The following is a 57,671-nucleotide window of genomic DNA, read 5'->3' as shown; positions in this document are numbered from 1 at the left end:
ACGGCGACTGGATAACCGGTCAGGGCGAACGCCGCCGCAAAACGAACCCGGTGAGCGCGGAGATAATTTGGCAGGGGAATGACGCTAATGCGGCACAGGTCGCCGAGGCCTGTCAGGCGGCGCGCGCGGCGTTTCCTCGTTGGGCCAGAGAGCCTTTTGCCGCACGACAGGCTATCGTAGAGAAATTTGCCGCCCTGCTGGAGGCGCATAAAGCCGAGCTCACGGAGGTCATCGCACGTGAAACCGGTAAACCGCGCTGGGAGGCGGCAACGGAAGTGACGGCGATGATCAATAAGATTGCCATCTCGATTAAGGCTTACCATGCCAGAACAGGCGAACAAAAAAGCGAACTTGTCGATGGCGCCGCGACGTTGCGCCATCGTCCTCACGGTGTGCTGGCGGTATTCGGCCCTTATAACTTTCCCGGCCATTTACCGAATGGCCATATTGTGCCCGCGTTGCTGGCAGGCAATACGCTGATCTTCAAACCTAGCGAGCTAACGCCATGGACCGGGGAAACGGTAATAAAACTCTGGGAACGGGCGGGGCTACCGGCAGGCGTTCTTAATCTGGTGCAGGGCGGCCGGGAGACCGGACAAGCGCTGAGTTCGCTCGACGATCTCGACGGACTGCTGTTTACCGGCAGCGCCAGTACCGGATATCAGCTTCATCGCCAGCTATCCGGCCAGCCGGAAAAAATCCTGGCCCTTGAAATGGGCGGAAACAACCCGCTCATTATTGAGGATGCGGCAAATATAGATGCGGCGGTACATCTGACGCTGCAATCGGCGTTTATTACCGCCGGACAGCGCTGTACCTGCGCGCGACGCCTTCTGGTAAAACAGGGTGCGCAGGGAGATGCATTTCTGGCGCGGCTGGTTGACATCGCCGGACGTCTGCAGCCCGGCAGATGGGACGACGATCCGCAGCCGTTTATCGGCGGACTGATTTCAGCGCAGGCGGCACAGCATGTGATGGAGGCCTGGCGTCAACGAGAGGCATTAGGCGGTCGCACGCTACTGGCGCCGCGGAAGGTCAAAGAGGGAACCTCTCTGCTGACGCCTGGCATCATTGAGCTGACCGGCGTCGCGGATGTGCCGGATGAAGAGGTGTTTGGTCCGCTGCTGAACGTCTGGCGTTATGCGCATTTCGATGAGGCGATTCGTCTGGCGAATAATACCCGTTTTGGTCTGTCGTGTGGGCTGGTGTCGACGGATCGCGCGCAGTTCGAACAGCTCTTGCTGGAGGCACGGGCAGGGATCGTTAACTGGAATAAACCGCTCACCGGGGCAGCGAGTACTGCGCCGTTTGGTGGTGTCGGCGCGTCTGGCAACCATCGGCCCAGCGCCTGGTATGCCGCCGATTATTGCGCCTGGCCGATGGCCAGTCTGGAATCTTCCGAACTGACGTTGCCTGCGACATTAAGCCCTGGCCTCGACTTTTCTCGCAGGGAGGCGGTATGACGGCGCATGAAGTTAATTTTGACGGGCTGGTGGGGCTTACGCACCATTATGCCGGGCTATCCTTCGGCAATGAGGCATCGACCCGCCACCGTTTTCAGGTGTCGAATCCTCGTCTGGCGGTAAAGCAGGGGCTGCTAAAGATGAAGGCTTTGGCGGATGCCGGCTTTCCCCAGGCGGTGATCCCGCCGCATGAGCGGCCTTTTATTCCGGCGTTGCGTCAGCTCGGCTTCACGGGTAGCGATGAGCAGATTCTGGATAAGGTTGCGCGTCAGGCGCCACGCTGGCTTTCCAGCGTGAGTTCCGCGTCGCCAATGTGGGTTGCGAATGCGGCGACGGTTTGCCCATCGGCAGACGCGCTGGACGGAAAAGTTCACCTGACGGTGGCGAATTTAAACAATAAATTTCATCGCGCTCTTGAGGCGCCTGTTACCGAAGCGCTGCTACGCGCCATATTTCGCGATGAAAGTCAGTTTTCAGTGCATAGCGCGTTACCGCAGGTCGCATTATTGGGAGATGAAGGCGCGGCGAATCATAACCGTCTTGGCGGCGAGTATGGTTCGGCAGGCGTGCAGCTTTTTGTCTATGGGCGCGAAGAGGAGAATGAAATACGACCCGCTCGTTATCCGGCGCGCCAGAGCCGCGAAGCCAGTGAGGCCGTGGCGCGTCTTAATCAGGTGAATCCGCAACAGGTTATCTTCGCTCAGCAAAACCCGGAGGTCATCGATCAAGGCGTATTCCATAATGATGTGATCGCCGTTTCGAATCGACAGGTATTGTTTTGTCACGAAGCGGCGTTTGCCCGGCAGAAAGTGCTCATTAATCAGTTGCGTACGCGCGTTGACGGTTTTATGGCGATAGAGGTGCCCGCCGGCGAGGTTTCTGTATCAGATGCTGTGGCGACCTACCTGTTTAATAGTCAGTTGCTAAGCCGTAACGACGGCTCAATGCTGTTAGTGTTGCCGCGGGAATGTCAGGACCATGTCGGCGTCTGGCGCTATCTGAATAAGCTGGTGGCGGAGGATAATCCCATCAGCGCGATGCAGGTGTTTGATTTGCGAGAAAGTATGGCCAACGGCGGCGGCCCGGCCTGTCTGCGATTACGCGTGGTGTTAACAGAAGAAGAACGACGGGCGGTGAATCCAGCGGTAATGATGAATGACGCTCTGTTTACGGCCCTTAACGCGTGGGCGGATCGTTATTATCGCGATCGCCTGACCGCTGCCGATCTGGCCGATCCGTTATTATTGCGAGAAGGCCGGGAGGCGCTGGATGTGTTAACGCGTCTGCTGGATTTGGGGTCGGTTTATCCTTTCCAGCAAACGGGGGCGGCTGATGGATAACTTTCTGGCGTTGACGCTAAGCGGCACGACACCACGGGTGACGCAGGGGAAGGGCGCGGGTTTTCGCTGGCGCTGGTTAGGCCATGGTCTGCTTGAACTCACGCCCGATGCGCCGGTCGACCGCGCGTTAATTCTTTCTGCGGGGATACACGGCAATGAAACCGCGCCGGTAGAGATGCTGGATAGGCTGCTGTCGGCGCTGTTCTCAGGCAGCTTGACGTTAACGTGGCGAGTGCTGGTGGTACTCGGCAATCCGCAGGCGCTGACGGCGGGAATACGCTATTGTCACAGCGATATGAACCGTATGTTTGGCGGGCGTTGGCAGTCCTTTGCCGAAAGCGATGAAACGCGGCGGGCGCGTGAGCTGGAGCTAAGTCTGGAGACCTTCTTTTCATCTGGCCAGGCGCGGGTACGCTGGCATCTGGATCTGCATACCGCCATTCGTGGCTCGCATCATTTGCGTTTTGGCGTTTTGCCGCAGCGCGACCGCCCGTGGGAGACAGATTTTCTGGCGTGGCTGGGCGCGGCAGGACTGGAGGCGTTGGTATTTCATAAGGCGCCCGGCGGTACGTTTACGCACTTTAGCTCTGAACATTTCGGCGCGCTTTCCTGTACGCTGGAGTTGGGAAAGGCGTTGCCGTTTGGGCAAAACGATCTGACGCAGTTCAGCGTAACCTCGCAGGCGTTGTCGGCGTTGCTGAGCGGTGTCGAAACGTCAACCTCGTTTTCGCCGCCGCTACGCTATCGGGTGGTGTCGCAAATCACGCGTCACAGCGACAAGTTCGCGCTTTATATGGATGCGCAAACGCTGAATTTTACTGCCTTTGCGAAGGGAACGTTGCTGGCCGAGGAGGGGGATAAGCGCGTGACGGTGACGCATGACGTTGAATATGTTCTCTTTCCTAATCCCTCTGTCGCCTGCGGATTGCGGGCTGGATTAATGCTGGAAAGACTGCCCTGATAAATGTCCCTGTAAGCTCACGTTAGGATTACAGGGATGATTTGGGACACAGTTTCATGCTATTACGGATTATTCCTGGAGAATTGCTTTATTAATAAGCGTTGCTGCGTTATAGTTCTGCATAATTTCTGCTATATCATGCTGTTGTATATTTCTCTTTCAACTCTGCGCAATTTATTCTTTTTTTCTTCACAATTGGCGAAAAAGTGTTTTTTATACTTTCATTGTTTTACCGTTGTTCTGACTAATTGACGCTAAGACGGTTAAAGTTAATCACGACAACACGGCGCTGTTTTAAATATGCCGTAAAAATAACTGAAAGGAAGGATGGAAATATGCGTAAACTGACTGCTCTATTTGTTGCCTCTACCCTGGCGATGGGTGCTGCGAATCTGGCTCATGCCGCTGAGACTACCACCGCCGCGCCAGCGGATGCGAAGCCAATGATGCAGCATAAAGGTAAATTTGGCCCACATCACGATATGATGTTTAAAAACCTGAACCTGACAGACGCACAGAAGCAACAAATTCGCGACATTATGAAAGCGCAGCGCGAGCAAATGAAACGTCCGCCGCTGGAAGAGCGTCGCGCCATGCATGATATTATTGCCAGCGATACCTTCGATAAAGCCAAAGCCGAAGCGCAAATTACGAAAATGGAAGCGCAGCGCAAGGCCAATATGCTGGCGCATATGGAAACCCAGAATAAAATTTATAACGTTCTGACGCCGGAGCAGAAAAAGCAATATAACGCTAATTTTGAGAAGCGTCTGACAGAACGCCCGGCGCAAGAAGGTAAAATGCCTGCTGCGGCAGAATAACTTTCCGCATAATTTAAGACCGCCGGTCTTGTCGACAACACAATCGTTGAGGTGGACAGGATCGGCGGTTTTCTTTATGACCGACGACAGTCGGTGTGCAGTTCAATGATCTCATATTGACCTGACATTAGTGGCTTACAGAGAATTTTATAGCCGTCCTGATCAAAGCCCGCAGGGGTGCGCACCAGCGTGGCGGCCTCATCCAGCGAGGGGACCGCCCCCAGCCATAACCAGTTGTTGATAATGTGGAACTGGGTCATTTGTGGGCGGCTCTCTTTTAACGCGATAGCGCCTTTCCAGGGCCAGCAAACCACACGTAACCGTTCCAGCGAGGCCTGCAGACGAAGAAAATGCGCCTGCGGGGTTTCTTGCCCACAGCACGCGCCAGCGCAGCGCTTCAGAGCGAAACGAAAACAGGCGCGCCCACGGCTTACCGGTTCAAGCCCCAGCAGGCCATAACACAATTTTTGTTCATCGGCGAGGTTCTGTAAGCTTTGCAGCGCCGCCCGACGGTTGGCGAAGAGGCCAAACAGGTTTGGCTCATGGGAAAAATCGACGCTGCGGGCGGAAACGACCTCAATCTTTTGTTCGCTCAACTGTAGCGAGCAAAGCTGGCGATTACGACGTAACCGCTTGTTAAACAGCGGCTGTTGTTCTTTGATCAGCCGTGCCTCCAGCAGCAACGCGCCCATTTCCCCAGCGGTGCAGATCCAGCTTATCCGCCGCGCCTGTCGCAGCATAGTGGCCTCGTCAGGCGTTCGCAGATGTGAAAGCACCCGGCTGCGAATATTCACGCTTTTACCGATATAAAGCGGCAGCGTATCGCTTTCGCTATGAAATATATAGACGCCCGGTAAGGCTGGCGCTTCGCTGAGGAAAGGACGTAAATGTTCTGGATATTCGTAAATGGCCGCCGCTTCAAACTCAAGGCGGGGGGCTGATTGACGCCGTACCACAGTGATCTCCGTTAACTGGTTATTCATCCAGTTTAACAGCGGATGGGTGATTAAAAAAGAGGCTGGGAAGAGAGGAGGCCGGATAGACGAGCGATATCCGGCACAACAGTAGAAGTACGCTTACCTTTTCCAAAAGTCGTCGAATACCGTAATCGGTAAACGGCGCTTATGTTCAGTTTTTACATACCAGCCTTCGATAGTTTTAGCGATGGCGGGGTCCAGCGTTTTGCCTTCCAGGTAATCGTCAATATTGTCATACGTTACGCCCAGCGCGGCTTCATCAGGCAGTGAAGGGCGGTCGTCTTCCAAATCGGCGGTGGGGACTTTTTTATACAGATGCTCAGGACAGCCCAGCGCTGCGAGAAGCTGTTTGCCCTGGCGTTTGTTAAGGCGATGAAGCGGGTTAATATCGGTACCGCCGTCGCCATATTTGGTGAAGAACCCGGTTATCGCTTCCGCCGCATGGTCGGTGCCCACCACGACGCCGTGAGTCATACCGGCGATGCTATATTGCGCTTTCATTCGCTCACGCGCTTTTTCATTGCCGCGAACAAAATCGCTCAGCTCAATTCCCGCTTCGCGCAGCGCCTGTTCGCTGGCGAGGACGGCGCCTTTAATATTGACGGTGAGTACTCTGTCCGGCTGAATAAAAGCAATGGCGTCCTGGCAATCCTGTTCATCAGCCTGTACGCCATAAGGCAGACGAACGGCGATAAACTGCAGCGCATTATCACCGGTCTCTTCCCGCAATTCGGCGATAGCCATCTGGCTGAGTTTCCCGGCCAGCGTCGAATCCTGCCCGCCGCTGATGCCTAACACCAGCGATTTCAAAAAGGGATAGGTTTTCAGGTACGCTTTAAGAAAATCCACGCTGCGGCGAATTTCTTCTTCAGGGTTGATATGCGGTTTCGCGCCAAGCGCCTGGATTATCTCTTGCTGCAGAGTCATTTAACCCCCTTCGACATTAAAAAAATGAATCTTTACCCTGTTAAAGCTAACCCTTCGCCGCTGAAACAACAAGGTTTGGCGGGCTAAGCGGTGTTTAAAACAACATGTCGCTGCGTTAGAGAATTTTCCGAAAGACTTTTTGTGGCGGGTCGCGGCTTGAAAAATATTCTGATGTATTCCAGGCTTACATAACACGCTGATAAACAAGAGGACGGAAAATGAACAAGAACGTAGCAGGAATTTTAAGCGCAGCGGCGGTAATGACTATGCTGGCAGGCTGTACGGCGTATGATCGTACAAAAGACCAATTTGTTGAGCCTGTCGTTAAAGATGTTAAAAAAGGAATGAGCAGGGCGCAGGTTGCGCAGATTGCGGGCAAACCGTCATCTGAAGTGAGCATGATTCATGCGCGCGGTACTTGTCAGACCTACATCCTGGGTCAACGTGATGGTAAAGCGGAAACCTACTTTGTTGCGCTGGATGATACCGGGCACGTGATTAACTCCGGCTATCAGACCTGTGCGGAGTACGACACTGACCCACAGGCGCCGAAGCAGTAACAACTGTACATTGCCTGAACATTCAAGGAAACCGGCCTGCGAGCCGGTTTTTTTGTGCCTGCCATAACCTTATTTATTATCGCGAATTATTTGCCCGAAATGTGAGGGGGGTCATAACGCCAGGTCAATGAGAGACAATTTAGTGGGTCAAGGAAATACCATCCGGCGGCCCGATCCCGTATACTCATTTCAGCCACCTAAAAAAGTAAATCCGGTTACGCAAGTCGCCCAGAGTATGGATGCAGGTTGAGGCTTGCGGCGTATCTGGTTGACAGATAATCGCACATGAGGAAGGTTTTTATGGAAAAGAAACACATTTATCTGTTTTGTTCTGCGGGCATGTCAACGTCGTTACTGGTATCAAAAATGCGCGCTCAGGCTGAAAAATATGAAGTGCCGGTGATTATTGAAGCATTCCCTGAAACCCTGGCCGGTGAAAAAGGCCCGGCAGCGGACGTCGTGTTATTAGGCCCGCAAATTGCTTATATGCTCCCCGAAATTCAGCGTTTATTACCCGGTAAACCGGTAGAAGTCATTGATTCAATGTTGTACGGCAAGGTAGATGGCTTAGGCGTGCTTAAAGCTGCGGTAGCGGCAATTAAAAAAGCCGCCGCGAATTAATTATTTTTTAATTTTTCCCGTCAAAGAGTTATTTCATACACTAACCGCAATATTTTATTGCGGTATTTAAGGGTATTTTTCTATGAGTAACGTCATTGCTTCACTTGAAAAGGTACTCCTTCCTTTTGCTGTAAAAATAGGAAAGCAGCCACACGTTAATGCAATCAAGAACGGCTTTATTCGTTTAATGCCATTAACCCTTGCGGGGGCGATGTTTGTATTAATTAATAACGTTTTCCTGAGCTTTGGGGAGGGGTCGTTTTTTTATTCCATGGGCATTCGGCTTGATGCCTCAACCATTGAAACACTTAATGGATTGAAAGGCATCGGCGGGAACGTCTATAACGGCACATTGGGCATTATGTCGCTCATGGCGCCATTTTTTATCGGCATGGCGCTGGCGGAAGAGCGCAAGGTTGATGCGCTGGCCGCCGGATTGCTTTCCGTGGCGGCATTTATGACCGTAACGCCGTATAGTGTCGGCGAGGCCTATGCCGTAGGCGCTAACTGGCTGGGTGGTGCAAATATTATCTCCGGTATTATTATTGGCCTGGTGGTCGCGGAGATGTTTACATTTATTGTCCGGCGCAACTGGGTGATTAAGCTACCGGACAGCGTACCGGCTTCGGTGTCTCGTTCATTCTCAGCATTAATTCCCGGCTTTATTATTCTCTCTATTATGGGGATTATTGCCTGGGCGCTGTCTAATTACGGTTCTAACTTCCATCAGATTATTATGGACACTATCTCTACGCCGCTGGCATCGCTGGGTAGCGTGGTAGGGTGGGCATATGTCATTTTTGTACCGCTGCTGTGGTTCTTTGGTATTCATGGTTCGCTGGCGCTGACCGCGCTGGACAGCGGCATCATGACGCCCTGGGCGCTGGAAAACATCTCTATTTACCAGCAGTATGGCTCCGTCGATGCGGCGCTGGAAGCCGGTAAAACGTTCCATATCTGGGCGAAACCGATGCTGGATTCTTATATCTTCCTCGGTGGTAGCGGCGCAACGCTGGGTCTGATCATCGCTATCTTCCTGGCATCCCGTCGCGCGGACTATCGCCAGGTGGCAAAACTGGCGCTGCCGTCAGGTATCTTCCAGATTAACGAACCCATCCTGTTTGGCCTGCCGATTATTATGAACCCGGTGATGTTTATCCCCTTCATTCTGGTACAGCCGATTCTGGCGGCGATTACGCTGGTGGCTTACTATTTGGGTATTATTCCGCCGATTACCAATATTGCGCCGTGGACCATGCCAACCGGGCTGGGGGCGTTCTTTAACACCAACGGCAGCGTTGCCGCATTACTGGTTGCGCTATTTAACCTGGCGGTCGCTACCCTGATTTATCTCCCCTTCGTGGTGGTGGCTAACAAAGCGCAGAACGCCATTGAGCAGGAAGAAAGCGAAGAAGATATCGCTAACGCACTGAAATTCTAAACTCCGCGCCGGCATGGGATGCCATGCCGGGCTGAATCAGAGGAAAGACTATGTTTGATCTTGAAAATGTTGTAGATAACCAGACAGCGGCTGAGGAACTCGAAGAAGTCGTTATGGGGCTTATCATCAATTCTGGTCAGGCGCGCAGCCTGGCATATGGCGCGCTCAGAAAAGCGAAAGAAGGCGATTTTGAGGCGGCGAAAGCGATGATGGACCAGTCGCGCATAGCGCTCAATGAAGCGCATCTTGTGCAGACAAAACTCATCGAAGGCGATCAGGGCGAAGGCAAAATGAAAGTCAGTCTGGTCCTGGTTCACGCTCAGGATCATTTGATGACATCAATGCTGGCTCGTGAACTGATCGCCGAGTTGATCGAGCTCCATGAGAAACTGAAATAACAGGGGGCGGATGATGCAGCTACAGGTTAACGCAACGGAAATCAAAACGGTTTATGAGCAGCAGCTCTTCAATGGCAAAAATTTCCATGTGTTTATCTATAACAAGACGGAAAGCGTCACCGGGCTGCATCAGCACGACTACTATGAATTTACCCTGGTATTAACCGGACGTTATTACCAGGAGATCAACGGGAAGCGTGTGCTGCTGGAACGTGGAGATTTTGTTTTTATCCCGGTGGGGTCGAATCACCAAAGTTTCTATGAGTTTGGCGCAACGCGTATTCTGAACGTAGGAATTAGTAAACGTTTTTTTGAACAGCATTATCTTCCGTTACTGCCGTTTTGTTTTGTGGCATCGCAGGTATACAGGGCGAATAGCACCTTCCTTACCTATATTGAAACGGTGATTGCGTCGTTGAACTTTCGCGGCAATGGGCTCGACGAATTTATCGAAGTGGTGACATTTTATATTATAAACCGCTTACGTCATTACCGCGAAGAGCAGGTTTATGATGATATTCCACAATGGCTGAAAGCAACCGTGGAGATAATGCATGATAAAACGCAGTTTGGCGAACATGCGCTGGAAAATATGGTGCGCCTGTCGGCAAAATCCCAGGAGTATCTGACGCGCGCCACCCGACGTTATTACAGCAAAACGCCGATGCAAATCATTAATGAGATTCGCATTAATTTTGCCAAGAAACAGTTGGAAATGACCAACTATTCGGTTACGGATATTGCTTATGAAGCCGGGTATAGCAGTCCAAGTCTGTTTATTAAAACGTTTAAGAAGATGACCTCATTCACGCCGAATAGTTATCGGAAGCGATTGACGGAAATTAATGAGTAACGGTTTACATTGCTCGATTAGTTACATTTCACGCTTGCCCCAATAGCGCGGGGAACGTCACGCTATTTCTTACGAGCGGGCATAGCGTAATACATATCAGTGTCATACACTGAAGGGAGATATTATGAGCCAGAAATTAAAAGTCGTCACTATTGGTGGCGGGAGCAGCTACACCCCTGAATTACTTGAAGGCTTTATTAAGCGCTACCATGAATTACCTGTCACCGAATTATGGCTGGTTGACGTTGAAGACGGGAAAGAGAAGCTGGGCATTATTTATGATCTCTGCCAGCGAATGATTGATAAAGCAGGCGTTCCGCTAAAATTGTATAAAACGCTGGATCGCCGGGAAGCGCTGAAAGGCGCTAATTTTGTCACTACCCAGCTACGCGTTGGTCAACTCAAAGCCCGTGAGCTGGACGAGCGTATCCCGCTTAGCCACGGCTATCTGGGGCAAGAAACCAACGGCGCTGGCGGTTTATTTAAAGGGTTGCGTACCATTCCGGTTATTTTTGACATCATTAAGGATGTTGAAGAATTATGTCCGAATGCGTGGGTCATTAACTTTACTAACCCGGCGGGGATGGTGACGGAAGCGGTTTATCGTCATACCAACTTTAAAAAATTCATCGGCGTATGTAATATTCCTGTCGGCATGAAAATGTTTATTCATGACGTGCTGGCGCTGAATGAGAATGACGATCTTTCCATTGACCTGTTTGGTCTAAACCATATGGTCTTTATTAAAGATGTGCTGGTGAATGGCACCTCACGGTTCGCAGAATTACTGGATGGCGTGGCGTCCGGTCAGTTGAAAGCGTCAACCGTAAAAAATATCTTTGATCTGCCGTTTAGTGAAGGATTGATTCGCTCGCTGAACATGCTGCCGTGCTCTTATTTGTTGTATTACTTCAAGCAAAAAGAGATGTTGGCGATTGAAATGGGCGAATATTACAAAGGCGGCGCGCGCGCTCAGGTCGTACAGAAAGTGGAGAAACAACTCTTCGACTTGTACAAAAATCCTGAGCTAAACGTGAAGCCGAAAGAGCTTGAGCAACGCGGCGGCGCTTATTATTCCGATGCCGCTTGTGAAGTCATTAACGCTATTTATAATGACAAGCAGACTGAGCATTACGTTAATATTCCACATCATGGGCATGTCGAGAATATCCCGGCGGACTGGGCGGTGGAAATGACCTGCATTCTGGGACGCAATGGCGCGACGCCGCACCCGCGTATCACCCGTTTTGACGAAAAAGTGCTGGGGCTTATCCACACTATTAAAGGATTTGAGGTCGCGGCCAGCAATGCGGCGCTGAGCGGAAACTTTAATGATGTGCTGCTGGCGCTTAACCTGAGTCCGCTGGTGCATTCCGACCGAGACGCAGAAGTCCTGGCGCGTGAGCTCATTCTGGCGCATGAAAAATGGCTGCCTAATTTTGCCGCTTGCATCGAAGCGCTTAAAGGTAAGCACCACTGACAGAGGTAGGCTATGGAACGCGTGTTGATTGTGAATGCCGATGATTTTGGCCTGAGTAAAGGGCAAAATTACGGCATTGTTGAAGCATATCGCAACGGCGTTGTGACCTCCACGACGGCGCTGGTCAATGGCGAGGCTATTGACCATGCGGCGCAGCTTAGCCGCGAGCTGCCTGCGCTTGGGGTGGGAATGCATTTTGTTTTGACGTTAGGCAAACCGGTGTCAGAGATGCCGGGCCTGACGCGAGACGGCCTGTTGGGGAAATGGATCTGGCAAATGGCGGAGGAGGATACGCTTCCGCTGGATGAAATTGCGCATGAACTGGCGTGTCAGTATCAGCGTTTCATCGACGTATTTGGCCGCGAGCCAACGCATCTCGACAGTCACCATCATGTGCATATGTTCCCGCAAATTTTCCCCATCGTCGCCCGCTTTGCGGCGCAGCGCGGGATTGCGTTACGTATTGACCGCCAGACGGTGTTGAACGCCGACGATCTGCCGTCGGATTTGCGCAGCACTCAAGGATTTAGTAGTGAATTTTACGGCGAGGAGATCACCGAAGCGTGCTTTTTACGCATTCTGGATGCCTCGGCGCATCGAGGAGAGGCCTCTCTGGAGGTGATGTGTCATCCGGCGTTTGTGGACAACATTATTCGCCAGAGCGCCTATTGTTACCCCCGCTTAACTGAACTGGAGGTGTTGACGTCTGCGTCACTCAAGGCAGCGATTGCGGAACGTGGATATCGTCCTGGCAGTTTTCTTGATATTTAGCTCCTGAGTTTGCGGCGCAAGAATGCGCCGCATTTTTTGCCGTTTATGCAGGAATCGCGTTAATTTTCCCCGCACGCGACCAGACACGGTGTGCCGCCATCAGCGTCAGCAGAGTGTCCATAAAGTGGTGGTCAACGTTATCGGCCTCAACAAGTCCTTCTTCCCCCTGGCTATCAATGTTTAAAAGCGCCTTAAACCGTCGGGCGTCGCCTGCCAGTGCGATGGGCTTCAGATGTTTGTAGGCTTCCAGAAGGTAGTAACGGGCATCGCCGCAACTCTCGATATCGGCAATATTGCCGCACGGTACTATTACCGCATCGACCGTTAGCGACGGCGCGCCGGCAAAGGTTGCCGCAATAGTTAATGTTGAACCGTCATCAGCCGTTACTTCACCCATCCGTGAATAGAGCAGTTTTGCGTGGACGCCTTTGGCTTTTAAAGCCTGCAAAATGGTCAACAGTTCGGCGGCGTTAACCTTGTCGTTCAGCAGGATAGCGACCACGCGGCCTTTAACATCGCCGTCCGGCACCGCATACAGACTGAGCGCCGGATCTTTTTTCAGACCGTTGACATCAGGAGGCGGGGCAATTTGCGTTTGCTCATGGGTGAGTGCAAAACCGAGATTATGCGCGACGCCCTCAGCCAGCGTAACATCAATATGCGCTAACTGATCGACCACCCGCTCCCGAATATACGCGCGGGCGACTTTACCCAGTTCAAAGCTGAACGCGTCAATAATATGCTGCTGTTCTATCGGCGTCTGACTGAGCCAGAACAGGCGAGGATGCGAGTAATATTCACCGAAAGAGGGGCTGCGTTCGCGGATTTTATTGCCATCCACGCGTTCCTGGTATGATTCGAAGCCGCCGCGTTTTGGCGCTGGCGGCGTTTCGCGTGGCCAGTTGTCATTAATGGAGTTTGGTTCATAGTTCGCCGGATTGGTGTCGATATCCATCCGGTGCATACCGTCACGCTGGAAGTTATGGTAGGGGCAGGTAGGGCGGTTAATCGGAATTTCGTGGAAGTTTGGCCCGCCCAGACGACTGATTTGCGTGTCGGTATAAGAGAACAGACGCCCCTGTAACAGCGGATCGTTGGTAAAATCAATGCCGGGAACAATATGCCCTGGATGAAATGCCGCCTGTTCGTTTTCAGCGAAAAAGTTATCCGGATTACGGTTTAACACCATTTTGCCGACGCGTTGTACTGGCACCAGCTCTTCCGGAATCAGTTTGGTCGGATCGAGCAGATCAAAATCGAATTTAAATTCATCCTCTTCGGCAATGAGTTGTAGGCCCAGCTCGTATTCCGGGAAATCGCTCGCTTCGATGGCCTCCCACAGATCCCGGCGGTGAAAATCCGGATCGCGACCGGTCAGTTTTTGTGACTCATCCCACACCAGCGAGGCTTTACCTGCCAACGGTTTCCAGTGGAAACGGACAAAGGTCGCTTTCCCTTGTGCATTGATCAGACGGAAGGTGTGAATGCCGAACCCTTCCATCGTCCGATAACTCCGTGGAATACCGCGATCCGACATTGCCCACATGACGTTGTGCAACGTCTCAGGCTGTAAGGAAACATAGTCCCAGAAGGTGTCGTGCGCGCTCTGTCCTTGCGGAATAGCCCAATGTGGTTCGGGCTTAACGGCGTGCACAAAATCCGGAAACTTATGCGCATCCTGGATAAAAAAGATCGGCGTGTTATTACCGACGAGATCGAAAATTCCCTCTTCGGTATAAAATTTGGTCGCAAAACCGCGGATATCACGTACGGTATCAGCAGATCCCGCGCCGCCCTGTACTGTCGAAAAGCGAACAAAGACCGGGGTAATTTTCTGTGGATCGCACAGAAACGCGGCTTTCGTGATGTCGCTCAGGTCTTTATATGGCTGGAAATAGCCGTGCGCTGCAGATCCGCGGGCGTGAACGATCCTCTCCGGGATACGCTCATGGTCAAAGTGGGTAATTTTTTCGCGCAGGATAAAATCTTCCAACAGCGTAGGGCCACGGCTGCCGGCGCGAAGAGAATTTTGATCGTCGGCGATGCGCACGCCCTGATTGGTGGTCAGCGCATAATTTTCGCTGCCTTTACGAAAGGCGTCGAGGGCGGTGAGCTTATCATTCGCTGTCTCGGGCGCTTTTAAGCTGCCGGGGGCCGTTGGTTGCGCGCCCGGCGGCGTCGGTTCTGGCGTGGGGCGATGTGAACCGTCTGACGGTGCCAGGGAGTCCAGGCCGGGCTGTGATTCACGGGTATCATGCACGGGGGACTGATGGGGGGATTTCTCATTATGCGACATTGAACTCGTCTCCTGCTTTCATCACTGAAATGGGCGTGGTAGTAGTCAAAATCACTCTAACTATAGAACATTTCAGCAATTATGCCGGGGGAGAGCGGAACAGCAGACAGGGTATAACAGGGAAATCGCACGCGCGGAACAGGACGTCGGGGGCGAAGATCGGCTAAAATAGTGTTTTTCTGATTTTTAGCCTTAGCCTCTTTTAGTGAAGCATTAATGATGAAACCTCTTCGCCAGCAAAATCGCCAGATTATTAGCTATATTCCGCGTGTTGAACCCGCGCCGCCGGAACATGCGATAAAAATGGATACGTTTCGCGACGTCTGGATACTGCGCGGTAAATATGTTGCCTTTGTTCTGACGGGGGAGTCATTTCAACGGTCGCCCGCCTTTAGCGTGCCAGAATCGGCGCAACGTTGGGCGAATCAGGTTCGCCAGGAAAACGAAATCGCTGACTAAGAAAAAACAAAACGCCGGTACTGGAGACCGGCGTTTTTAGTGACAGACATTTTGAGTTGCTGATCGTCGTGTCTCAGACGATGTGAACGCCCGATAATGTATTATCGATGCGCCAGTTCAGCGTCTTCTTCGCTATCGAGAATGGTTTTATCGGTCTGCTTCAGCCACTGGCTGGTCAGCGTACCAGCGGTCATTGAGCCACTCACGTTCAGCGCGGTACGGCCCATATCAATCAACGGTTCGACGGAGATTAACAGCGCGACCAGCGTGACCGGTAAGCCCATGGCAGGCAGCACAATCAGCGCGGCGAAGGTCGCGCCGCCGCCAACGCCGGCAACACCCGCCGAACTTACAGTAACGATACCCACCAGCGTGGCTATCCATACGGGGTCTAAGGGGTTGATGCCGACCGTCGGCGCAACCATTACCGCCAACATCGCAGGATAAAGACCGGCACAACCGTTTTGGCCGATGGTCGCGCCAAAAGAGGCAGCAAAGCTGGCGATGGACTCCGGCACGCCCAGGCGGCGGGTTTGCGCTTCGACATTGAGTGGAATGGAAGCGGCGCTGGAGCGGCTGGTAAAGGCAAATGTCAGCACCGGCCACACCTTGCGGAAATATTTCAGCGGGCTAATCCCGTTCACGCCCAATAGTATGCCGTGAACCACAAACATTATCGCCAGACCAAGATATGACGCTACCACGAAGCTTCCAAGCTTAATGATGTCCTGCAGATTAGAGCCGGCAACCACTTTCGTCATCAGCGCCAGTACGCCGTAAGGCGTAAGTTGCATCACCAGACGCACCAGCTTCATCACCCAGCTTTGCAGGGTATCGATAGCAACAAGCACACGCTCGCCTTTTGGCGCATCATCTTTCAGCAGTTTAAGCGCGGCCACGCCCAGGAATGCGGCGAAAATCACCACGCTGATAATAGACGTAGGATTTGCGCCAGTCAGATCCGCAAACGGATTTTTCGGTACAAAAGACAGCACCAGTTGCGGCACGCTGAGATCGGCCACTTTGCCGACATAGCTCGTCTCAATGGCATTCAGACGCGCGGTTTCCGCGCCGCCCTGAACCAGACCTTCCGCCGTCAGTCCGAACAGATTGGTGACCAGCACGCCCACCAGCGCTGCGATAAGGGTAGTAAACAGCAGCGTGCCGATAGTCAGAAAACTGATTTTCCCCAATTGAGAGGCGTTATGCAGTCGTGCCACGGCGCTTAAAATAGAGGCGAATACCAGCGGCATCACAATCATTTGTAGCAATTGCACATAGCCGTTGCCGACAATATTGAACCACTGAATGGAGTCTTTTAACACCTGACTGTCAGCGCCATAAATGGTGTGCAGGGCCAGACCAAAGACCACGCCCATCACAAGGCCGACAAGCACTTTTTTAGCCAGACTCCACTGTTTATGACGGGCCTGCGCCAGTACAAACAGCAGAATGACGAACACCGCAATGTTCGCAATTAATGGAAAATTCATCCCCGTTCTCCTGATTTTTTTATTATGAAGCGCTGTGTTTTAGCGATTCTGTTCGCGCAAGATTAGCAGAACTGTGAGCTGGCTCTTATATTCAAATGGAATGGTTTATGCCAAAAATGACTTTGGCGTTGATTTACTAATCAATCTGGTGATTTATAAAACGATTGAACTGCATTTGCAGGATAGTGATCATCTGCGAAGACCAGCGTATGACGTTGTTTTCCGGCATGGACTGCGGCATCCACACCGCCCAGGCAAACAACGCCATACATAAAAATCGCTCCAGCTGATTGCCTTTGCGCGGCGCCAGAATAGGCAGGCGGAAACGCCAGCGGCACGGCCACAGTAAGGGAACGCCTGCGGGGGTGAGCATATCCGCGACGATATGGCTTAAATAGCCAAGTACCATGCCTTGCAGCGCATCCGCCGGGATAATCCACGTATCCGGTACCTTGAGATAAAAGGTCGCCAGTAGGGCAAAGACCGCCAGCAGACTATGGGTAAACCCCCGGTGACCGAATGCGCGGGCGATTGGTTTTGATACCCATTTCAGGCGCTGACCAAGAAAAGATTTGGGGTGGTCGATATCCGGCAGCAGACAGGTCAAAATAGCCGAAGGAATAATATGCCACCAGTCGCCGTGCGCAAGGACGGGCGTTAACTCGGCATTCTTGGCGAAAACCGCGCTGGCTATAGAAAAAAGAAGGTGTCCTTCCGCCGTCATGATAAAACCCATCAAACTGTCAATTCATACAGTATAGGGTTTTTATACAGTAGGCGGAAGTGGTGACGTTGTAACTCTTTGTCTCTGTCAAAGCCGCTTGCCGTCTGGTTCAGCGGCTAATTGCCCGTTGACTTTGTTTCGGAAACATCTTAACCGAGTAGATGCGCCGCCGTCAGCTCTGTCAGTGAGTTAAGTTTGACATTCGCCAGCGCAAAGCGCGGATCATGCTGGTTTTCTTCTGCTGGCACCACAATGGCGCGCATTCGCGCCGCCTTTGCCGCGATTAAACCATTCACCGAATCTTCCAGCGCCACGCAGGTTAATGGATCAACGCCTAGTTTGGCCGCACAATCCAGATAGACCTGCGGGTGCGGTTTGCTGTAGGGCAATTTTTCCGCAGAAGCCAGCGCGTCAAAACTGTCGCGCAGTTCGAACATGGTGAGCACTTTTTCCAGCATATGCAGCGGCGATGCCGAGGCAAGCCCCACTAATAGCCCCTGCGCTTTACACAGCGCCACGGCCTCGCGCACACCCGGTAAAAGAGGGCGCGTCTCTTCGATAAGCGTAATCGCGCGGGCAATGACACGGTTTGTCACTTCCTGGCGATCGGGGCCGCTCCACGGTTGCTGCGCAAACCAGAGATCGACAACCATATCAATGCGTAGCCCAAGCGTGTCTGGCAGTTCATGGCGCCGAGTAATATCTACGCCTAAACTTGCCATCACGTCCAGTTCAGCGCGATCCCAGAGCGGTTCGGAATCGATCAGTAGTCCATCCATATCGAAAATTGCAGCAAGAATTTGACGTGGGGTTGACATCACAACCTCTCCTGTTGAGATTAAAAAATAACGAATTAAGCGTTCATTATGACCATGTTCTTAGTATATCGCCCTTAAAGATCAGGCGAAAATGGGAATCAACAGGTAGACTTAGGCCAAAACGACGCGTCTTTATCAAGGGGAACTCATGACGTATCAACAAGCTGGACGCATTGCAATCCTAAAAAGAGTTGTTGGGTGGGTTATTTTTATTCCGGCACTGCTTTCCACGCTCATCTCAGTCCTTAAATTTATGTATGCGCACAGTGAAAAGCAGGAGGGGATAAATGCGGTAATGCTGGATTTTACCCACGTAATGATAGACATGATGCGCGTGAATACGCCGTTTCTGAATGTTTTTTGGTACAACTCGCCGACGCCGAATTTTCAGGGAAGCCTGAATATCGGTTTCTGGCTCATTTTTATTCTGATTTTTGTCGGGCTGGCGATGCAGGATTCCGGCGCCAGAATGAGCCGCCAGTCACGTTTTTTACGTGAAGGCGTGGAAGATCAGTTGATCCTGGAAAAAGCAAAAGGCGCGGAAGGACTAACGCGTGAGCAGATAGAGTCACGTATCGTGGTGCCGCACCATACCATCTTTTTACAGTTTTTCCCGCTCTATATTTTGCCGGTCATTATTATCGTGCTCGGCTACTTTTTCTTTTCCTTGTTAGGCTTCATGTAAACTGAAAAATGCCGGATAGCCCGTATCCGGCATGGGCTGTACCTATACCGCAAGCAGCCGATCCATCGCTTTTTGCGCAGTAGCCAGGTGCTGACCGCCAAACAGCCTTGCCCGATTAAGCAGGGTGTAGAGCTGGTAAATCGGCTGCCTGTCGAGAAAATCCAGCGGTAGCGGCGAAACGGACTGATAGCCATCATAAATCTGCGGTGGCTGATCGGTATGCAGCGGTAGCATCGCCAGATCGCATTCTCTGTCGCCCCAATAGCAGGCTGGATCGAAGATATAGGGGCCGTCAGGGCCAAGCGCGCAGTTCGCCGACCATAGATCGCCATGCAAAAGAGAAGGCTGCGGTTGATGCGACGCCAGACGTTGCTGAACATGTTCAACAATGGCGTCAATATTACCAAAAGTAATGCCTTTTTCCGCGGCGAGTTCAAGCTGCCAGCCAATGCGCTGTTCGGCGAAAAAAGTCGACCAACGGCGTTGCCAGGTATTCGGCTGCGGCGTGGTAGAGAGCGCGTTGTCAAAATCGAGGCCGAATTGAGGTTGATCGCTCCATTGATGTAGACGCGCCAGCTGTTGCCCAAGAATAAACGCATTATGGGCATCCAGCGGGCGGGGCGAGAGGTAGTCCATGACTAAAAAGCTGTAATCCCGATCCGAACCTACCGCCCATACCTTAGGCACAACAACGGTTTTACTGCGGGAGAGCAGCTCCAGCTGATCGGCTTCAGCGGTAAAACCGCGAAGCATTTCTCGTTCATCGCACTTCACGAAAAAATCATGGCCTGCATAACGTAAATGCCATGCGGCATGAACTTCTCCGCCTGGCAGTTCATTACGCAGTTCGATTTCGCCTTCACCGACTTGCTCGCTTAAAAGACGACTGATAGCTTGCCACATAATGTCTCTCCCCACGTTGTCTGCCAGATCATAAGGTTAGCGCAAAAATGCGGTTAAAAAATACGAACTAACGCACATCGCGGACGCGCCGCGGCGGGAATGGCACTTATTGTGCGTTTTTACTCCACGCCTCCCAGGTCGCCACGGTAATGTCGACATCCTTATCTAACGCGCTTTTCGCAAGTCCGGCGACAAGCGCTTTGATTTCATCAGCGCTCTGAGCGCTAACAAAGCCAAACGTATTGGTGCCGAGCTCATGCACATTCCCTTCATCGTCCGTTAATGTCAGCAAAAAACCGCTGCGCGTCAGATGGTTATTGAGTTCGTTAATCTCGGTCAGGGAATCTTCATGGAAGTTTACGGTAATAACATAACGGGTAATATCGCCACTGGCCATCGTTCACCTCGTTGGGAGCAACTGTGTTTTTAACAGCGGCGGATGCGCCGCCCGTTAACCGATTTTCCGGTATCCCCCTCGGCGAGGGGGAAACGATTATTGCGCGGAAAGATAGGCGTATATTTTTTGGGTATCGTCACGAGAACACAGACGCGTACCTTGATTGAGCGTAGCGGCGCTGCCTGCCGCCACACCGAAGCGCACCATCTCTTCCAGCGACGCGTCTTGCGCCAGTTTTAACGTCATCGCGCCCACCATACTGTCGCCTGCGCCGACAGTACTTTGACTTTTCACCGGGGGAGGAACAACCTGGATGCAATTCTCACTGTCTATGCCCAGCGCCCCTTGCGGCCCCAGAGAGACCACTACCCGGCGAGCCTTGCCGCTTTGCACTAATTCCTGGGCCGCTTTACGCACATCATCAGGTTGCGTCAGATCGCGATTAACCAACGCGCTCAATTCTTTCAGGTTAGGTTTCACCAGTTCGATATCGCCAAGCGCCAGCGCAGCGGTGAGCGCGTCGCCAGAGCTATCAATAATGCAGCGAATGCCTTGCTTCTGCGCGGCGGAAATCAGTTGCGTGAGTTTCTCGACCTTAACGCCGGGCGGAAGGCTGCCGCTGATAACCAGAATTGCCCCGGATTCAATTTCCAGTACCTGTTCTTCAAGCTGGCGAAATTCGTCATCGTCCAGCGTGGCGCCGGGCATAACAAAACGATACTGTTCGCCGCTGGACTCGACGTGGACGTGCAGGTTCTGACGCGTCCAGTCTTTCGCATCGACGGTAGACACGGGGACATTTTCGTCAGCCAGTAGTGCGACCAGATGTTCGCCGGTAGCGCCGCCAGCCGGGAAAATTGCGGTCGCGGTGCCGCCAAGATGCGCAATGGCGCGAGCGACATTAATACCCCCGCCGCCGGGTTCGAATACCGGCGCGGAGCACCGCAGTTTACCTTCGGGATAAATTTGCGGCGTGATTGTTGCGCTATCGAGAGAGGGCGCAAGCGTCAACGTATAGATACGTACCATCGTTACCTCCTGTTAGGCTGATTTCAGTCTGGCACTTAATCCCCGGAAAGTGAAGGAATTAACAATATGATTTTCCGGATCTTTATTTAAAGAAGTACGATGTAAAGTTATATAAATAAATGAATGCTTCGGGAGGGTTCTTATTCAAAAAATGAAATAGTAATTGATTGCTATGTTATTCGGGGCTTCTTATAATTCGCTACCTTTCCAGGGGCGTTTGTCATTGATCCCTATGAAAGTTTCCGGGACCGTCGTGGTCTCTTTTTTAGTTGTACGGACTCTATATAAATGAAGCTTTTGAAGGCAGTACCCGCTGTAGTTATGCTGGCGGGTGGCGTGTTCGCGTCTCTGTATGCCGCCGCCGATGATTCCGTTTTTACTGTCATGGATGATCCCTCCACCGCGAAAAAACCTTTTGAAGGTAATCTGAATGCGGGCTACCTTGCTCAGTCAGGCAATACTAAAAGTTCTTCCTTAACGGCTGACACGGCGATGACCTGGTATGGACAACGTACCGCCTGGTCATTATGGGGCAATGCCAGCAATACCTCCTCTAATGATGAGCGCTCTTCAGAAAAATATGCGATAGGCGCGCGCAACCGTTTTAATATGACGGATTATGATTATACCTTTGGCCAGGCCAGTTGGCTGACAGACCGTTTCAACGGTTATCGTCAGCGCGACGTACTGACCGCCGGTTACGGGCGGCAGTTCCTTAATGGTCCAGTGCACAGCTTCCGTTTTGAATTCGGTCCTGGGGTTCGCTATGACGAACATACGGACGATACCACTGAAACGCAGCCGTTGGGTTATGCTTCCGGCAGCTATGCCTGGCAGTTAACTGACAATGCTAAGTTTACACAGGGGGTGTCAGTATTTGGCGCAGAAGACACCACACTAAATTCGGAAACAGCCCTCAATGTCGCCATTAACGAACATTTTGGTCTAAAGGTGGGGTATAATTTAACGTGGAACTCGCAGCCGCCTGAATCAGCGCCGGAACATACCGATCGTCGCACTACGGTAACACTGGGCTATAAGATGTAATATTGCGCCGGGTTACGTTACGTAACCCGGTTATTCCGTGGTGACACCTCAGAAGAAGAAGGTGATGTCGCCGTTGATATAAGAATAGTCGTCTCCGGTGCGAAATTCCGACGTGACTTTGTTTAAAGAAAGAGAAAATGCGACGGGAGAATAGCCGATGGTGGCACCGACGCGATATTCATCCACGGTTTTATTAATATCCACCGTTTCCATTTTTGTTTGCAGCGTTTTCCCCTGTAACGTGTAGTTTTTATCAACTTCCCTGCGCTCAACGCCAGCAAATACTTTATAGATCAATCCCTCTTTTTGAGTGTGTATTAACCCTCGGCGGGACAGTAACCCAAACCCATTATCAGAGTTGAAGGTCTTATCATTTCCCAGCGCAACGGTTGCGCCGTACCCCAAATACTGGAAGAGATTGCCGCCGACAGCAGAGACTTCTGGATAGAAGCCCACATTGACGCCCAGAATATCAATAGCTGGCGTAAGGGACACCATTCCTTTTGCCGTATAACCATAACGGTTTTCAATTTGATCCTGCCAGGCAGGGTATTTTTCTGCGCCTATTATTCGATGCGCCCGATTCTGAACCTCCTGACCGCCTGCGTCAGGACCAATAACGCCAATATCGGTACCTAAACGATAACGTAACCAATTGGTGGCTAATGAATTCCACTCCAGTCCGGTATGAAGAAAGGCGCTGAACGCGCGGTCGCCTTTGACGGCTTCAGGCTTTCTCTTATTGGCGCCTGATGGAGAATAAATATCTTGCGCGATATGAAAAGAGAGTTGACTGGCGTCAGTGAGATCGTGGCTGTAGCCTAAAAAGAGCCCGGCAGTATAATCACCCCGGTCTGCAGCCTTGTGCCCGTAAAGGGCATTTAAGGATGGTTGAAATATACCTGCATCATCATTCGCCACTGAAATAGCAAGGCTACTGGCATTGGCCATTGTGGTCGTACTGAGTATGGCGGCAATCATCGTTGCGCAATAGCTGTATTTGTTCACTTTTTACCCCTGAATATGAAAGTGAATACTCTTATTTTTACAAAGTAATAAGCACAGCAGCATGATGCGCAGTGCTTATAAACCTTTAAATATAACTAAACTCCTGCCAGCAGCGAGTCATTGAGAGGATACGTTGCCTTAATGTTGAAAAATGGTGTTGAAAAACATGCGTCAGATATTATTGAATATCCATTTTTCATTCGCTATCTGAGTGCGAGAAATTATTGGCTTCACGATTATGCATATAATACGATGTTTTTTGGTATCAATATGAATATCACGTTGTATTCTTTTGAGCTCATTTTCCATGATGGCTTCGATGTTTATCTGTTATTAATTTTTACCGTGATAGTGTTGTCTTTAATGATGAGAGTATCTAACGGCTGGTAGGGTAATATAACAAAATTATTACTATCTGAATTATTAGGGCAGTTATTATTAAGGAAGCAAAAGTGAATAAGACCATTAATCTGCTAAAATTACTGCCCGTAGTATTATTAAGCGCATGTACTACATCGTATCCTCCCCAGGATACAACATCGGCACCCGAGTTACCCCATCGTAACGTACTCGTTCAGCAACCTGATAACTGTAGCGTTGGCTGTCCTCAAGGAGGAAGTCAACAAACAATCTATCGCCATGTCTATACGCTCAATAATAATAGCGCCACGAAATTTGCCAACTGGGTTGCCTATAGCGTGACAAAGACCAGCCAGGCAAGCGGTCGCCCGCGGAACTGGGCGCAGGACCCCGATTTACCGCCCTCGGATACGTTGGCCCCTTCGGCCTATAAAAATGCCCATACGCTATTAAAAGTCGACAGGGGACACCAGGCGCCGTTGGCAGGATTGGGCGGCGTTTCGGACTGGCCGTCGTTAAATTATTTATCGAATATTACGCCGCAGAAATCCGCCCTGAACCAGGGAGCATGGGCTGCACTGGAAAACCGGGTGCGCGAACTTGCCAAACAGGCTGATGTATCTGTAGTGCACGTAGTGACCGGCCCCCTTTTTGAGCGGCATATCGCCACATTGCCAGAAGATGCGACGGTAGAAATTCCCAGCGGGTACTGGAAGGTTTTATTCACCGGAACGGCGCCGTCAAAAAGTGAAGGAAATTACGCTGCGTTTATTATGGATCAGAATACACCCCGTTCGGCGAATTTTTGCGACTATCAGGTTACCGTGGAGGCTATCGAACATAAAACGAAGCCAGTGCTGACGCTGTGGTCTGCCTTGCCTGAAGCGGTAGCCAGCGAGGTGAAAACGACAAAGGGGAGTCTGGCGCAGAAGTTAGGTTGTCGATGAGAAGCGCTATACGGCGCGTAGAAAGATAACGGAGAAACTCTGTCAAGAGCCTTGATTTGCTACAGAGTGATGCAATCTCCCTTTTTTTAGTGTTACCATCGTCATGCCGGACGAAAATAGCGATTTTCGTCTGTGTCGAAGGTTGTGCGCCAATTTAGCAATGGTTGGCTAGATGGATACACAACTCACTGTCAATAAATTCATTTTCTCTTTGTATGTGATCTTGCGTATGGGTCACCACTGCAAATAAGGATATTACATGCCTGTTATTACTCTTCCTGATGGCAGCCAACGCCATTATGACCACCCTGTAAGCCCGATGGATGTTGCTCTGGACATTGGTCCTGGCCTGGCGAAAGCCACCATTGCGGGCCGTGTGAATGGCGAGCTGGTTGATGCTTCCGATCTGATTGAAAATGATGCGACGCTTTCCATCATCACCGCAAAAGATGAAGAGGGTCTGGAGATCATTCGTCACTCTTGCGCGCATCTGTTAGGTCACGCAATCAAGCAACTTTGGCCGCACACGAAAATGGCGATCGGCCCGGTTGTCGACAACGGTTTTTACTATGACGTTGATCTTGACCGCACGCTAACTCAGGAAGATGTCGAAGCGCTCGAAAAGCGGATGCATGAGCTCGCCGAGAAAAATTACGACGTTATCAAGAAGAAAGTCAGCTGGCACGAAGCGCGTGAAACCTTCGTGAAGCGTGGTGAAAGCTACAAAGTTTCCATTCTTGATGAAAACATTGCTCATGATGACAAGCCAGGCTTGTACCATCATGAAGAATATGTCGACATGTGTCGTGGTCCGCACGTGCCGAATATGCGTTTCTGCCATCACTTTAAACTGATGAAAACTGCCGGCGCATACTGGCGCGGTGACAGCAATAATAAGATGTTGCAGCGTATTTACGGTACGGCATGGGCAGATAAAAAAGCCCTGAACGCTTATCTGCAGCGCCTGGAAGAGGCCGCAAAACGCGACCACCGTAAAATTGGTAAGCAGCTCGACCTGTATCATATGCAGGAAGAAGCGCCGGGCATGGTGTTCTGGCATAACGACGGCTGGACTATCTTCCGCGAGCTGGAGGTCTTTGTTCGTTCTAAACTCAAAGAGTACCAGTATCAAGAAGTTAAAGGCCCGTTCATGATGGACCGTGTGCTGTGGGAAAAAACCGGGCACTGGGACAACTATAAAGATGCGATGTTCACCACATCCTCAGAAAACCGCGAATATTGCATCAAGCCGATGAACTGCCCGGGCCACGTTCAGATCTTTAACCAGGGTCTGAAATCCTATCGTGATTTGCCGCTGCGTATGGCGGAATTCGGTAGCTGCCACCGTAACGAGCCATCAGGCGCGCTGCATGGTCTGATGCGCGTACGCGGCTTTACGCAGGATGATGCGCATATCTTCTGCACCGAAGAGCAGATCCGCGATGAAGTTAACGCTTGTATTCGTATGGTCTACGATATGTACAGCACCTTTGGCTTCGAGAAGATCGTCGTCAAGCTTTCCACTCGTCCTGACAAGCGTATCGGCAGCGATGAGATGTGGGATCGTGCTGAGGCGGATCTGGCGGTTGCGCTGGAAGAAAATAATATCCCGTTTGAGTATCAACTGGGTGAAGGCGCATTCTACGGTCCGAAAATTGAATTTACCTTATATGACTGCCTCGATCGTGCATGGCAGTGCGGTACAGTACAGCTGGACTTCTCCTTACCGTCTCGTCTGAGCGCCTCCTATGTAGGCGAAGACAACGAGCGTAAGGTGCCGGTAATGATTCACCGTGCGATTCTTGGGTCGATGGAACGCTTCATCGGTATCCTGACCGAAGAGTTCGCTGGTTTCTTCCCGACATGGCTCGCGCCTGTTCAGGTAGTCGTGATGAATATTACCGATTCGCAGTCTGAATACGTTAACGAATTGACGCAGAAACTACAAAATGCGGGCATTCGTGTAAAAGCAGACTTGAGAAATGAGAAGATTGGCTTTAAAATCCGCGAGCACACTTTACGTCGTGTCCCTTATATGTTGGTCTGTGGTGATAAAGAGGTGGAAGCAGGCAAAGTTGCCGTTCGCACCCGCCGCGGTAAAGACCTGGGCAGTCTGGACGTAAATGACGTGATTGAGAAGCTGCAACAAGAGATTCGCAGCCGCAGTCTTCAACAACTGGAGGAATAAAGTATTAAAGGCGGAAAACGAGTTCAAACGGCGCGTCCGAATCGTATTAATAGCGAAATTCGCGCGCAAGAAGTTCGCTTAACAGGTCTGGAAGGCGAGCAGCTTGGTATTGTGAGTCTGAGAGAAGCTCTGGAAAAAGCTGAAGAAGCCGGAGTAGACTTAGTCGAAATCAGCCCTAACGCCGAGCCGCCGGTTTGTCGTATAATGGATTACGGCAAATTCCTCTATGAAAAGAGTAAGTCTTCTAAGGAACAGAAGAAAAAGCAAAAAGTTATCCAGGTGAAGGAAATTAAATTCCGTCCTGGGACAGATGAAGGCGACTATCAGGTAAAACTCCGCAGCCTGATTCGCTTTCTCGAAGAGGGCGATAAGGCCAAAATCACGCTGCGTTTCCGCGGTCGTGAAATGGCCCACCAGCAAATCGGTATGGAAGTGCTTAATCGCGTGAAAGACGATTTGCAAGAACTGGCAGTGGTCGAATCCTTCCCAACGAAGATCGAAGGCCGTCAGATGATCATGGTGCTTGCTCCTAAGAAGAAACAGTAAGGCCTTCAAGTAACAATTCTGTGAAGCCTTCGGGCTTCACAGGTTTTGTTCGCCTATGTTTCGTTTATTAACAATGCGAAGTGGAAGTTATTAAAATGCCAAAAATTAAGACCGTACGCGGTGCTGCTAAGCGCTTCAAAAAAACCGGTAAAGGTGGTTTTAAGCACAAGCACGCTAACCTGCGTCACATTCTGACCAAAAAAGCGACTAAACGTAAACGTCACCTGCGTCCGAAAGCCATGGTTTCTAAAGGCGATCTGGGCCTGGTTATCGCGTGCCTGCCGTACGCATAAGCCGTTAACGTTTTTAACTTTTTAATTAGAATAGATACAGGAGAGCACATATGGCTCGCGTAAAACGTGGTGTAATTGCACGCGCACGTCACAAGAAAATTTTGAAACAAGCCAAAGGCTACTACGGTGCGCGTTCTCGCGTATACCGCGTTGCCTTCCAGGCAGTTATCAAAGCTGGTCAGTATGCTTACCGTGACCGTCGTCAACGTAAGCGTCAGTTCCGTCAACTGTGGATTGCGCGTATCAACGCAGCAGCACGTCAGAACGGTATTTCTTACAGCAAATTCATCAACGGCCTGAAAAAAGCCTCTGTTGAAATCGACCGTAAGATCCTGGCTGATATCGCCGTATTCGACAAAGTCGCGTTCACCGCGCTGGTTGAAAAAGCGAAAGCAGCTCTGGCATAAGCCAGTGAAAAGAGGGAGCCTGGCTCCCTCTCTTTTATTTACTGTTCAGTGAGTTGACAATTGACCTGTAACCCTTTTCAATAAAGGATATTCGGTTTTACCACATAAGGTAACGCAAGCATGAACGCTGCTATTTTCCGTTTCTTTTTTTACTTTAGCACCTGATCCCAGGAGGCTAGCGCGTGAAAAACGAAACGAAAAACAGCGCAAAAAAGCCTCCTGATGGAGGCTTTTTTTGTATCTGAAATCGAGAGATTACGTCCAATGAACCGGTGTCTTCACCGACACAATGAGGAAAACCATGTCACATCTCGCAGAGCTGGTTGCCAATGCAGCGGCCGCCATTAACCAGGCGTCAGATGTTGCCGCGTTAGACAATGTACGCGTCGAATATTTGGGCAAGAAAGGGCATTTAACCCTTCAGATGACGACCCTACGCGATCTGCCGCCGGAAGAGCGTCCGGCAGCCGGGGCAGTCATTAACGCCGCGAAAGAGCAGGTACAACAGGCTCTTAACGCGCGTAAAGCCGAGCTGGAAAGCGCAGCGCTTAACGCCCGTCTGGCCGCTGAAACCATCGATATCTCCCTGCCGGGGCGCCGTATTGAGAACGGCGGTCTGCATCCGGTCACGCGTACCATTGACCGTATTGAAAGTTTCTTCGGCGAGCTTGGTTTTACCGTGGCGACTGGCCCGGAAATCGAAGATGACTACCATAACTTCGACGCGTTAAACATTCCGGGTCATCACCCGGCCCGCGCCGATCATGATACCTTCTGGTTTGACGCGACCCGTCTGCTGCGGACCCAGACGTCTGGTGTCCAGATCCGGACGATGAAAGCGCAGCAACCGCCGATCCGTATTATTGCGCCGGGCCGTGTATACCGTAATGACTACGACCAGACGCATACTCCGATGTTCCATCAGATGGAAGGTCTGATTGTTGATACCAACATCAGCTTCACCAACCTCAAAGGTACGCTGCACGACTTCCTGCGTAATTTCTTTGAGGAGGATCTGCAGATTCGCTTCCGTCCTTCTTATTTTCCGTTCACCGAACCTTCTGCGGAAGTGGATGTGATGGGGAAAAACGGCAAATGGCTGGAAGTGCTGGGCTGCGGGATGGTGCATCCGAATGTGCTGCGTAATGTCGGTATCGATCCGGAAATCTATTCTGGCTTCGCTTTTGGTATGGGGATGGAACGTCTGACCATGTTGCGTTACGGCGTCACCGACCTGCGTTCATTCTTCGAAAACGATCTGCGTTTCCTTAAACAGTTTAAATAAAGGCAGGATAAAACAATGAAATTCAGCGAACTGTGGTTACGCGAGTGGGTTAACCCGGCAATTGATAGCGATGCGTTGGCTAACCAGATTACGATGGCTGGCCTGGAAGTAGACGGCGTTGAGCCGGTCGCGGGAAGCTTCAATGGCGTTGTTGTTGGGGAAGTGGTTGAGTGCGCCCAGCATCCGAACGCTGACAAATTGCGTGTAACGAAAGTCAACGTCGGCGGAGAACGCCTGTTGGATATCGTCTGCGGCGCGCCAAACTGTCGTCAGGGGCTGAAAGTAGCGGTGGCCACCATTGGCGCCATCCTGCCGGGCGATTTCAAAATTAAAGCGGCGAAACTGCGCGGCGAACCGTCTGAAGGGATGCTGTGCTCCTTCTCCGAACTGGGGATTTCCGACGATCACAGCGGCATTATCGAACTGCCGGCGGATGCGCCGCTGGGTACCGATATCCGTGAATACCTGAAGCTTGACGACAATACCATCGAAATTAGCGTCACGCCGAACCGTGCGGATTGCTTAGGTATCATCGGCGTTGCGCGTGATGTGGCGGTACTGAACAAAGCGCCGCTCCAGGAGCCTGAAATGGCGCCGGTTACGGCAACCATCAGCGATACGCTGCCGATTACAGTAGAGGCTGCTGATGCGTGTCCACGCTATCTTGGCCGGGTGGTAAAAGGCATCAATGTTAACGCGCCGACGCCGCTGTGGATGAAAGAGAAACTGCGTCGCTGCGGTATTCGCTCCATCGATGCGGTGGTTGACGTCACGAACTATGTGCTGCTCGAACTGGGTCAGCCAATGCATGCTTTCGATAAAGATCGCATTGATGGCGGTATTGTCGTGCGGATGGCAAAAGAGGGTGAAACCGTCGTCCTGCTGGACGGTAGCGAAGCGACGTTAAATGCGGACACGCTGGTGATCGCCGATCACCATAAGGCGCTGGGGATAGCCGGTATTTTTGGTGGCGAACATTCCGGCGTGAACGGCGAAACGCAAAATGTGCTGCTGGAGTGTGCGTACTTTAATCCGCTGTCTATCACCGGTCGCGCTCGCCGCCACGGTCTGCATACCGATGCGTCTCACCGCTACGAGCGCGGGGTGGACCCGGCGCTGCAATATAAAGCGATAGAGCGCGCTACTCGTCTGCTTCTTGATATCTGTGGCGGTGATGCGGGTCCGATAATTGATGTGAGCAACGAAGCAACGTTGCCGAAACGCGCTACCATTACGCTGCGTCGCAGTAAACTGGATCGCCTGATCGGGCATCATATTGCGGATGAGCAGGTCAGTGATATTCTGCGTCGTCTGGGCTGTGAAGTGACCGAAGGGCAGGACGAGTGGAAAGCCGTGGCGCCGACCTGGCGTTTCGATATGGAGATTGAAGAAGATCTGGTGGAAGAGGTGGCCCGCGTTTACGGCTATAACAATATTCCGGACGAGCCAATCCAGGCCGGTTTAATCATGGGAACGCATCGTGAAGCCGATCTGTCGTTGAAGCGGGTTAAAACCATGCTGAACGACAAAGGCTATCAGGAAGTGATTACCTATAGCTTTGTCGATCCTAAAGTACAACAGCTCATCCATCCAGGCGCAGAAGCGCTGCTGCTGCCAAACCCTATCTCCGTTGAGATGTCGGCGATGCGTCTGTCGCTGTGGAGCGGATTGTTGGCGACGGTGGTCTATAACCAAAACCGTCAGCAGAATCGCGTGCGTATTTTTGAAACCGGTTTACGTTTCGTTCCGGATACACAAGCCAATCTGGGTATTCGACAGGATCTGATGCTGGCTGGCGTGATTTGCGGTAACCGCTATGATGAGCACTGGAATCTGGCAAAAGAGACCGTTGATTTCTATGATTTGAAAGGCGATCTGGAAGCAGTACTGGATTTAACCGGCAAACTGGGTGATATCCAGTTTAAGGCGGAGATGAATCCGGCTCTGCATCCGGGACAGTCTGCGGCGATTTATCTGAAAGATGAACGTATTGGTTTTATTGGGGTTGTTCACCCTGAACTGGAACGTAAACTGGATCTGAATGGTCGTACGCTGGTGTTTGAACTGGAATGGAATAAGCTCGCAGACCGTATCGTGCCGCAGGCGCGGGAGATTTCACGCTTCCCGGCTAACCGTCGCGATATTGCGGTTGTTGTTGCAGAAAACGTTCCCGCAGCGGATATTTTATCCGAATGTAAGAAAGTTGGCGTAAATCAGGTAGTTGGCGTAAACTTATTTGACGTGTACCGCGGTAAGGGTGTTGCGGAGGGTTATAAGAGCCTCGCTATCAGCCTGATCCTTCAGGATACCAACCGTACACTCGAAGAAGAGGAGATTGCCGCTACCGTCGCCAAATGTGTAGAGGCATTAAAAGAGCGATTCCAGGCATCATTGAGGGATTGAACCTATGGCGCTTACAAAAGCTGAAATGTCAGAATATCTGTTTGATAAGCTTGGGCTTAGCAAGCGGGATGCCAAAGAACTGGTTGAACTGTTTTTCGAAGAGATCCGTCGTGCTCTGGAAAACGGTGAGCAGGTGAAACTCTCTGGTTTTGGTAACTTCGATCTGCGTGATAAAAATCAACGTCCGGGGCGTAACCCGAAAACGGGTGAAGATATTCCTATTACAGCACGGCGCGTGGTGACCTTCAGACCCGGGCAGAAGTTAAAGAGCCGGGTCGAAAACGCTTCGCCCAAAGAAGAGTAATCAGATCCAGGCATAACATCCATCAGGGTGTATTGCGGCAGATACGCTGCCATCCCGAAAGTAGATCAGCGGGATGACAGCGTATTTGTCAGCCTGAAAGATGACCCGTATAACTAAAAAGGCCGCATTGCGGCCTTTTTTCTTTCAAGTAAAGGATACCCACCGTAAAATCACGCTACCTCTTTTCAGCTGAATGGATAACATGCTGACTTTTGCCCGCCAACAACAGCGACGAAACGTTCGCTGGCTTCTGAGCCTGTCACTGCTGGTGCTACTGGCTACACTTCTGAGCTTATGCGCAGGCGAACAGTGGATTGCCCCCGGTGACTGGTTAAGCGCCCGGGGGGAACTGTTTGTCTGGCAAATTCGCCTTCCCCGCACGCTTGCGGTATTGCTGGTTGGCGCTGCGCTGGCGCTATCTGGCGCTGTGATGCAGGCGCTGTTTGAAAACCCACTTGCTGAACCGGGTCTGCTCGGCGTTTCGAATGGGGCCGGTGTTGGGCTTATTGCCGCCGTCTTACTGGGGCAGGGGCAACTGCCAGGATGGGCGCTGGGGCTGTGCGCTATAGCCGGCGCGCTCATTATTACGTTAATCCTGCTGCGTTTTGCGCGTCGCCATCTTTCTACCAGCCGCTTGTTGTTGGCGGGCGTCGCGCTGGGCATTATCTGTAGCGCGCTGATGACGTGGGCTATCTATTTTTCCACCTCTTTCGATCTGCGGCAATTAATGTACTGGATGATGGGAGGATTTGGCGGCGTTGACTGGCAGCAGAGCTGGCTAATGATTGCGCTCATCCCGGTACTGATCTGGATATGTTGCCAGTCGCAACCGCTGAATATGCTGGCGCTAGGGGAAACCTCGGCGCGGCAGCTTGGTCTGCCGCTGTGGTTCTGGCGCAATTTGTTGGTCGTCGCCACCGGCTGGATGGTGGGCGTCAGCGTGGCGATGGCGGGGGCGATTGGTTTTATCGGTCTGGTTATTCCGCACATCCTGCGCTTATGTGGTTTAACCGATCACCGGGTTTTACTTCCCGGCTGCGCGCTGGCCGGGGCTATCGCCCTGCTATTGGCTGATGTGGTCGCCCGACTGGCGCTGGCGTCGGCTGAACTGCCTATCGGGGTGGTCACCGCCACATTGGGGGCACCAGTGTTTATCTGGCTGCTACTCAAATCCGCGCGTTAGCGCATCGGTAAACAACTGCTTTCATCATTCGCAGTCTATGATTAAAGGCTAACGATGAAACCCGCTATTCTACCGACATCAGGGAGACACCATGCAAAACTCGCTTCTTAATACTCACGTTACGACGATTGATGGAGAGGTCACTACACTTGAAAAATACGCCGGAAAAGTGCTGCTCATTGTAAACGTCGCCTCCAGATGTGGCCTGACGCCGCAATATGAACAGTTGGAAAATATCCAGAAGGCGTGGGCAGATCAGGGGTTTGTCGTGTTGGGTTTTCCCTGCAACCAGTTTATGGGGCAGGAGCCAGGCAGCGAAGAGGAGATTAAAACCTATTGTGCCAGCACCTGGGGCGTCACGTTCCCGATGTTCAGTAAAATTGATGTGAATGGCGACGCGCGCCATCCGCTGTATCAAAAACTGATAGCCGCTGCGCCAACGGCAGTCGCGCCGGAGAAGAGCGGCTTTTACGAACGGATGGTAAGCAAAGGGCGTACGCCACTCTATCCGGATGATATTCTGTGGAATTTTGAAAAATTTTTGGTAGGCCGGGATGGTCAGGTGATACAGCGTTTTTCGCCGGATATGACGCCTGAAGATCCTATTGTGATGGAAAGCATAAAAATCGCGTTGGCAAAATAATGTCTCAATTGATGCAATTAAAGGACGTCGCCGAGAGCACCCGCCTGGGGCCGCTTTCCGGCGAAGTAAGCGCAGGAGAGATCCTTCATCTTGTCGGGCCGAACGGCGCCGGGAAAAGCAAGCTACTGGCGCGTATGGCGGGGTTAACCTCCGGCGAGGGGAGCATCAGGTTTGGCGGAGCGCCGCTGGAGGCATGGGCGACGGCAACGCTTGCCCAACACCGCGCTTATCTTGCGCAACAGCAAAATCCGCCGTTCGCCATGCCGGTCTGGCATTACCTGACATTGCATCAACCTGATAAAACGCGAACCGGGCAGCTTAACGAGGTGGCCGATATGCTTGGATTGGGCGACAAACTGGGGCGAAGCGTGAATCAGCTTTCCGGTGGCGAGTGGCAGCGTGTTCGCCTTGCTGCCGTTGTACTACAAATTCATCCCGACGCTAATCCGGTCGGTCAATTATTGCTGCTTGATGAGCCGATGAACAGTCTCGATGTTGCGCAACAAAACGCTCTGGATCGGGTATTACATCATTTATGTCAGGCAGGAATTGCGATTGTGATGAGTAGCCACGATCTGAACCACACGCTGCGCCATGCGCATAAAGCCTGGTTACTAAAGCGCGGTAAACTCATTGCCTGCGGCCGCCGGGAAGAGGTGCTCACCCCCTCTTATCTGGCGCAAGCCTACGGTCTGCGCTTTCGACGACTCGACGTCGAGGGGCATCCAATGCTCATTTCGGCCACTTAAGTAAAATCGTTTCTTGAAAAGCAGGTAATTTCGACGCTAAATTAATACCAAAATAAAAACAGAGGATTGTTGCGGCATGCGTTTTTGGCTTCTTGTTATCACAGCATTGTTCCTGGCAGGATGCAGTACTCATCGGGCACCGGCGCCAAATGCCAGATTATCAGACTCCATTACCGTCATTGCGGGTCTGAACGATCAGTTGCAGTCCTGGCGCGGTACGCCATACCGTTACGGCGGCATGAGTCGCAGAGGCGTGGACTGTTCCGGCTTTGTGGTAGTCACTATGCGCGACAAGTTTGATTTGCAGTTGCCTCGTGATACGCGTGAACAATCAAAAATCGGCACCAGAATCGATAAAGATGAATTGCTGCCCGGAGATTTGGTTTTCTTTAAAACCGGTTCGGGCGAAAGTGGTTTACATGTTGGTATTTACGATACAAATAATGAGTTTATTCATGCCTCTACCAGTCGTGGCGTGATGCGTTCATCGCTGGATAATGTGTACTGGCGAAAAAACTTCTGGCAGGCACGGCGAATTTAACCTCGCAGACGATATAAATTTTATAGTCTATTTTTAACATATCGCCGGTTGAACTTATGACATCTGTTGTCATCATATATAATGATATAACCGTAGCATTTACAAACGTACTTTTATTAAAAACGGGCGTGTTCACGCCCTGTTAAAAGTACAACATTGGATATTGGTTTATAATCAGAGTAAGTTAAAAAAAGGAACCGGTTTACCGGTAAACAAGAAAAATGATGACGCTTCAATTAGTATCTGAAGTTACGTCTGTTTCCGTCCGTAGTGACTGGATGGCGAATAGCGCCCTAACCATGGGACTGGCGTAATGATTGCTTCACTTGATGAGCTTTACCATTCCGAACTCTTTTTCCTTCCCGTCATGGATGAAAACGCTCGGCTTGTTGGTTTAGAGATTATTGCAACGTTTGCCGCTGAAGACGGCGCCGTGCGGATGCCGACTGAGTTGGTAGCGCCTCGCCTTTCGGTGGAGGAACAATACTGTCTGTTTGTTGAAAAACTGGCGTTGTTAGAAACCTGTCAGCACTTTTTTATTCAGCATAAACTTATTGCATGGCTTAATTTACCGCCTGCAATTAGTGACTTATTATTATTAGATAGCGAACTTTTTTCCCGGACAGCGCGCTTTCCGTTTCTTGAATTAGCTATAAATGAGAATTATCCTGGGTTAAACCAGGGCAAAAACAATGAAACGTTAGCTAATCTGGCAATGCATTTCCCATTAATGCTGGCAAATTTTGGCGCAGGCGAGGCGTCGACTAAAGCTATTTTCGATGGGCTGTTCAAACGAGTCATGTTGGATAAAAATTTTATTCAGCAGCGAGCTGAAATGATCTCATTTGAACCATTCATGCACGCTATTGTTGCCCAGATCTCCTCCAGCTGCGAGTCGCTGATGATTGCCGGTATTGATACTGAGGCGATGTTTGCGCGCGCAGCGCCATTGGGGTTTAGCGCATTCCAGGGCGGACTATGGCCTCCGGTGCCAGTAAGTCAGCTCATTAAACTCGTTCAGCGATAACCTTTCTGTTTGCCGGTGTTTAACCGGTGATTAACCGTCTACACTGAAGACAGGAGGCCCTATGACCCTGTCTTTTACTGCCCGTTGGCGCGATGAACTGCCAGCAACGTATACCGCGCTTTTACCCACACCGTTAAAAAATGCGCGACTGATTTGGTATAACGACGAACTGGCGCAGCAGTTAGCCATTCCCGCGTCGTTATTTGACGCTACCAATGGCGCTGGCGTTTGGGGCGGCGAAACCTTATTACCCGGTATGTCGCCTGTCGCGCAGGTATATAGCGGGCATCAGTTCGGCGTCTGGGCGGGACAACTCGGCGACGGACGCGGTATTTTGCTGGGCGAACAGCTCCTGGCGGATGGCTCGACCCTCGACTGGCATCTGAAAGGCGCCGGATTAACACCCTATTCGCGAATGGGGGATGGACGCGCCGTCCTGCGTTCAACCATACGAGAAAGCCTTGCCAGCGAAGCCATGCATTATCTGGGTATTCCCACTACGCGCGCGTTATCTATCGTAGCCAGCGATACGCCGGTTCAGCGAGAGACGCAGGAAACGGGCGCGATGTTAATGCGTCTGGCGCAAAGTCATATGCGTTTTGGTCATTTCGAACATTTCTACTACCGCCGTGAGCCGGAAAAAGTTCAGCAACTGGCTGATTTCGCTATTCGTCATTACTGGCCGCAATGGCAGGATGTCCCGGAAAAATATGCTTTGTGGTTTGAAGAGGTGGCGGCGCGTACCGGAAGACTCATCGCCGAGTGGCAAACCGTCGGTTTTTCGCACGGCGTTATGAATACGGATAACATGTCGATTCTGGGGCTGACTATCGACTATGGCCCCTTTGGTTTTTTCGATGACTACGATCCCGGCTTCATTGGTAACCATTCCGATCATCAGGGACGTTACCGCTTCGATAATCAACCGTCGGTGGCGCTGTGGAATTTACAACGTCTGGCGCAGACGTTAACCCCTTTTATTGAGATCGACGCGTTAAACAGAGCGCTGGATCGCTACCAGGACGCGTTGTTAACGCACTATGGGCAGCGAATGCGCCAGAAGCTGGGCTTCTTTACCGAGCAAAAAGACGATAACGCTTTACTGAATGAATTGTTTAGTCTGATGGCGCGCGAAGGGAGTGATTATACCCGTACATTTCGGATGTTAAGCCATACGGAGCAACAGAGCGCCTCCTCGCCGTTGCGGGATACGTTTATCGATCGCGCGGCGTTCGATGCCTGGTTCGACCGCTACCGGGCGCGATTGCGCACAGAGGCGGTGGATGACGCGCTGCGCCAACAGCAGATGCAACGCGTGAATCCTGCGATTGTGTTGCGCAACTGGCTGGCGCAACGCGCGATAGATGCGGCTGAACAAGGAGACATGGCGGAACTGCATCGGTTGCATGAAGTTTTACGTCAACCTTTTACCGATCGAGATGATGACTATGCCAGCCGACCGCCGGAGTGGGGAAAGCGGCTGGAGGTCAGTTGTTCAAGTTAGCCTGACGCCAGCAGCATCGTCTGCTGGCGGAGCGTTATTTGGTTAACAGTAGCTTACCAGCCTGAGTTTTACGCAACAGATACTCCTGACCGTTGTGATCGATAATGACTTTGCCGTCCGGACCTAATAGCGCCTGACTGTTGACGCGCCGTTCAGCGGCAGGGAGAAGCGTTTCATTGTCTATTTCCTTAGGGTGAGGCAGCTCGGTGTTATCCATACGCGACATGTTATTTATTAATAATCAAACTCACAATGATTATTATTATCAATAATTAATGCGATAACAGCAAGTGCTAATTCTGTGGAGTGATATACGCGCGGGGAGAGAAAAGGGCGGGTAACGCATCGAAGAAACGCCCATCCCGGCAGGATGGGCGAGCTATTAAAAGCGGCTGTCTACCGCTGCGGCAAGTTTTTCCAACAAAACTTCCGTATCTTCCCAGTTCAGGCAGGGATCGGTAATGGACTGACCATAGATTAATGGTTGACCGCTGATAATTTTTTGCGTGCCTTCCCGTAAAAAACTCTCGGCCATAATCCCGGCAATTGCCGTGGAGCCATTACGAATCTGCTGGCAAATATCATCACATACCTCCAGCTGGCGGCGATGCTGTTTTTGACAGTTGCCGTGGCTGAAGTCGACGACCAGATGTTCCGGCAGATCAAATTCATGCAACGTGTCGCAGGCGGCGGCAATATCTTCAGCGTGGTAGTTCGGTTTTTTACCGCCGCGCATGATGATGTGCCCATACGGGTTGCCACTCGTTTGGTAGATAGTCATCTGTCCGTCTTTATCCGGCGAGAGAAACATATGACTGGCGCGGGAGGCGCGAATAGCATCAACGGCAATGCGGGTATTGCCATCCGTACCATTTTTAAAGCCGACCGGACAAGAGAGCGCAGAAGCCATTTCCCGATGGATTTGGCTTTCGGTGGTACGCGCGCCAATCGCTCCCCAACTGATCAGATCGGCAATAAACTGGCCGGTGACCATATCAAGAAACTCTGTGGCGGTCGGTACTCCCAGTTCGTTCACCTGCAATAGCAAGCGACGCGCCAGTTCAAGCCCATAATTGACGCGGTAACTGCCATTCAAGTCGGGATCGGAAATCAGGCCTTTCCATCCCACGACGGTGCGCGGTTTTTCAAAATAGGTGCGCATGACGATTTCCAGACGCGCCTGATGCTTTTGGCGTTGTGCCTGGAGCTGCGTCGCGTATTCCATGGCAGCATTCAGATCGTGAATCGAACAGGGGCCAATGACGACCAGTAGCCGTGGATCTTCACCATTTAAAATCTTTTCTATCCGGCGTCGGGAGTCGGTAACGTGACTGGCGACGGAGGACGATACAGGATACCGCTGCGCGAGTTCGGTCGGTGTTACCAGGCTGTCGATACGCGCAGTACGGAGTTCGTCGGTTCTGTTCATTACAAGTCTCAGAAATTTGTTGCTTCAACGGCAGGACTACCGGGAAGTGATGGGCATCACGATAAACCAATCCCTGCTGATTTCAAGTGCGAGGCGTGTCACACCTCGCAGGCAGAACGGCATGATAACAAAAACCAATCCATTAAACTAGTTTACTAGTACATCCTGCGGTTAAGCCCCATAATGTCGAGAATTTTGGTGGCTATCTCTTCAACGGAATAATTGGTGCTGTTCAGGCAGGGGATCTGATTCTTACGATACAGCGCTTCGACCTCCGCCACTTCCATGCGGCACTGACGCAACGAGGCATAGCGACTGTTTTCACGGCGTTCTTCGCGAATTGCCGCCAGGCGTTCAGGGTCAATTGTCAGGCCGAACAGTTTATGTTGTAGCGGTTTTAACGATGTGGGCAGCGTCAAATTATCCATATCATCGGCGATGAAAGGGTAGTTAGCCGCACGAATACCGAATTGCATTGCCAGATAGAGGCTGGTGGGCGTTTTTCCACAGCGCGAAACGCCAAGTAAAATGACCTGGGCCTGATCGAGGTTACGCAATGAAATGCCATCATCATGCGCCAGGGTATAATCGATAGCGGCAATACGGGCGTCATACTTGTTCAGGTTACCCGGATTAAGCCCATGAGTACGATGAGCGATCGGCGTCGGATCCAGTTTCATCTCCTGCTGAAGCGGCGCCACCAGCGCCTGGACGATATCCTGGCAGAAACCTTCGCTCTGTAAGATGATGGCGCGAATTTCAGGTAAAACAATCGAGTAAAACACCAGCGGGCGAACGCCGGTTTGCTGATAAATGGCGTCAATTTGGTCTTTGACGGCGCGGGCGCGACTTTCGTTTTCCACGAATGGCAGCGTGATGCTGCTGATCGTCACCGGAAACTGCGACATAACCGCGTGACCCAGGACCTCGGCGGTGATGGCGGTACCATCAGAAATATAGAAAACATGGCGATCAACAACATTATCCATTCTGTTCATCCTGAAGAGTAAACATAATTATCTGAAAGCATAAATTAAAAGTAACGGGAAACGTATAACTTGTCGCTTATTTTATAAAATGACAGGCGCTTTTTATAATTAATGAAAAGTGTGTTTCATTTCCTGGAAACGCAGTTTATACCGGGGGTTATTCAGGGAATGCCGTGCTATGCGCGGGTTTGCGCAACTACGTAAACAATCTGAAAAAATGAAAAAATAAATTTGCTTGAACGATTCACCGTTTTTTTCGCGGGTTTAAGTATGCCAGGATAAATACGCAACTATGTGTTTCTTAAACTCGTTCATTTATCACAAAAGGATTGTTCGATGTCCAACAATGGCTCGTCACCGCTGGTGCTTTGGTATAACCAACTCGGCATGAATGATGTAGACAGAGTTGGGGGCAAAAATGCCTCCCTGGGTGAAATGATTACTAACCTTTCCGGCATGGGCGTATCCGTTCCGAATGGTTTTGCAACCACTGCCGATGCGTTTAACCAGTTTTTGGATCAAAGCGGCGTAAACCAGCGCATTTATGAGCTGCTGGATAAGACAGATATTGATGATGTCTCCCAGCTGGCGAAAGCGGGCGCGCAGATCCGCCAGTGGATTATCGACACTCCTTTCCAGCCGGCGCTGGAAAACGCCATCCGCGATGCCTATGCGCAGCTTTCGTCGGATGATGAAAATGCCTCTTTTGCCGTGCGTTCCTCCGCCACGGCGGAAGATATGCCAGATGCTTCGTTTGCGGGTCAACAGGAAACGTTTCTTAACGTTCAGGGCTTCGACGCGGTGCTGGTGGCAGTGAAACACGTATTTGCTTCTCTGTTTAACGATCGCGCCATCTCTTATCGCGTTCACCAGGGATATGATCATCGCGGCGTAGCGCTTTCCGCTGGCGTGCAGCGGATGGTTCGCTCCGATCTCGCCTCGTCAGGGGTGATGTTCTCTATCGATACCGAATCCGGCTTTGACCAGGTGGTCTTTATCACCTCGGCATGGGGACTGGGTGAAATGGTGGTGCAGGGCGCGGTTAACCCGGATGAATTTTATGTCCATAAGCCAACCCTGGCGGCAGGCCGTCCGGCCATCGTACGCCGCACCATGGGGTCGAAAAAAATCCGCATGGTTTACGCCGCCACCCAGGAGCACGGCAAGCAAGTGAAGATTGAAGATGTACCGCAGGAACAGCGCGACATTTTCTCGCTCACCAACGAAGAAGTGCAGGAACTGGCGAAACAAGCGGTGCAGATTGAGCAGCACTATGGTCGTCCGATGGATATCGAATGGGCGAAAGACGGTCATACCGGTAAGCTCTTTATTGTGCAGGCACGTCCGGAAACCGTGCGCTCTCGTGGCCAGGTGATGGAGCGTTATACGCTACATGCGCAGGGGAAAATCATTGCCGAAGGTCGCGCCATTGGTCATCGTATCGGCGCAGGTACGGTAAAAGTTATTCACGATATCGGCGAAATGAACCGTATTGAGCCTGGCGATGTGCTTGTCACCGATATGACCGACCCGGACTGGGAACCGATCATGAAAAAAGCGGCGGCGATTGTCACTAACCGTGGCGGGCGCACCTGTCACGCGGCGATTATCGCCCGCGAATTGGGCATTCCGGCGGTAGTCGGCTGCGGCGACGCCACCGAACGCATGAAAGATGGCGAAAAAGTAACCGTCTCCTGCGCAGAAGGTGATACCGGTTATGTTTATGCCGACATGCTGGATTTCAGCGTAAAAAGCTCCAGCGTAGACACCATGCCAGAGCTACCGCTGAAGGTCATGATGAATGTCGGCAACCCGGACAGGGCATTTGACTTTGCCTGCCTGCCGAATGAAGGCGTAGGTCTGGCGCGACTGGAATTCATCATTAACCGTATGATTGGCGTTCACCCGCGCGCGCTGCTGGAGTTTGACGACCAGGATGCCGCGCTGCAAAACGACATTCGTGAGATGATGAAAGGGTTTGACTCGCCGCGTGAATTTTACGTTGGTCGACTGACGGAAGGGATCGCGACGTTAGGCGCCGCCTTCTACCCGAAACGCGTCATCGTTCGCCTGTCTGACTTTAAGTCCAACGAATACGCCAACCTGGTCGGCGGCGAACGCTATGAGCCGCATGAAGAAAACCCGATGCTGGGCTTCCGCGGCGCGGGTCGTTACGTCGCAGAAAGTTTCCGCGATTGTTTTGCGCTGGAATGCGAAGCGGTGAAACGCGTGCGCAACGATATGGGCCTTACCAACGTCGAAATCATGATCCCGTTCGTGCGGACGGTCGACCAGGCGAAAGCGGTCATCGAAGAGCTGGCGCGCCAGGGGCTTAAACGCGGCGAGAACGGGCTGAAGATCATCATGATGTGCGAGATCCCGTCCAATGCCTTGCTGGCTGAACAGTTCCTCGAGTATTTTGATGGCTTCTCGATTGGTTCTAACGACATGACGCAGCTGGCGCTGGGGCTGGATCGCGATTCCGGCGTGGTGTCTGAACTGTTTGACGAGCGTAACGACGCGGTGAAAGCGCTGCTGTCGATGGCGATCCGCGCGGCGAAAAAACAGGGCAAATATGTTGGAATTTGTGGTCAGGGTCCGTCCGACCATGAAGACTTTGCCGCCTGGCTGATGGAAGAGGGGATCGACAGCCTGTCGCTGAACCCGGACACCGTGGTTCAGACCTGGCTGAGTCTGGCGGAACTGAAGAAGTAGTGTGATACCGGATGGCGGCGTTAACGTCGCCATCCGGCAATTTATACCGCAGTGTGCTCCTGGCGCAGCCGCTCAATAATATCCTGCCGCAACAGAAACTTCTGCACTTTGCCAGAGGCGGTTCTGGGCAGTTTTTCTACGATGACGATCCGTTCCGGATATTTATACTTCGCTACCCGTTTTCGACTGAAAAAAGCGATCACCTCTTCCAGCATCAGCGAAAGGTGCGGCGGTTTTAAGACCACATACGCGCATGAACGTTCGCCTAAGCGTTCATCAGGCATAGCAACGACGCAAGCATCGTGTATGCGAGGGTGCTGTAGCAAAATATCTTCGACTTCGCGACTGCTGATATTTTCACCTCCACGTATAATAATATCCTTTTTGCGCCCGGTAATTTTGATATAACCGTCTTCATCCATGCGGCAGAGGTCGCCGCTGTAATACCAGCCCTCATTATCCAGTGCGCGGGCGGTAAGTTCCGGCTCGTCCAGGTATCCCATAAAAACGTTCGGCCCGCGCGAGGCTTCTTCGCCTTCGTGGCCTGCTGGAAGCGTATTGCGATCTTCATCCACGATTTTAATTTCTACACCGGTGGCGGCATAACCATCGGTGTTCATCATGCGTGAAGTCGAATCACCCAGATTAACCATCGAGTGTGGAGAACTTTCTGTAGAACCGTAAATACTCAATAATTTGATACCGCGCTGCTGGCAGTCGCGGGCAACCTTTTTGGGAATAGTCGTGCCGCCGCATAAGAAGAATCGTAGTGAGGAGAGGTCGGCAGGCTGTTGCTCAATGGCACAAAGCAGATCGTAAATAAACGGCGTCGCGCCTGACATACAGGTACAGCGTTGCTGCGCTAATAAGGTAAGGCAGGCTTCTGGGGTAAAGATGTCCAGCAATACGCTACGCGCCCCGATTAAAAAGGGCGCGGTGACGCCGTGTAAAAATCCGGTGGCGTGGCCCAGTGGCGCAGGCATCAGGAACACATCTTGCCAGGTTAAATTCAACCGCGCGCAATACGCCCGTTCGCTGGCAAGAATATTATTGTGGGTCAACATCACCCCTTTCGGCATTCCTTCTGTGCCGGAGGTAAACAGCACTGCCGCCAGTTCATCACCGTGAATGTTAATGTCTGACTGCAACGGTTCGCTGCGGTCGATGATTTGACTAAGCGCAAGCGCTGTGGTGGCAGGCGCCAGTTTATCCACGCCGACAATATGCGTCAGATGGCGCAGTTGATTTTGTAGCGGAAGGATAAGATCGACCGGACGATTCTGTTTGAACACGGTGGGGGCGAAGAATATTTTAGCCTGACATTTGTTCAGCACCCAAACCAGCTCTGCTTCTCGCCAGGCGGGAAGTAGCGGGACAGATACCGCGCCCGTTTTCAGGCAGGCCAGATAAATGAGGGTAAACTCACACCAGCCCGGAAGCTGAAAGGCCACGCGATCGCCCGGTTGAATCCCCTGAGACAGTAACCAGTTTGCCAGGCGGCTTGCCGCGCAGTCGAGCGCGGCGTAGCTCCAGGACGCGCCATGATTATCGACCACGGCGATTTTATCGGGTACGGCGCGTGCGGTTTGCCGCCAGTAGTCGCCCAGTGAAGCATCGCCCCAGTAGCCGGACTCGCGATAGGTTTTCCGCCTTGCGGCGTCAAACGTTAATGTAACACTCATTGACTTGTTCTCTATTAATACAAATGACGTAATCTCCGGGGGCAAGCCGAATAAGACGCCGTAGCGTCGTTATCCGGTGTTTCAGAGCGTCAGCCGTAGCGAAACTCAACGCCGAACGTTCCCGCCGGGTATTCCCATTTTTCGAGAAGAGTATTGCCGCAGAGAACCCTGCAGGTCCCGCATTCCAGGCAGCCCGCGGAGTCAAAATGAATATTTCCCGCATCGTCCAGCTTATAGAGTCCGGCAGGGCAGGCTTTTATTAATTTATTAAACTCCTGCATGTCAGGCGAGGAGCGCAAAATGATATGTGGGTGTCCTTCATCTACGTAAAATTTATTTACGCCCAATTTGACGTCAACATTCACCTTATTGTCCGAACTCATAATGCCGTAGCCCCTTTTATGCCGTCTTTTAATAGATTCACCAGTCCAATTTTTTTCGCATGTGACAGGATAGTTTTACGCAACGGTGGGACTGGACCGCCATCAACGGTGAACAGATCGCCCACAATGTTTGCCGCCATACGCGGGTACTCGGTAAAAAGCCGTGGGTTTTCCATTAATCCGGGGAGTTTGCGGAAATGCCGCATATCGCGTAACACGCCGTTTTTCTCCAGCGCGCGTTTGTAACCGGCAAGACTCGCGGCGGAAAAATCTTGCCGCGCTTTAGCGTCAATGGCGGTTTGAGCGGCCGCTTGCGCGGACGCGATGGCTAAATCCATGCCGCGGACGGTATAGCCGAGATTCAGACAAAGACCGGCGGCGTCGCCGACAATCATCACACCGTCATTTGCCAGCTCCGGCATCATTGCTATGCCGCCTTCGGGCACCATATGAGCGGAGTATTCAAGCAGCGTTCCCCCCTGAATCAAAGGGCGTATCGCCGGATGCTGTTTAAAATCTTCCAGCATTTGCGGTACGCTTTTGGTCGCGTGAGCAATGTCGCCCAGGCCACATACCAGCCCCAGAGAAACCGAATCACGGTTGGTATAAAGAAAACCGCCGCCCATGAGCCCGTTGGAGGGCGCGCCAGCGAATAACCAGGCGGCGCCTTCATGGGGCGCCAGATTAAAGCGCTCTTCAATAAGTGCCGGAGAGAGCCCAATCAACTCTTTTACGCCGACGGCATAATGATGCGCAGAAGAGACAGGCACCATGTCCAGCGAACGGCCCAGCATGGAATTCACGCCGTCCGCGAGAATCACAATATTCGCATCCAGAATATCATCCCCGGCCTGAACGCCAGTGACGCGATTGCCTTCACGTACCAGAGCGTCGACCCGTACACCTGGGATAAACTGCGCGCCAGCCTGTTCCGCCTGCGCCATTAACCACGGGTCCAGTTTGTTGCGCAGTACGGTATATGACGTAAGGGGCGGAGTAGGGGGCGCGCGGTGAAAATCAAGTGTGACGGCGCTTTCTTCGGTTAAAAAGGAGATTTTTTCACGGGTAACGACGCGTTCGATGGGGGCGGACGTTGCGAATCCCGGCATAATACTTTCGATACTGTGAGCGTAGAGCCGCCCACCGGTCATATTTTTGCTGCCCGCGCTGTTTCCGCGTTCAATAACCAGTACATCCAGTCCCGCTTTTGCCATCACATACGCGGCGACCGTTCCTGCTACGCCTGCGCCCACCACAATAGCGTCAAATTTATCATCCGACATGCTTTATGCTCCTTTCCCGCCGTATCGACGACGGGAGATGTGCGTTGAAAAAGGAATTAGCGGCTTAACTGGTCGATGAGGGCAGGAACAACCTTATAGATATCGCCCACCAGGCCATAATCGGCATAATTGAAAATGGGCGCGTTTTTATCTTTGTTAATTGCGACAATAATTTTTGCGCCGTTTCCACCCACCATATGTTGAATTTGGCCGGAAATGCCCAGCGTCAGATAGAGATCGGATTTCAACAGAACGCCGGATACGCCAATATAACGCTCACGTTCCATCCAGTTTTCACCTTCCGCAATGGGGCGGGAACAGCCCACTTCTGCGCCGAGAACGGCCGCCAGTTTATGCACCATATCCAGATCGCTTTGCGCCGCCAGGCCTCGTCCTACGCCGATGACCCGTTTGGCTTTGCTCAAATCGACGCTGCTTAGCGATTTCGCGCGCCGCTGCTGGCACAATACCTCGTGGCGTGGGGCAATATATGCCAGCGTGGTCTGCGGGCAAGTATGACCGGGGAGAGGGGCGGCGGGTTCCAGCACGCCGGGTGCCAGCGTAATAATCGCCTGCGGACTGTTTAATTTCTCTTTGCCGAAAGCAAGTCCGCCGTACATGCGATGCTCTGCGTGTAGCGTCCCGTCGAGGAGGTCAATAGACGTCGCGTCGTTCACCATCATGGCGTCAAGCTGGATGCTCAGCCGGGCGCCCAGCGCTTTACAGCGCTTGGTCGCCGCCATGAGCAGCAGCCCATTTTGGTCGCCTAATAATGAGGCCAGCGTTTCGGCATAGTTTTCCACGCGCTGCAAATCCGTATGCGATTCAAGAACGACTATCTCATCAGCGCCAAGCGCTTTCACGTAGTCGATCTCCGTGTTTCCTTGCACGATGGCGTAAACTTTTTCTCCCCACTGCCGCGCGCCGGTCATTAATTCGGCATAACGCTCTACGTTATCGCTAAATACCCATACGTTAGCTAAATGATTCATGATAATTTTTCTCCGTTGGGTTTAGTTCAGGGATTTTTTCAAATGATCGGCCAGTGCGGTAATGGCTTCCGGCGAATCGTTATCGAGAATGATATGCTTGCGTTCTGTCTGCGGCGGTACCGAGATGGCGACCAGTTCCGCCAGTGGCGTGGTTGGGGTCCAGTGGATATCGCTCGCCAGCCACGACGTAACGGCTTTTTTCCCGGCGCCGAGAATGGCTTTCATTGACGGGATGCGTGGAACGTTAATATCTGAGGTCACGCAAAGCACCGCGGGCAGCGTGAGCTCGATAATTTCAACGTCTTCTTCCAGTGTGCGTTCAACGATGATTTTGTCGCCGTCGCGTTGAATATGGCTTACTGCGTTGATGACGGGGAGTTTCAGGAGTTCGCCAGTCAGCAGGCCCACCTGTTGGGCATAAATATCGCCGGAGCCCTCTCCAAAGAGCAACAGGTCAAAGCCGATTTTCTCCGCCGCGGATGCTAGCGCCAGCGCGGTTTCTTTGGGCAGGGCGTGCTCCAGTTGCGCATCCTGAACCATGAAAAGCGCATCTGGCCCGCGGGATAACACATCTTTGCGGACTTTTGAATTTTGTAACAGAGAGCCGCCGACGGTGAGCGCGGCGATCTCGTCGCCACCGCCAGCTAACTGCGCGGCGGCCTCAATTGCATTTAAATCAAACTGGCTGATTTTGGCCTCGGCACGATCAAAATTGAGCGAATGCTCCGGGGTCACGGTAATGTCCTGTTCTTCAGGCACCAACTTAAAGCAGGTTATTATTTTCATTGCATCTCCAGTGAGTCGCGTGCGGATAAGTAACGTAAATCTGACTGAAAATAGTCTGCGGCAGTCTGAAGAGGTTTACGATGGGTCAATCTGTTTTCCTTGCCAACAATCTTGCACAAAAAATCTGCGAACAGAGAATCGTTAGCAACCATCTGAAAAGGGCGTCATAAAAATATAAATACGGTAGTGAGAATAATAAGTGCGAAGCATATCATCATTTTTTAACATGAAACGTGCGATGTTGTTTCTGTGAGGTTAAAAGAAAACATCAAAGATATGTCGGCTATGTATTTTTGTCTGATAATACGCTATCGACAGGTAATCTGAGCTGTCTGCAAAAGAACATAATATCTTGCATTCGGAACGAATAATCTTGTTTTGCTGGTAATCTCCACGGTTGTACAACACTGACGCTCGCTTTATTTTATCCTGGTTATCTTTTTAAACCTGACAGAGGTTATTATGTATCAGCGCTGTTTTGACTCCGCCGCGGAGACGATTTTTGAACAGGACAAGACCCCTCGATTTTCACGTTTTGTCATTAGCGATGATCCAAACTGGGAGTCTGGCCATCATATGCATGATAATGAAACAGAGCTTATTTACGTCAAAAAAGGGATAGCCAGGTTAATTATTGACTCTTCACTCTACGTCGCGCATGCGGACGATATTGTCGTCGTTGAGCGGGGGCGGCTACACGCTGTAGCATCCGACAGCAATTCGCCGGCTACCACCTATACCTGTGCGCTGTATGGGTTTTGTTTTCCAGGTTGGGAAGAAAACCAACTATTGCAGAGTCATTCCTGTCCGGTGGTTTCCGTGGTTCAGGGGAAAGAGGTCATTAAAAGTATCTTTAATGAATTAAGCGTGTTACTTCCGCAGGGGAAAAACGTATTGGCTTCCTCTGTATACGATGCATTTGCTTACACTCTGACCGCGCTTTATTATGAAAATTTTAAAAATGCCTATCGTTCTGAACAAGGCTACATTAAAAAAGATGTATTAATTAAGGATGTGCTTGTTTATCTCAATAATAATTATCGTGAAAAAATCACGCTTGACCAGCTATCGAAAAAATTTCGTGCCAGCGTCAGTTATATATGTCATGAATTTGCCAAAGAATATCATATATCCCCTATCAACTATGTTATTCAACGACGTATGACCGAGGCCAAGTTTGCGCTGACAAACACTGAGTCGCCACTGGCAGAAATTTCATGGCGGGTAGGATATGAAAATGTGGACCATTTTGCCAAATTGTTTATGCGGCATGTAGGATGTTCTCCCAACGATTATCGTAAGCAATTTAAAAATAGTCTGGTTGCGCAGGCGTATTTGCTGCCAAATACCTGACGGCGAAATATATCTGATTTATTCGGCCTGATGCCATAAAGCAGTCAGGCCGAATAAGACGTTCCGGTACGATCCTTACTTGTTCTGATAGTCTTTCAGAATCTGGCGTCCTGCCACATAGATCATAATTTCATCCGTGCCGCCACCGATACGTTCGCAGCGAACATCGCGCCAGAAGCGGGAGACACGGGCTTCGTCAGTATAACCAAGCCCCCCCATAATCTGAATCGCATCGTCAATCACTTCCATCGCTGTGCGTGCGCAGTACAGCTTAGCCAGCGCGGCGCTGGTACGCAGTGACTCTTCCCGATCGGCCTGCCAGGCGACTTTCAACACCATATTGCGCATGTTTTCGATTTTGATGGCCATTAACGCCAGCTTTTCCTGGATCATCTGGTTATGGCCGATGGGTTTACCAAAGGCGATACGCTGGTTGGCGTAACGGGCGGCATCTTCAAATGCACATTCGGCGAAACCTGTACTGCGCGCCGCATTAATCAAACGCTCCATTTCAAAATTGTACATGACATTGAGGAAACCCATGCCTTCTTCACCGACCCGGTCGCTTTCGTCCACCTCGACATTATCGAGATAAACTTCGCATGTACTCAACATGTGCCAGCCAATTTTATGCAGCGGATTAATCTTTATGCCCGGTTTATTTGAGTCCACCCACCAAAGCGTGAACGCTTTTTTAGGATCTTTTGGCTCCGTATCGCGCGCCAGAACCAGCATGTAAGGATATTCTTTTGCACCGGTGATAAACGTTTTCTGACCGTTAAGATAAACCTTGCCGTTTTTACGCGTCCAGGTTGTTGTGGCGCTATTATTATCAGAGCCCGCGCCAGGTTCTGTTAAGGCTAGCGCATATGCTGGATCGCCGGTGGCCAGAGTACTTTCTGCTGTTTTACGCAGTTGTTCTGCGGAACCAAAACGGCGCATACTGTGAATGCATTGGCCGTTGGTAATCAAAAAGGCCGGAGCGCCGCATTTTGAGATTTCCATCAGCGCCAGCATTTGCGTTACATAGTCAGCCGGAATGCCGCCGAATTCTTCCGGGACGCCCAGCATCGAAATACCGTTTTCCGCCAGCGCCTGCATAAATTCTTTGGGATAGGTGCCCGTTTGATCGCAGGTACGGAAATACTCTTCCGGAAAATTGCTGGTGATTAACTCGCGAATACTGGCCAGTAATAGTTCTTGTTCTTCAGTTAATGAAAAATCCATATTTGTACTCCTTTTAATGTGTTGCGTCAGGAAGCGTGAATCCCATAGTGCTATCGGTAAATAATCTTGTGTCCATCAGTTTTAAATCTGGTGAGATAACCGGTGAAAAATCCATCTTGTCAAGAATATCCCGTTGCAGATCGACGCCAGGCGCAATTTCAATTAAATGCAGGCCATCTTGTTTGAGAGTGAAAACCGCACGTTCAGTGATGTAACGCACATCTAACCCGCGCTCAAGCGCAATTTTTCCACTGAACGTAATTTCCGGCAGTTCGCTGACGAATTTTTTCACGCGACCTTCCTGCAGAATATTTAATTTGCCATCGGTAATTTCAGTTTTTAAACTTCCGGCCGTCAGAGTTCCGCAGAAAATAATTTTTTGCGACGTTGCGCTAATATCGATAAACCCGCCGGTGCCCATAATTTTGCCGTTGAATTTATGTACACCGACATTACCGTGTTGATCCACTTCGGCAAAACTTAAATAGCAGACATCGAGCCCACCGCCGTGATAAAAATCAAATTGTGAGGTCATATCGAGGATCGCGCGGGTATTGACATTGGCGCCGAAGGCCACACCCTGAGAGGTAATACCGCCCACCGGGCCAGTTTCTACGGTCAGCACGAAGTCATCGGCGCAGCCTTCCTCGCGAGCGACCAGACCAATGCCGTCGGCAATGCCTACGCCCACATTGCCTACCGCGCCTTTACGCATTTCAAACAGCGCGCGTCGGGCTACCAGCTTGCGCTGATTAAGGGGCAGGGTAAGCTGGGTACTATCATCAAGAGTAAAATCCCCGGAGATAAATCGGTTCACCGGCGCGCCGCCATAGAGTTGCGTCTGGTCGGCGTCGACAACCACAATATCCACCAGATAGCCGGGAATACGCACGGATTTTGGATGCAGCGTGGCTTTTTTTACCATTTTCTGCACCTGCATCATTACAATACCGCCATTATTGTGAACGGCCTGGGCGATCACCAGCGCATCAAGATACATCACCTCATCTTCAAATGATGCATAGCCTTCGCTGTCGCAGGTGGTGGCGCGGATAAAAGCCACATTAGGCGCTATCGCTTTATAATAGAGATATTCTTTATTATCGATCTCTACCAGCTTAATGAGGTCTTCTTTAGTCACGTCGTTTAATTTTCCGCCTTGATGGCGAGGGTCGACAAAGGTTCCAATACCGATATCGCTCAGAATACCCGGCTGGTGTGCGGCGCTGGCGCGCAGCGTCTGGGTTAATACGCCTTGTGGGTAGTTATAGGCGGCGATTTTATTTTGTTCAGCCAGTTCAGAAATACGGGGAGATTGCCCCCAATGTCCGCATAGCGCCCATTTTACCAATCCCTCCTGCGCCAGCGGGCTGATGCCGCGATCGGCGCGGTCACCTAATCCGGTAGGGCTAATAATAGATAAATCTCGTGGTGACTGGGTTGTTTGATATTTATCTGCCAGTGCGGTAATTAATGTTGTCGCTTCGAGAATACCGCCGCCTGCGCCCAGAATACATAAAGTGGCCTCATCTGGAATATAATTTACTGCTTCTTGTGCAGAGAGCACGGGAACGCGGCCATTAATGCGTGATGGCTTATTGATTTTCATATTTACTCCACTATTATCCCTGAAAGCAATATCGATATAACCGTGTTAAGGTAATAAAGACAGCGGCTTTCAATGAATATGGAACATATTCATATCAGATAACTATTTATTTTATTGTGGCAGAAAGAGAATATTCCGCCACACGATAAAGTATTACGCCTGGTGCAATATAGTTAATACGGTACGCAGATCGGCTACCGATATTTGTCCCGGCGCAGATGCTTTTTTCACCGCGCCAAACGTTGCTGCAGAACCGAACACTTCGCCGGCAAGACGAGATATTACCCCGGTTTTCGACATCGACATGGTAATAATCGGACGATCCGCATAGCGCTCCTGCATTTCTACAGTGGCGGTAAGTAAGGTCAGGACATCGGCTTTAGTCTGTGGCATGACGGCGATCTTCGGAATATCGGCGCCCAGTTCCTGCATTTTACGCAGACGCTGAACAATCTCTTCCGCTGCGGGCGTTTTATGAAAATCATGGTTAGACATGATCACCGCAACATTGTGTTGATGAGCATAGCCGACGGTGGCTTTCACCTCATCGTCGCCGGTAAAAAGCTCAAGATCGATCATATCGACCAGACCGCTGTCAACCGCTGCACGATTCAGAGCGATATACTGTCCGGTGGTTAGCGCCTGTTCGCCGCCTTCTTTCGCGCTGCGGAAGGTAAATAGCAAGGGTTTATCGGTAATAATCTCCCGGATGGCGCCGGCGGCCTCAAGTACGCTTTCCGCCGTTGTCACGTTGGCAAAATGGTCAACGCGCCACTCCAGAATATCGAAATCCGCTTCACGGTAGGCGAGTGCTTCCGATTTCACATCGGTAATGGTTTTTCCCATTAGCGACACAATGATCTTTGGCGCGCCTTCGCCAACCACGAGATCTCTTACAGTTACGGTTTTCATTTGGTACCCTTCATTGTCATTCGTCGCAATTATAATTTTACCGGTCAGGCTGTGAATCCCATCACCTGCTTTACATAGTCCAATGGAAACGCTTTTCCTGTCCACAGTTCAAACTGTTCGGCTCCTTGCCATAACAACATGCCGTAACCATCAATTGTTTTGCAACCAGCTTGTTGCGCCTGCTGCAATAACTTTGTCATATGCGGATTATAAACACATTCGGTGACCAGCAATTCAGGGCGGAGCAGGGAAACATCGCCGATCAGGGATTCGTTCTCCAATGGTTTCATGCCAACTTTGGTGCCGTTCGTCAGAATATCTGCGCTGGCAAGCGCTTCAGTAAAAGCGTGCTGATCGGCAAGATCGGTGACGGTAACGACACAATCAGTGTTTTCATTCACCCGCTTCGCAAAGGCAACCGCTTTTTCGAAAAAGTCATCTTTACGGTTAAACAGTTTAATTTCCTTAATGCCTTCAATGGCTGCCTGGGCGCCAATGGCGGTAGCCGCGCCTCCCGCGCCGAGCAGCACCATGGTTTTTCCCCGAATATCGAAACCGCTTTCTTTAATTGCCCGAATATGGCCCGTACCATCCGTGTTGTAGCCGCGTAGATAGCCGTCATCGTTAACAATGGTGTTGATAGCGCCAACCAGTTTTGCTGCTGGCGTTAATTCATCGACATACTCACACGCGAGCTGTTTGTTTGGCATGGAGACGCCCGTACCGCGCATTTTTAATGCTTTCAGTCCTTCAATGGCGCTGGCAAACGTCGTGTTATCCACTTCGAAAGCCATATAGGTATACGGTAGCCCCGCTTTTTCTAACGCTTTGTTTTGCATTTCGGGCGATAAGCTATGACGGATAGGATACGCCATAAGACCAATTAATTCATATTTTGCGGTAACATCCATTTTATACTCCTTAATAAGTGGACAGTGCAGAGCAGGGCGCATGCCTGTTGCGCATAGTTAACATTTTTACTGGAAATAACGCTCGCCAAATCGGACATCGTTTTGCGGGATCTTAAATACGCGATAATAGCGAATAAATACAATAATGGCGGTGATAAATGTCAGTAGTGCAAAGGCAAAATCTAACAAAATGATATATTGCAGGCCAATAGTAGAGAGATAACCGGTGATCAGTGGAATAATAAAGTTAGCTACGCCCCCCATCATCATATATATACTGGTGACTTTAGCTTTACTCTTAGGGAAAAATTCCGACATTACCGATACACCTAATTGTAAAATACCTCCAGCAGCGGAAAAACCAATCACGAAGGCGCCAGCATTACAGATCAGTGGAGAGGGATACAGGTAAATTGCCGCAGCGGTGAGTGTCGCCAGCCCGGCATTGAAAACATTGGCCCAGATGGGGCGAACCATTTTTTTCAGCAATGCGGCAAAAATAAACACGCAAACCAACGATCCCATACTGTAATAAGAGATGGTTTTCAGCGCGTCGGATTCCGCCATTCCGGCGAAGGCCATCGCATATTTAGGCATCCAGGCCACAATCACATAGAAGGTTGAGAACGCGGCGACGCCAAATAAAACGGAAGCTACGCCTTCCAGCCAGACGAGGGGAGTACTGTTCATCTGGGGTAATTCTTTCGCAATACTGGCATCGACAAGTTGGCTGGGAAAGCGGCTTTTCAACAGCATCAACGTGATGAGGACGAAAAGGATACCGGGGATTACCACCGCGTAGCCGTACCAGATATGGTTGACTAACAAGGCGCTGACAATAAGGGGATAAATCATTTGCCCAAAAGAGACCATCGCTTTAACCAGAATAACTGCCGAGCCCGATGCTTTGGGAAAACACTCCATTAATGCAGGGTATCCGCCGGTATCCAGCGCGGAGTTCGCCACGCCGACACACACCGCTAATATGAAAGCGATCATCAGGTTAGGACTGGCGGGAATACCGAAGAAAAATAGCATATATAGTACGGCGCCAAGCAGTATTATTGCCCGACGGCCAAATTTATCGGACAGTACGCCAAAGAATAAAATACTGACCAGACGACCAAGACCAATGCCAGAGATTAAATAGGCGATACCGGCACTATCCGTGGAGAATTTCTGTGCAAGGGAGGTCATGTTCTGGGCTAGTGTAATAACACTCATGCCGTGGAGAAAGTAACTAAAATAAATGCAGATAACAGCCAGCAAATATGGCATGTTGCGAGCCTTGTTCTGAGACATTTGTTCACAGCTCCTTGCTGATGGTTTGATTCAATGTCCTGCTTAGAGCCTATCCCATTAGGGCTATTTTACTTGCCATTTTGGAGCTGGGCAGTGCTCAAAATCCTCACGTACTACGTGTACGCTCCGGTTTTTGCGCGCTGTCCGTGTCCAAACTGGCTGCGCCAATAACGCCTACTGGGATAGGCTCTTATTACTGCTATTACTACATGCAGCGATTGTTCAGTAACACTATAAGTCGGTACTGTCGTTATATGTACATAACATGGCGTTTAAAATGCCAGGTTTATTGCATTGATAGCATTTCATTTGTTAGCCATGAAATATAAATATTGCTGCGAATTTGTTGTTTAATACATATAACTCGTGATGCTCATCGCAATTTTTCTGATAAGTGTGAAGATAATGAATAATAATTAACACGAAAATTACATTTTTTGTTTCCCGGTGATAATGGCTAACGTTTTATTTTGCATAGCAAGGCAATAATATTGCAGTTGGCACGCTAACATTTATTGCGCAGTTGACGCTGCTTCAGCGTGATGTTGTGATTCAGCCCGACTTCGGTAACCGATGAACAGTGCGAGGAGAAATCCCACTGCGGCGATACCGGTATCAAACCACATAATATGTGTAATGCTCATTTCTGAAATCCGCGCTGTGATCAACGGAATAGTGAACGTCGCGATACTGCCGGCGCTGTAATAAATGCCGGTCGCTTTACCTTTCTCCTGTGGAAAACGGGCCGCCATCAGCGTCAGGCCGATTTGTACTACGCCACCAGCGGAAGAGAATCCAATGACGAATGCGAAGATCATAACAACATAGGCCTGAGGATGCAGGCAGACCGTCAGAAGCGCAATAAAAGAGATAAAGGTATAAAACATCAATAATGTGGTAGAGCGAATTGTTTTTCTGACCAGCGGGGCGGTTATAAAAACGCAGAGTAGCGATCCGCAGGTATAAATACTTAACAGTTTGATGGATTGGGTATACGACATTCCTGCGACGAACTGTCCATACTGCGCCAGCCACTGGCTGATAAGATAAAAGGTTGCCATCGAGATATAGCCATAAAGGGTGTAGCTGATAAGATCGATGAGGGAGCAATGATGTACGCCTGTGACTGGCGCTTGCGAGATTTTGGGCTTCAATATCCGACCAGGATAGGGTGGAAAAGGACAGCGTAATAAAAACAGAGCATTAATAAGCATGATCGCCCCGGCAAGCAGGAAGGACCAGCCAAACCACATATTAGCCCAGACTAATAAACTGATAATAATGGGCAACAAGAATTGCCCGCCAGAGACAAATGCTTTAATCAGAATATTTGCCGTACTGGGGGAGCGAGGGAAGGCTTCCATCAAACTGGGATAGGTACCTGCATCTAAAAAACTGTTGGCCATACCCGCTAAAAAACCACAGGCATAAGCGACAAAAATCGTCTGAGCATAAAGAATGCCAATGAAAAAAATCAGGTAACAGGCGGTCCCCAGAATGATAAAAGGACGGCGACCAAAGCGATCGGAAAGCATACCGGCGATTAACAAAACGCTTAGCCGGCCAATACCAAGCGAAGAGATCACAATAGATACGCCTGCGGCACTGGTATGCCATTGCTGTTCAAGCGATGACATGTTCAGGCTCATCAGGATAACCCCCATACCATGTACAAAGTAATTAAAATACAACCCTACAGCGGTAGGGAAATAACGATTTTTCATATTATCTGACTCAGAGATGCCGCCTGAACGTTACAGTGGTATACACAGGCAGGAAGCATATTGGATAGGGTGACAAGTCAATGTCGTGATTGTGTGGTTTTCTATCCGGTATCAATACGATGCGGCGATAAAGTTTACGTCTAACACAGCCGCTCCAGATCATGTGCGAAAAGTTCGGCAGCAACAGATTGATAAATTTTCCACTCGATAAAATCCCCCTCTGTATAAATGGACTGAAAAGAAGATAAATCAGGGAAGTAACGCATTGTATTATTGCCGATGCGGTTATTTATTTTGTCAACAATGGCGTTAATTCGTCGCTGTCTCCTGGCTTTCATTTCCTTTAGCCTGGCAATGATTTCTGGAGAGATGGGAGTGTCACCAGCTTCCCATCGTTGCCAGGTTGTCGAATTATTATCCTGGGTGATATAGATTGTGCATTCTTCAATCGTCATATCAAAAATACGCCGTAGTGCTTGTAGTTCTAACGCGTTCATCATTTTTTAGGCTTTTATATGAAAA

General features: G+C 50.9%; 56 protein-coding genes, 1 pseudogene and 1 other annotated feature (1 of these 58 running past the window's edge). Of the genes and pseudogenes, 32 read left to right on the top strand and 25 right to left on the bottom strand.

The window, feature by feature from the left end:
* The 4 genes from astD to spy form a co-directional block, all read left to right on the top strand.
* Positions 1–1,463, top strand: partial view of a succinylglutamate-semialdehyde dehydrogenase gene (gene astD / locus ACH0VJ_RS03195; RefSeq protein ID WP_000177258.1) — the 3' portion only. The gene continues 16 nt to the left of window position 1, outside the view; the window shows 1,463 of its 1,479 coding nt (coding positions 17–1,479); its start codon lies beyond the left edge, outside the window; it ends in the stop codon at positions 1,461–1,463.
* Positions 1,460–2,803 (top strand): N-succinylarginine dihydrolase, encoded by a 1,344-nt coding sequence (gene astB / locus ACH0VJ_RS03190; RefSeq protein WP_000123952.1) that lies wholly within the window; start codon positions 1,460–1,462, stop codon positions 2,801–2,803. Before astD ends, astB begins: the two co-directional genes overlap by 4 nt.
* Positions 2,796–3,764 carry a succinylglutamate desuccinylase gene (astE, locus tag ACH0VJ_RS03185; protein WP_000368458.1) on the top strand — a complete coding sequence of 323 codons (969 nt, stop codon included), beginning with the start codon at positions 2,796–2,798 and terminating at the stop codon, positions 3,762–3,764. Before astB ends, astE begins: the two co-directional genes overlap by 8 nt.
* Positions 3,765–4,099: 335 nt before the next feature.
* Positions 4,100–4,585, top strand: a complete 486-nt coding sequence (gene spy, locus ACH0VJ_RS03180; protein ID WP_001229001.1) for an ATP-independent periplasmic protein-refolding chaperone Spy — start codon at positions 4,100–4,102, stop codon at positions 4,583–4,585.
* A gap of 74 nt (positions 4,586–4,659) precedes the next feature.
* On the opposite strand, the gene cho is transcribed toward spy, so the two are convergent.
* Complete coding sequence (gene cho / locus ACH0VJ_RS03175; protein WP_001536963.1) at positions 4,660–5,541, bottom strand: excinuclease Cho; 882 nt, start codon at positions 5,539–5,541, stop codon at positions 4,660–4,662.
* 120 nt (positions 5,542–5,661) lie between these two features.
* Positions 5,662–6,489, bottom strand: a complete 828-nt coding sequence (gene nadE / locus ACH0VJ_RS03170) for an ammonia-dependent NAD(+) synthetase (protein ID WP_000174981.1) — start codon at positions 6,487–6,489, stop codon at positions 5,662–5,664.
* A gap of 218 nt (positions 6,490–6,707) precedes the next feature.
* Here nadE and osmE point away from each other — a divergent pair, with 218 nt between their 5' ends.
* The 7 genes from osmE (at position 6,708) to chbG (ending at position 12,613) form a co-directional block, all read left to right on the top strand.
* Positions 6,708–7,049: an osmotically-inducible lipoprotein OsmE gene (osmE, locus tag ACH0VJ_RS03165; RefSeq protein ID WP_001039301.1), complete on the top strand. Its 342-nt coding sequence runs from the start codon at positions 6,708–6,710 to the stop codon at positions 7,047–7,049.
* A 300-nt stretch (positions 7,050–7,349) separates the two neighbouring features.
* The gene (gene chbB / locus ACH0VJ_RS03160; protein WP_000412161.1) at positions 7,350–7,670 is read left to right on the top strand and encodes a PTS N,N'-diacetylchitobiose transporter subunit IIB; all 321 of its coding nucleotides are present in this window, start codon (positions 7,350–7,352) and stop codon (positions 7,668–7,670) included.
* Between the two features lie 82 nt (positions 7,671–7,752).
* Positions 7,753–9,111 carry a PTS N,N'-diacetylchitobiose transporter subunit IIC gene (gene chbC / locus ACH0VJ_RS03155; protein ID WP_000073063.1) on the top strand — a complete coding sequence of 453 codons (1,359 nt, stop codon included), beginning with the start codon at positions 7,753–7,755 and terminating at the stop codon, positions 9,109–9,111.
* Between the two features lie 50 nt (positions 9,112–9,161).
* Positions 9,162–9,509, top strand: a complete 348-nt coding sequence (chbA, locus tag ACH0VJ_RS03150) for a PTS N,N'-diacetylchitobiose transporter subunit IIA (protein WP_000459883.1) — start codon at positions 9,162–9,164, stop codon at positions 9,507–9,509.
* A gap of 10 nt (positions 9,510–9,519) precedes the next feature.
* Entirely contained in the window at positions 9,520–10,362 is an 843-nt protein-coding gene (chbR, locus tag ACH0VJ_RS03145; protein WP_000983393.1) for a transcriptional regulator ChbR, read from the top strand.
* 124 nt (positions 10,363–10,486) lie between these two features.
* Positions 10,487–11,842 carry a 6-phospho-beta-glucosidase gene (locus tag ACH0VJ_RS03140; RefSeq protein ID WP_000078785.1) on the top strand — a complete coding sequence of 452 codons (1,356 nt, stop codon included), beginning with the start codon at positions 10,487–10,489 and terminating at the stop codon, positions 11,840–11,842.
* A 12-nt stretch (positions 11,843–11,854) separates the two neighbouring features.
* Positions 11,855–12,613: a chitin disaccharide deacetylase gene (chbG, locus tag ACH0VJ_RS03135; RefSeq protein WP_000442730.1), complete on the top strand. Its 759-nt coding sequence runs from the start codon at positions 11,855–11,857 to the stop codon at positions 12,611–12,613.
* Between the two features lie 43 nt (positions 12,614–12,656).
* Here the strand turns inward: chbG and katE are convergent, their stop codons facing one another.
* Positions 12,657–14,909 (bottom strand): catalase HPII, encoded by a 2,253-nt coding sequence (gene katE / locus ACH0VJ_RS03130; RefSeq protein ID WP_000019107.1) that lies wholly within the window; start codon positions 14,907–14,909, stop codon positions 12,657–12,659.
* Between the two features lie 216 nt (positions 14,910–15,125).
* Here katE and cedA point away from each other — a divergent pair, with 216 nt between their 5' ends.
* Positions 15,126–15,368 carry a cell division activator CedA gene (gene cedA / locus ACH0VJ_RS03125; RefSeq protein WP_000977510.1) on the top strand — a complete coding sequence of 81 codons (243 nt, stop codon included), beginning with the start codon at positions 15,126–15,128 and terminating at the stop codon, positions 15,366–15,368.
* A 101-nt stretch (positions 15,369–15,469) separates the two neighbouring features.
* On the opposite strand, the gene tcyP is transcribed toward cedA, so the two are convergent.
* The 3 genes from tcyP to hxpB all read right to left on the bottom strand — a co-directional run bounded on the left by tcyP (position 15,470) and on the right by hxpB (position 18,403).
* Positions 15,470–16,861 (bottom strand): cystine/sulfocysteine:cation symporter, encoded by a 1,392-nt coding sequence (tcyP, locus tag ACH0VJ_RS03120; RefSeq protein WP_001010662.1) that lies wholly within the window; start codon positions 16,859–16,861, stop codon positions 15,470–15,472.
* Positions 16,862–16,997: 136 nt separating this feature from the next.
* Positions 16,998–17,597 (bottom strand): metal-dependent hydrolase, encoded by a 600-nt coding sequence (locus ACH0VJ_RS03115; RefSeq protein ID WP_000505804.1) that lies wholly within the window; start codon positions 17,595–17,597, stop codon positions 16,998–17,000.
* 137 nt (positions 17,598–17,734) lie between these two features.
* Entirely contained in the window at positions 17,735–18,403 is a 669-nt protein-coding gene (gene hxpB, locus ACH0VJ_RS03110) for a hexitol phosphatase HxpB (RefSeq protein ID WP_000106854.1), read from the bottom strand.
* A gap of 148 nt (positions 18,404–18,551) precedes the next feature.
* On the opposite strand from hxpB, the gene ACH0VJ_RS03105 reads away from it, so the two are divergent.
* Positions 18,552–19,088, top strand: a complete 537-nt coding sequence (locus tag ACH0VJ_RS03105; protein WP_000222158.1) for a YniB family protein — start codon at positions 18,552–18,554, stop codon at positions 19,086–19,088.
* Between the two features lie 42 nt (positions 19,089–19,130).
* Here the strand turns inward: ACH0VJ_RS03105 and ACH0VJ_RS03100 are convergent, their stop codons facing one another.
* The 3 genes from ACH0VJ_RS03100 to pfkB all read right to left on the bottom strand — a co-directional run bounded on the left by ACH0VJ_RS03100 (position 19,131) and on the right by pfkB (position 21,417).
* A complete protein-coding gene (locus ACH0VJ_RS03100) occupies positions 19,131–19,991 on the bottom strand; it encodes a fructosamine kinase family protein (RefSeq protein ID WP_000267686.1) in 861 nt (286 codons plus the stop codon).
* A 106-nt stretch (positions 19,992–20,097) separates the two neighbouring features.
* Positions 20,098–20,388, bottom strand: a complete 291-nt coding sequence (ghoS, locus tag ACH0VJ_RS03095; RefSeq protein WP_000146125.1) for a type V toxin-antitoxin system endoribonuclease antitoxin GhoS — start codon at positions 20,386–20,388, stop codon at positions 20,098–20,100.
* A gap of 96 nt (positions 20,389–20,484) precedes the next feature.
* Positions 20,485–21,417 (bottom strand): 6-phosphofructokinase II, encoded by a 933-nt coding sequence (pfkB, locus tag ACH0VJ_RS03090; protein WP_000251707.1) that lies wholly within the window; start codon positions 21,415–21,417, stop codon positions 20,485–20,487.
* A gap of 288 nt (positions 21,418–21,705) precedes the next feature.
* Between pfkB and ACH0VJ_RS03085 the strand changes: the two genes are divergently transcribed.
* A complete protein-coding gene (locus tag ACH0VJ_RS03085; protein ID WP_000770979.1) occupies positions 21,706–22,464 on the top strand; it encodes a YdiY family protein in 759 nt (252 codons plus the stop codon).
* Positions 22,465–22,512: 48 nt separating this feature from the next.
* Here ACH0VJ_RS03085 and ACH0VJ_RS03080 read toward each other — a convergent pair whose 3' ends face one another.
* Complete coding sequence (locus tag ACH0VJ_RS03080; RefSeq protein ID WP_001046434.1) at positions 22,513–23,472, bottom strand: lipid A deacylase LpxR family protein; 960 nt, start codon at positions 23,470–23,472, stop codon at positions 22,513–22,515.
* Positions 23,473–23,613: 141 nt separating this feature from the next.
* Here ACH0VJ_RS03080 and ACH0VJ_RS03075 point away from each other — a divergent pair.
* The 16 genes and pseudogenes from ACH0VJ_RS03075 to selO all read left to right on the top strand — a co-directional run bounded on the left by ACH0VJ_RS03075 (position 23,614) and on the right by selO (position 37,852).
* Positions 23,614–23,928 (top strand): annotated as a pseudogene (locus tag ACH0VJ_RS03075) (hypothetical protein).
* Entirely contained in the window at positions 23,925–24,779 is an 855-nt protein-coding gene (locus ACH0VJ_RS03070; protein ID WP_001044093.1) for a DNA/RNA non-specific endonuclease, read from the top strand. The pseudogene ACH0VJ_RS03075 and the gene ACH0VJ_RS03070 overlap by 4 nt, the downstream one beginning before the upstream one ends.
* Before the next feature lie 259 nt (positions 24,780–25,038).
* Positions 25,039–26,967 (top strand): threonine--tRNA ligase, encoded by a 1,929-nt coding sequence (gene thrS / locus ACH0VJ_RS03065; protein WP_001144226.1) that lies wholly within the window; start codon positions 25,039–25,041, stop codon positions 26,965–26,967.
* A gap of 3 nt (positions 26,968–26,970) precedes the next feature.
* Complete coding sequence (infC, locus tag ACH0VJ_RS03060) at positions 26,971–27,513, top strand: translation initiation factor IF-3 (RefSeq protein WP_001574431.1); 543 nt, start codon at positions 26,971–26,973, stop codon at positions 27,511–27,513.
* 95 nt (positions 27,514–27,608) lie between these two features.
* Positions 27,609–27,806, top strand: a complete 198-nt coding sequence (rpmI, locus tag ACH0VJ_RS03055) for a 50S ribosomal protein L35 (RefSeq protein ID WP_001124225.1) — start codon at positions 27,609–27,611, stop codon at positions 27,804–27,806.
* Between the two features lie 50 nt (positions 27,807–27,856).
* Positions 27,857–28,213: a 50S ribosomal protein L20 gene (gene rplT, locus ACH0VJ_RS03050; RefSeq protein WP_000124850.1), complete on the top strand. Its 357-nt coding sequence runs from the start codon at positions 27,857–27,859 to the stop codon at positions 28,211–28,213.
* 115 nt (positions 28,214–28,328) lie between these two features.
* Positions 28,329–28,452: a sequence feature (Phe leader region), on the top strand.
* Positions 28,334–28,378, top strand: coding sequence for a pheST operon leader peptide PheM (gene pheM, locus ACH0VJ_RS03045; protein WP_001386830.1), 45 nt, complete (start codon positions 28,334–28,336; stop codon positions 28,376–28,378). Its footprint overlaps the feature before it by 45 nt.
* A 62-nt stretch (positions 28,453–28,514) precedes the next feature.
* Positions 28,515–29,498: a phenylalanine--tRNA ligase subunit alpha gene (gene pheS / locus ACH0VJ_RS03040; RefSeq protein ID WP_000018570.1), complete on the top strand. Its 984-nt coding sequence runs from the start codon at positions 28,515–28,517 to the stop codon at positions 29,496–29,498.
* 15 nt (positions 29,499–29,513) lie between these two features.
* Positions 29,514–31,901, top strand: coding sequence for a phenylalanine--tRNA ligase subunit beta (gene pheT / locus ACH0VJ_RS03035; protein ID WP_000672402.1), 2,388 nt, complete (start codon positions 29,514–29,516; stop codon positions 31,899–31,901).
* Between the two features lie 4 nt (positions 31,902–31,905).
* The gene (ihfA, locus tag ACH0VJ_RS03030) at positions 31,906–32,205 is read left to right on the top strand and encodes an integration host factor subunit alpha (protein ID WP_001229266.1); all 300 of its coding nucleotides are present in this window, start codon (positions 31,906–31,908) and stop codon (positions 32,203–32,205) included.
* 202 nt (positions 32,206–32,407) lie between these two features.
* Positions 32,408–33,388: a vitamin B12 ABC transporter permease BtuC gene (btuC, locus tag ACH0VJ_RS03025; RefSeq protein ID WP_000954984.1), complete on the top strand. Its 981-nt coding sequence runs from the start codon at positions 32,408–32,410 to the stop codon at positions 33,386–33,388.
* Positions 33,389–33,479: 91 nt separating this feature from the next.
* Positions 33,480–34,031, top strand: coding sequence for a glutathione peroxidase (locus tag ACH0VJ_RS03020; RefSeq protein ID WP_001181563.1), 552 nt, complete (start codon positions 33,480–33,482; stop codon positions 34,029–34,031).
* Positions 34,031–34,780, top strand: coding sequence for a vitamin B12 ABC transporter ATP-binding protein BtuD (gene btuD, locus ACH0VJ_RS03015; protein WP_371359479.1), 750 nt, complete (start codon positions 34,031–34,033; stop codon positions 34,778–34,780). The genes ACH0VJ_RS03020 and btuD overlap by 1 nt, the downstream gene beginning before the upstream one ends.
* 76 nt (positions 34,781–34,856) lie before the next feature.
* Positions 34,857–35,321: a C40 family peptidase gene (locus ACH0VJ_RS03010; RefSeq protein ID WP_001213256.1), complete on the top strand. Its 465-nt coding sequence runs from the start codon at positions 34,857–34,859 to the stop codon at positions 35,319–35,321.
* Between the two features lie 313 nt (positions 35,322–35,634).
* Positions 35,635–36,348, top strand: a complete 714-nt coding sequence (gene ydiV / locus ACH0VJ_RS03005) for an anti-FlhDC factor YdiV (RefSeq protein ID WP_000562011.1) — start codon at positions 35,635–35,637, stop codon at positions 36,346–36,348.
* Positions 36,349–36,409: 61 nt separating this feature from the next.
* A complete protein-coding gene (selO, locus tag ACH0VJ_RS03000; protein WP_000175664.1) occupies positions 36,410–37,852 on the top strand; it encodes a protein adenylyltransferase SelO in 1,443 nt (480 codons plus the stop codon).
* Between the two features lie 34 nt (positions 37,853–37,886).
* On the opposite strand, the gene hemP is transcribed toward selO, so the two are convergent.
* The 3 genes from hemP to ppsR form a co-directional block, all read right to left on the bottom strand.
* A complete protein-coding gene (hemP, locus tag ACH0VJ_RS02995; RefSeq protein WP_000089115.1) occupies positions 37,887–38,078 on the bottom strand; it encodes a hemin uptake protein HemP in 192 nt (63 codons plus the stop codon).
* A gap of 156 nt (positions 38,079–38,234) precedes the next feature.
* Entirely contained in the window at positions 38,235–39,281 is a 1,047-nt protein-coding gene (aroH, locus tag ACH0VJ_RS02990) for a 3-deoxy-7-phosphoheptulonate synthase AroH (RefSeq protein WP_001082196.1), read from the bottom strand.
* 155 nt (positions 39,282–39,436) lie between these two features.
* Positions 39,437–40,270, bottom strand: a complete 834-nt coding sequence (ppsR, locus tag ACH0VJ_RS02985; protein WP_000370992.1) for a posphoenolpyruvate synthetase regulatory kinase/phosphorylase PpsR — start codon at positions 40,268–40,270, stop codon at positions 39,437–39,439.
* A gap of 336 nt (positions 40,271–40,606) precedes the next feature.
* On the opposite strand from ppsR, the gene ppsA reads away from it, so the two are divergent.
* Positions 40,607–42,985, top strand: coding sequence for a phosphoenolpyruvate synthase (gene ppsA, locus ACH0VJ_RS02980; protein ID WP_000069333.1), 2,379 nt, complete (start codon positions 40,607–40,609; stop codon positions 42,983–42,985).
* Between the two features lie 41 nt (positions 42,986–43,026).
* Here ppsA and fadK read toward each other — a convergent pair whose 3' ends face one another.
* The 5 genes from fadK to ACH0VJ_RS02955 all read right to left on the bottom strand — a co-directional run bounded on the left by fadK (position 43,027) and on the right by ACH0VJ_RS02955 (position 48,111).
* The gene (fadK, locus tag ACH0VJ_RS02975) at positions 43,027–44,667 is read right to left on the bottom strand and encodes a medium-chain fatty-acid--CoA ligase (protein WP_371359478.1); all 1,641 of its coding nucleotides are present in this window, start codon (positions 44,665–44,667) and stop codon (positions 43,027–43,029) included.
* An 89-nt stretch (positions 44,668–44,756) separates the two neighbouring features.
* On the bottom strand, positions 44,757–45,050 hold the full coding sequence (locus ACH0VJ_RS02970) for a ferredoxin family protein (protein WP_000093362.1): 294 nt from the start codon (positions 45,048–45,050) through the stop codon (positions 44,757–44,759).
* Positions 45,047–46,333, bottom strand: a complete 1,287-nt coding sequence (locus ACH0VJ_RS02965; protein WP_001278561.1) for an FAD-dependent oxidoreductase — start codon at positions 46,331–46,333, stop codon at positions 45,047–45,049. The genes ACH0VJ_RS02970 and ACH0VJ_RS02965 overlap by 4 nt, the downstream gene beginning before the upstream one ends.
* Positions 46,334–46,389: 56 nt before the next feature.
* The gene (locus ACH0VJ_RS02960) at positions 46,390–47,325 is read right to left on the bottom strand and encodes an electron transfer flavoprotein subunit alpha (RefSeq protein ID WP_001015883.1); all 936 of its coding nucleotides are present in this window, start codon (positions 47,323–47,325) and stop codon (positions 46,390–46,392) included.
* Between the two features lie 21 nt (positions 47,326–47,346).
* Positions 47,347–48,111, bottom strand: coding sequence for an electron transfer flavoprotein (locus tag ACH0VJ_RS02955; protein WP_000692101.1), 765 nt, complete (start codon positions 48,109–48,111; stop codon positions 47,347–47,349).
* Between the two features lie 462 nt (positions 48,112–48,573).
* On the opposite strand from ACH0VJ_RS02955, the gene ACH0VJ_RS02950 reads away from it, so the two are divergent.
* Entirely contained in the window at positions 48,574–49,464 is an 891-nt protein-coding gene (locus tag ACH0VJ_RS02950) for an AraC family transcriptional regulator (RefSeq protein WP_000284831.1), read from the top strand.
* A 75-nt stretch (positions 49,465–49,539) separates the two neighbouring features.
* On the opposite strand, the gene ACH0VJ_RS02945 is transcribed toward ACH0VJ_RS02950, so the two are convergent.
* From ACH0VJ_RS02945 to ACH0VJ_RS02915, 7 genes are all read right to left on the bottom strand, one after another.
* Entirely contained in the window at positions 49,540–50,691 is a 1,152-nt protein-coding gene (locus ACH0VJ_RS02945) for an acyl-CoA dehydrogenase (protein ID WP_000347819.1), read from the bottom strand.
* 13 nt (positions 50,692–50,704) lie between these two features.
* Positions 50,705–52,300, bottom strand: coding sequence for an acyl CoA:acetate/3-ketoacid CoA transferase (locus tag ACH0VJ_RS02940; protein WP_000700593.1), 1,596 nt, complete (start codon positions 52,298–52,300; stop codon positions 50,705–50,707).
* A 153-nt stretch (positions 52,301–52,453) separates the two neighbouring features.
* Positions 52,454–53,212, bottom strand: coding sequence for a type I 3-dehydroquinate dehydratase (gene aroD / locus ACH0VJ_RS02935; protein ID WP_000860224.1), 759 nt, complete (start codon positions 53,210–53,212; stop codon positions 52,454–52,456).
* A gap of 44 nt (positions 53,213–53,256) precedes the next feature.
* Positions 53,257–54,123, bottom strand: a complete 867-nt coding sequence (gene ydiB, locus ACH0VJ_RS02930; RefSeq protein ID WP_000383488.1) for a quinate/shikimate dehydrogenase — start codon at positions 54,121–54,123, stop codon at positions 53,257–53,259.
* A gap of 66 nt (positions 54,124–54,189) precedes the next feature.
* Positions 54,190–55,425 carry an MFS transporter gene (locus ACH0VJ_RS02925; protein WP_079833517.1) on the bottom strand — a complete coding sequence of 412 codons (1,236 nt, stop codon included), beginning with the start codon at positions 55,423–55,425 and terminating at the stop codon, positions 54,190–54,192.
* A 512-nt stretch (positions 55,426–55,937) separates the two neighbouring features.
* Positions 55,938–57,149: an MFS transporter gene (locus ACH0VJ_RS02920; protein ID WP_000797672.1), complete on the bottom strand. Its 1,212-nt coding sequence runs from the start codon at positions 57,147–57,149 to the stop codon at positions 55,938–55,940.
* Positions 57,150–57,289: 140 nt separating this feature from the next.
* Positions 57,290–57,649: a YdiL family protein gene (locus ACH0VJ_RS02915; RefSeq protein WP_000980459.1), complete on the bottom strand. Its 360-nt coding sequence runs from the start codon at positions 57,647–57,649 to the stop codon at positions 57,290–57,292.
* Between the last annotated feature and the right edge of the window lie 22 nt (positions 57,650–57,671).

Origin of the sequence: Salmonella sp. 2020_1459 (genome assembly GCF_043847915.1) — a bacterium.
In the GTDB taxonomy this organism is placed as follows: domain Bacteria; phylum Pseudomonadota; class Gammaproteobacteria; order Enterobacterales; family Enterobacteriaceae; genus Salmonella; species Salmonella enterica.
Note: the sequence above shows the minus strand (reverse complement) of the source record. Positions and strands in the feature narration are given on the sequence as shown.

Bases quoted from the DNA above. Each gene is read 5' to 3' on its own strand.
- astB (WP_000123952.1), top strand. From the start codon at position 1,460: ATGACGGCGCATGAAGTTAATTTTGACGGGCTGGTGGGGCTTACGCAC.
- astE (WP_000368458.1), top strand. From the start codon at position 2,796: ATGGATAACTTTCTGGCGTTGACGCTAAGCGGCACGACACCACGGGTG.
- spy (WP_001229001.1), top strand. From the start codon at position 4,100: ATGCGTAAACTGACTGCTCTATTTGTTGCCTCTACCCTGGCGATGGGT.
- nadE (WP_000174981.1), bottom strand. From the start codon at position 6,489: ATGACTCTGCAGCAAGAGATAATCCAGGCGCTTGGCGCGAAACCGCAT.
- osmE (WP_001039301.1), top strand. From the start codon at position 6,708: ATGAACAAGAACGTAGCAGGAATTTTAAGCGCAGCGGCGGTAATGACT.
- chbB (WP_000412161.1), top strand. From the start codon at position 7,350: ATGGAAAAGAAACACATTTATCTGTTTTGTTCTGCGGGCATGTCAACG.
- chbC (WP_000073063.1), top strand. From the start codon at position 7,753: ATGAGTAACGTCATTGCTTCACTTGAAAAGGTACTCCTTCCTTTTGCT.
- chbA (WP_000459883.1), top strand. From the start codon at position 9,162: ATGTTTGATCTTGAAAATGTTGTAGATAACCAGACAGCGGCTGAGGAA.
- chbR (WP_000983393.1), top strand. From the start codon at position 9,520: ATGATGCAGCTACAGGTTAACGCAACGGAAATCAAAACGGTTTATGAG.
- ACH0VJ_RS03140 (WP_000078785.1), top strand. From the start codon at position 10,487: ATGAGCCAGAAATTAAAAGTCGTCACTATTGGTGGCGGGAGCAGCTAC.
- chbG (WP_000442730.1), top strand. From the start codon at position 11,855: ATGGAACGCGTGTTGATTGTGAATGCCGATGATTTTGGCCTGAGTAAA.
- katE (WP_000019107.1), bottom strand. From the start codon at position 14,909: ATGTCGCATAATGAGAAATCCCCCCATCAGTCCCCCGTGCATGATACC.
- cedA (WP_000977510.1), top strand. From the start codon at position 15,126: ATGATGAAACCTCTTCGCCAGCAAAATCGCCAGATTATTAGCTATATT.
- tcyP (WP_001010662.1), bottom strand. From the start codon at position 16,861: ATGAATTTTCCATTAATTGCGAACATTGCGGTGTTCGTCATTCTGCTG.
- ACH0VJ_RS03115 (WP_000505804.1), bottom strand. From the start codon at position 17,597: ATGGGTTTTATCATGACGGCGGAAGGACACCTTCTTTTTTCTATAGCC.
- hxpB (WP_000106854.1), bottom strand. From the start codon at position 18,403: ATGTCAACCCCACGTCAAATTCTTGCTGCAATTTTCGATATGGATGGA.
- ACH0VJ_RS03105 (WP_000222158.1), top strand. From the start codon at position 18,552: ATGACGTATCAACAAGCTGGACGCATTGCAATCCTAAAAAGAGTTGTT.
- ACH0VJ_RS03100 (WP_000267686.1), bottom strand. From the start codon at position 19,991: ATGTGGCAAGCTATCAGTCGTCTTTTAAGCGAGCAAGTCGGTGAAGGC.
- ghoS (WP_000146125.1), bottom strand. From the start codon at position 20,388: ATGGCCAGTGGCGATATTACCCGTTATGTTATTACCGTAAACTTCCAT.
- pfkB (WP_000251707.1), bottom strand. From the start codon at position 21,417: ATGGTACGTATCTATACGTTGACGCTTGCGCCCTCTCTCGATAGCGCA.
- ACH0VJ_RS03085 (WP_000770979.1), top strand. From the start codon at position 21,706: ATGAAGCTTTTGAAGGCAGTACCCGCTGTAGTTATGCTGGCGGGTGGC.
- thrS (WP_001144226.1), top strand. From the start codon at position 25,039: ATGCCTGTTATTACTCTTCCTGATGGCAGCCAACGCCATTATGACCAC.
- rpmI (WP_001124225.1), top strand. From the start codon at position 27,609: ATGCCAAAAATTAAGACCGTACGCGGTGCTGCTAAGCGCTTCAAAAAA.
- rplT (WP_000124850.1), top strand. From the start codon at position 27,857: ATGGCTCGCGTAAAACGTGGTGTAATTGCACGCGCACGTCACAAGAAA.
- pheS (WP_000018570.1), top strand. From the start codon at position 28,515: ATGTCACATCTCGCAGAGCTGGTTGCCAATGCAGCGGCCGCCATTAAC.
- pheT (WP_000672402.1), top strand. From the start codon at position 29,514: ATGAAATTCAGCGAACTGTGGTTACGCGAGTGGGTTAACCCGGCAATT.
- ihfA (WP_001229266.1), top strand. From the start codon at position 31,906: ATGGCGCTTACAAAAGCTGAAATGTCAGAATATCTGTTTGATAAGCTT.
- btuC (WP_000954984.1), top strand. From the start codon at position 32,408: ATGCTGACTTTTGCCCGCCAACAACAGCGACGAAACGTTCGCTGGCTT.
- ACH0VJ_RS03020 (WP_001181563.1), top strand. From the start codon at position 33,480: ATGCAAAACTCGCTTCTTAATACTCACGTTACGACGATTGATGGAGAG.
- btuD (WP_371359479.1), top strand. From the start codon at position 34,031: ATGTCTCAATTGATGCAATTAAAGGACGTCGCCGAGAGCACCCGCCTG.
- ACH0VJ_RS03010 (WP_001213256.1), top strand. From the start codon at position 34,857: ATGCGTTTTTGGCTTCTTGTTATCACAGCATTGTTCCTGGCAGGATGC.
- ydiV (WP_000562011.1), top strand. From the start codon at position 35,635: ATGATTGCTTCACTTGATGAGCTTTACCATTCCGAACTCTTTTTCCTT.
- selO (WP_000175664.1), top strand. From the start codon at position 36,410: ATGACCCTGTCTTTTACTGCCCGTTGGCGCGATGAACTGCCAGCAACG.
- hemP (WP_000089115.1), bottom strand. From the start codon at position 38,078: ATGTCGCGTATGGATAACACCGAGCTGCCTCACCCTAAGGAAATAGAC.
- aroH (WP_001082196.1), bottom strand. From the start codon at position 39,281: ATGAACAGAACCGACGAACTCCGTACTGCGCGTATCGACAGCCTGGTA.
- ppsR (WP_000370992.1), bottom strand. From the start codon at position 40,270: ATGGATAATGTTGTTGATCGCCATGTTTTCTATATTTCTGATGGTACC.
- ppsA (WP_000069333.1), top strand. From the start codon at position 40,607: ATGTCCAACAATGGCTCGTCACCGCTGGTGCTTTGGTATAACCAACTC.
- fadK (WP_371359478.1), bottom strand. From the start codon at position 44,667: ATGAGTGTTACATTAACGTTTGACGCCGCAAGGCGGAAAACCTATCGC.
- ACH0VJ_RS02970 (WP_000093362.1), bottom strand. From the start codon at position 45,050: ATGAGTTCGGACAATAAGGTGAATGTTGACGTCAAATTGGGCGTAAAT.
- ACH0VJ_RS02965 (WP_001278561.1), bottom strand. From the start codon at position 46,333: ATGTCGGATGATAAATTTGACGCTATTGTGGTGGGCGCAGGCGTAGCA.
- ACH0VJ_RS02960 (WP_001015883.1), bottom strand. From the start codon at position 47,325: ATGAATCATTTAGCTAACGTATGGGTATTTAGCGATAACGTAGAGCGT.
- ACH0VJ_RS02955 (WP_000692101.1), bottom strand. From the start codon at position 48,111: ATGAAAATAATAACCTGCTTTAAGTTGGTGCCTGAAGAACAGGACATT.
- ACH0VJ_RS02950 (WP_000284831.1), top strand. From the start codon at position 48,574: ATGTATCAGCGCTGTTTTGACTCCGCCGCGGAGACGATTTTTGAACAG.
- ACH0VJ_RS02945 (WP_000347819.1), bottom strand. From the start codon at position 50,691: ATGGATTTTTCATTAACTGAAGAACAAGAACTATTACTGGCCAGTATT.
- ACH0VJ_RS02940 (WP_000700593.1), bottom strand. From the start codon at position 52,300: ATGAAAATCAATAAGCCATCACGCATTAATGGCCGCGTTCCCGTGCTC.
- aroD (WP_000860224.1), bottom strand. From the start codon at position 53,212: ATGAAAACCGTAACTGTAAGAGATCTCGTGGTTGGCGAAGGCGCGCCA.
- ydiB (WP_000383488.1), bottom strand. From the start codon at position 54,123: ATGGATGTTACCGCAAAATATGAATTAATTGGTCTTATGGCGTATCCT.
- ACH0VJ_RS02925 (WP_079833517.1), bottom strand. From the start codon at position 55,425: ATGTCTCAGAACAAGGCTCGCAACATGCCATATTTGCTGGCTGTTATC.
- ACH0VJ_RS02920 (WP_000797672.1), bottom strand. From the start codon at position 57,149: ATGAAAAATCGTTATTTCCCTACCGCTGTAGGGTTGTATTTTAATTAC.
- ACH0VJ_RS02915 (WP_000980459.1), bottom strand. From the start codon at position 57,649: ATGATGAACGCGTTAGAACTACAAGCACTACGGCGTATTTTTGATATG.